55 protein-coding genes and 3 pseudogenes are annotated in these 55985 nt (G+C 58.8%); 32 read left to right on the top strand and 26 right to left on the bottom strand.

Annotated features, from left to right (window positions below):
- Window positions 1-57: 57 nt before the first annotated feature.
- A complete protein-coding gene (locus ACVWVY_RS29625) occupies window positions 58-522 on the top strand; it encodes a YybH family protein (RefSeq protein ID WP_456629689.1) in 465 nt (154 codons plus the stop codon).
- Window positions 523-624: 102 nt separating this feature from the next.
- Here ACVWVY_RS29625 and ACVWVY_RS29620 read toward each other — a convergent pair whose 3' ends face one another.
- Window positions 625-777, bottom strand: a complete 153-nt coding sequence (locus ACVWVY_RS29620; RefSeq protein ID WP_456629688.1) for a hypothetical protein — start codon at window positions 775-777, stop codon at window positions 625-627.
- A gap of 235 nt (window positions 778-1012) precedes the next feature.
- Between ACVWVY_RS29620 and ACVWVY_RS29615 the strand changes: the two genes are divergently transcribed.
- The 10 genes from ACVWVY_RS29615 (at window position 1013) to ACVWVY_RS29570 (ending at window position 6171) form a co-directional block, all read left to right on the top strand.
- Window positions 1013-1273 (top strand): hypothetical protein, encoded by a 261-nt coding sequence (locus ACVWVY_RS29615; RefSeq protein ID WP_456629687.1) that lies wholly within the window; start codon window positions 1013-1015, stop codon window positions 1271-1273.
- A 310-nt stretch (window positions 1274-1583) separates the two neighbouring features.
- On the top strand, window positions 1584-2747 hold the full coding sequence (locus tag ACVWVY_RS29610; protein ID WP_456629686.1) for a tyrosine-type recombinase/integrase: 1164 nt from the start codon (window positions 1584-1586) through the stop codon (window positions 2745-2747).
- A gap of 5 nt (window positions 2748-2752) precedes the next feature.
- Window positions 2753-3490: a hypothetical protein gene (locus ACVWVY_RS29605; protein WP_456629685.1), complete on the top strand. Its 738-nt coding sequence runs from the start codon at window positions 2753-2755 to the stop codon at window positions 3488-3490.
- An 88-nt stretch (window positions 3491-3578) separates the two neighbouring features.
- Complete coding sequence (locus ACVWVY_RS29600; protein ID WP_456629684.1) at window positions 3579-3800, top strand: hypothetical protein; 222 nt, start codon at window positions 3579-3581, stop codon at window positions 3798-3800.
- Entirely contained in the window at window positions 3800-4294 is a 495-nt protein-coding gene (locus tag ACVWVY_RS29595; protein ID WP_456629683.1) for a hypothetical protein, read from the top strand. The genes ACVWVY_RS29600 and ACVWVY_RS29595 overlap by 1 nt, the downstream gene beginning before the upstream one ends.
- A gap of 2 nt (window positions 4295-4296) precedes the next feature.
- Complete coding sequence (locus tag ACVWVY_RS29590; RefSeq protein WP_456629682.1) at window positions 4297-4539, top strand: DUF6074 family protein; 243 nt, start codon at window positions 4297-4299, stop codon at window positions 4537-4539.
- 182 nt (window positions 4540-4721) lie between these two features.
- A complete protein-coding gene (locus ACVWVY_RS29585; RefSeq protein ID WP_456629681.1) occupies window positions 4722-5096 on the top strand; it encodes a hypothetical protein in 375 nt (124 codons plus the stop codon).
- A 169-nt stretch (window positions 5097-5265) separates the two neighbouring features.
- Window positions 5266-5460: a hypothetical protein gene (locus tag ACVWVY_RS29580; protein ID WP_456629680.1), complete on the top strand. Its 195-nt coding sequence runs from the start codon at window positions 5266-5268 to the stop codon at window positions 5458-5460.
- 28 nt (window positions 5461-5488) lie between these two features.
- Entirely contained in the window at window positions 5489-5932 is a 444-nt protein-coding gene (locus ACVWVY_RS29575; RefSeq protein ID WP_456629679.1) for a hypothetical protein, read from the top strand.
- A complete protein-coding gene (locus ACVWVY_RS29570) occupies window positions 5929-6171 on the top strand; it encodes a hypothetical protein (protein WP_456629678.1) in 243 nt (80 codons plus the stop codon). Before ACVWVY_RS29575 ends, ACVWVY_RS29570 begins: the two co-directional genes overlap by 4 nt.
- A gap of 396 nt (window positions 6172-6567) precedes the next feature.
- On the opposite strand, the gene ACVWVY_RS29565 is transcribed toward ACVWVY_RS29570, so the two are convergent.
- From ACVWVY_RS29565 to ACVWVY_RS29540, 6 genes are all read right to left on the bottom strand, one after another.
- Entirely contained in the window at window positions 6568-6813 is a 246-nt protein-coding gene (locus ACVWVY_RS29565) for a hypothetical protein (protein ID WP_456629677.1), read from the bottom strand.
- Window positions 6814-6974: 161 nt separating this feature from the next.
- Window positions 6975-7184: a hypothetical protein gene (locus ACVWVY_RS29560; protein WP_456629676.1), complete on the bottom strand. Its 210-nt coding sequence runs from the start codon at window positions 7182-7184 to the stop codon at window positions 6975-6977.
- A 15-nt stretch (window positions 7185-7199) separates the two neighbouring features.
- A complete protein-coding gene (locus ACVWVY_RS29555) occupies window positions 7200-7334 on the bottom strand; it encodes a hypothetical protein (RefSeq protein WP_456629675.1) in 135 nt (44 codons plus the stop codon).
- A gap of 753 nt (window positions 7335-8087) precedes the next feature.
- Window positions 8088-9473, bottom strand: coding sequence for a carbohydrate porin (locus ACVWVY_RS29550; protein ID WP_456629674.1), 1386 nt, complete (start codon window positions 9471-9473; stop codon window positions 8088-8090).
- Between the two features lie 558 nt (window positions 9474-10031).
- The gene (locus ACVWVY_RS29545; RefSeq protein ID WP_456629673.1) at window positions 10032-10481 is read right to left on the bottom strand and encodes an MFS transporter; all 450 of its coding nucleotides are present in this window, start codon (window positions 10479-10481) and stop codon (window positions 10032-10034) included.
- An 89-nt stretch (window positions 10482-10570) separates the two neighbouring features.
- Window positions 10571-11068, bottom strand: a complete 498-nt coding sequence (locus tag ACVWVY_RS29540; protein WP_456629672.1) for an MFS transporter — start codon at window positions 11066-11068, stop codon at window positions 10571-10573.
- Window positions 11069-11665: 597 nt separating this feature from the next.
- Between ACVWVY_RS29540 and ACVWVY_RS29535 the strand changes: the two are divergent.
- Window positions 11666-11885, top strand: a pseudogene (locus tag ACVWVY_RS29535) (glycosyltransferase family 4 protein); the annotation flags it as partial.
- 346 nt (window positions 11886-12231) lie between these two features.
- Here the strand turns inward: ACVWVY_RS29535 and ACVWVY_RS29530 are convergent.
- Window positions 12232-12294 carry a hypothetical protein gene (locus tag ACVWVY_RS29530; RefSeq protein ID WP_456632337.1) on the bottom strand — a complete coding sequence of 21 codons (63 nt, stop codon included), beginning with the start codon at window positions 12292-12294 and terminating at the stop codon, window positions 12232-12234.
- 109 nt (window positions 12295-12403) lie between these two features.
- Complete coding sequence (locus tag ACVWVY_RS29525; protein ID WP_456629671.1) at window positions 12404-12607, bottom strand: recombinase family protein; 204 nt, start codon at window positions 12605-12607, stop codon at window positions 12404-12406.
- 752 nt (window positions 12608-13359) lie between these two features.
- Between ACVWVY_RS29525 and ACVWVY_RS29520 the strand changes: the two genes are divergently transcribed.
- Both ACVWVY_RS29520 and ACVWVY_RS29515 read left to right on the top strand, forming a co-directional pair.
- On the top strand, window positions 13360-15072 hold the full coding sequence (locus tag ACVWVY_RS29520) for an outer membrane protein assembly factor BamB family protein (protein WP_456629670.1): 1713 nt from the start codon (window positions 13360-13362) through the stop codon (window positions 15070-15072).
- A 70-nt stretch (window positions 15073-15142) separates the two neighbouring features.
- The gene (locus ACVWVY_RS29515) at window positions 15143-15709 is read left to right on the top strand and encodes a c-type cytochrome (RefSeq protein ID WP_456629669.1); all 567 of its coding nucleotides are present in this window, start codon (window positions 15143-15145) and stop codon (window positions 15707-15709) included.
- 6 nt (window positions 15710-15715) lie between these two features.
- Here the strand turns inward: ACVWVY_RS29515 and ACVWVY_RS29510 are convergent, their stop codons facing one another.
- On the bottom strand, window positions 15716-16630 hold the full coding sequence (locus ACVWVY_RS29510; protein ID WP_456629668.1) for an ankyrin repeat domain-containing protein: 915 nt from the start codon (window positions 16628-16630) through the stop codon (window positions 15716-15718).
- 3937 nt (window positions 16631-20567) lie between these two features.
- Between ACVWVY_RS29510 and ACVWVY_RS29505 the strand changes: the two genes are divergently transcribed.
- The 3 genes from ACVWVY_RS29505 (at window position 20568) to ACVWVY_RS29495 (ending at window position 26549) form a co-directional block, all read left to right on the top strand.
- Window positions 20568-21404, top strand: coding sequence for an N-acyl homoserine lactonase family protein (locus tag ACVWVY_RS29505; protein WP_456632336.1), 837 nt, complete (start codon window positions 20568-20570; stop codon window positions 21402-21404).
- Window positions 21405-21648: 244 nt separating this feature from the next.
- Window positions 21649-24123: a PAS domain S-box protein gene (locus ACVWVY_RS29500; RefSeq protein WP_456629667.1), complete on the top strand. Its 2475-nt coding sequence runs from the start codon at window positions 21649-21651 to the stop codon at window positions 24121-24123.
- Window positions 24124-24422: 299 nt separating this feature from the next.
- Window positions 24423-26549 (top strand): response regulator, encoded by a 2127-nt coding sequence (locus tag ACVWVY_RS29495; protein ID WP_456629666.1) that lies wholly within the window; start codon window positions 24423-24425, stop codon window positions 26547-26549.
- Between the two features lie 173 nt (window positions 26550-26722).
- Here ACVWVY_RS29495 and ACVWVY_RS29490 read toward each other — a convergent pair whose 3' ends face one another.
- Window positions 26723-27703: a Bug family tripartite tricarboxylate transporter substrate binding protein gene (locus ACVWVY_RS29490; RefSeq protein ID WP_456629665.1), complete on the bottom strand. Its 981-nt coding sequence runs from the start codon at window positions 27701-27703 to the stop codon at window positions 26723-26725.
- Window positions 27704-28041: 338 nt separating this feature from the next.
- Here ACVWVY_RS29490 and ACVWVY_RS29485 point away from each other — a divergent pair, with 338 nt between their 5' ends.
- A complete protein-coding gene (locus tag ACVWVY_RS29485) occupies window positions 28042-28701 on the top strand; it encodes a hypothetical protein (RefSeq protein ID WP_456629664.1) in 660 nt (219 codons plus the stop codon).
- Between the two features lie 669 nt (window positions 28702-29370).
- Here the strand turns inward: ACVWVY_RS29485 and ACVWVY_RS29480 are convergent.
- Window positions 29371-29577 (bottom strand): hypothetical protein, encoded by a 207-nt coding sequence (locus ACVWVY_RS29480; protein WP_456629663.1) that lies wholly within the window; start codon window positions 29575-29577, stop codon window positions 29371-29373.
- 524 nt (window positions 29578-30101) lie between these two features.
- Here ACVWVY_RS29480 and ACVWVY_RS29475 point away from each other — a divergent pair.
- Window positions 30102-30806: a Crp/Fnr family transcriptional regulator gene (locus tag ACVWVY_RS29475; protein ID WP_456629662.1), complete on the top strand. Its 705-nt coding sequence runs from the start codon at window positions 30102-30104 to the stop codon at window positions 30804-30806.
- Window positions 30807-31049: 243 nt separating this feature from the next.
- Here ACVWVY_RS29475 and ACVWVY_RS29470 read toward each other — a convergent pair whose 3' ends face one another.
- The gene (locus ACVWVY_RS29470; RefSeq protein ID WP_456629661.1) at window positions 31050-31496 is read right to left on the bottom strand and encodes a hypothetical protein; all 447 of its coding nucleotides are present in this window, start codon (window positions 31494-31496) and stop codon (window positions 31050-31052) included.
- Window positions 31497-31593: 97 nt separating this feature from the next.
- Between ACVWVY_RS29470 and ACVWVY_RS29465 the strand changes: the two genes are divergently transcribed.
- Complete coding sequence (locus tag ACVWVY_RS29465; RefSeq protein WP_456629660.1) at window positions 31594-31779, top strand: DUF3606 domain-containing protein; 186 nt, start codon at window positions 31594-31596, stop codon at window positions 31777-31779.
- 92 nt (window positions 31780-31871) lie between these two features.
- Here the strand turns inward: ACVWVY_RS29465 and ACVWVY_RS29460 are convergent, their stop codons facing one another.
- Together ACVWVY_RS29460 and ACVWVY_RS29455 are read right to left on the bottom strand one after the other, a co-directional pair.
- On the bottom strand, window positions 31872-32105 hold the full coding sequence (locus ACVWVY_RS29460) for a hypothetical protein (RefSeq protein WP_456629659.1): 234 nt from the start codon (window positions 32103-32105) through the stop codon (window positions 31872-31874).
- A 13-nt stretch (window positions 32106-32118) separates the two neighbouring features.
- Window positions 32119-32316, bottom strand: coding sequence for a hypothetical protein (locus tag ACVWVY_RS29455; RefSeq protein WP_456629658.1), 198 nt, complete (start codon window positions 32314-32316; stop codon window positions 32119-32121).
- Window positions 32317-32647: 331 nt separating this feature from the next.
- Between ACVWVY_RS29455 and ACVWVY_RS29450 the strand changes: the two genes are divergently transcribed.
- Window positions 32648-32842 carry a hypothetical protein gene (locus ACVWVY_RS29450; protein WP_456629657.1) on the top strand — a complete coding sequence of 65 codons (195 nt, stop codon included), beginning with the start codon at window positions 32648-32650 and terminating at the stop codon, window positions 32840-32842.
- Between the two features lie 634 nt (window positions 32843-33476).
- On the opposite strand, the gene ACVWVY_RS29445 is transcribed toward ACVWVY_RS29450, so the two are convergent.
- The 5 genes and pseudogenes from ACVWVY_RS29445 to ACVWVY_RS29425 form a co-directional block, all read right to left on the bottom strand.
- Window positions 33477-33710, bottom strand: coding sequence for a hypothetical protein (locus tag ACVWVY_RS29445; RefSeq protein WP_456629656.1), 234 nt, complete (start codon window positions 33708-33710; stop codon window positions 33477-33479).
- A gap of 447 nt (window positions 33711-34157) precedes the next feature.
- Complete coding sequence (locus ACVWVY_RS29440) at window positions 34158-34478, bottom strand: hypothetical protein (RefSeq protein ID WP_456629655.1); 321 nt, start codon at window positions 34476-34478, stop codon at window positions 34158-34160.
- A 78-nt stretch (window positions 34479-34556) separates the two neighbouring features.
- Entirely contained in the window at window positions 34557-35015 is a 459-nt protein-coding gene (locus ACVWVY_RS29435) for an Hsp20 family protein (RefSeq protein ID WP_456629654.1), read from the bottom strand.
- A 391-nt stretch (window positions 35016-35406) separates the two neighbouring features.
- A pseudogene (locus ACVWVY_RS29430) lies at window positions 35407-36263 on the bottom strand (SDR family oxidoreductase).
- A gap of 73 nt (window positions 36264-36336) precedes the next feature.
- Window positions 36337-37926 (bottom strand): FAD-dependent oxidoreductase, encoded by a 1590-nt coding sequence (locus ACVWVY_RS29425; RefSeq protein WP_456629653.1) that lies wholly within the window; start codon window positions 37924-37926, stop codon window positions 36337-36339.
- Window positions 37927-38120: 194 nt separating this feature from the next.
- Between ACVWVY_RS29425 and ACVWVY_RS29420 the strand changes: the two genes are divergently transcribed.
- The 4 genes from ACVWVY_RS29420 to ACVWVY_RS29405 all read left to right on the top strand — a co-directional run bounded on the left by ACVWVY_RS29420 (window position 38121) and on the right by ACVWVY_RS29405 (window position 40972).
- The gene (locus tag ACVWVY_RS29420) at window positions 38121-38636 is read left to right on the top strand and encodes a YciE/YciF ferroxidase family protein (RefSeq protein WP_456629652.1); all 516 of its coding nucleotides are present in this window, start codon (window positions 38121-38123) and stop codon (window positions 38634-38636) included.
- A 356-nt stretch (window positions 38637-38992) separates the two neighbouring features.
- Window positions 38993-39169 carry a hypothetical protein gene (locus tag ACVWVY_RS29415; protein WP_456629651.1) on the top strand — a complete coding sequence of 59 codons (177 nt, stop codon included), beginning with the start codon at window positions 38993-38995 and terminating at the stop codon, window positions 39167-39169.
- Between the two features lie 1188 nt (window positions 39170-40357).
- On the top strand, window positions 40358-40558 hold the full coding sequence (locus tag ACVWVY_RS29410; RefSeq protein ID WP_456629650.1) for a hypothetical protein: 201 nt from the start codon (window positions 40358-40360) through the stop codon (window positions 40556-40558).
- Window positions 40559-40639: 81 nt separating this feature from the next.
- A complete protein-coding gene (locus ACVWVY_RS29405) occupies window positions 40640-40972 on the top strand; it encodes an ATP dependent DNA ligase (protein ID WP_456632335.1) in 333 nt (110 codons plus the stop codon).
- A gap of 1023 nt (window positions 40973-41995) precedes the next feature.
- Here the strand turns inward: ACVWVY_RS29405 and ACVWVY_RS29400 are convergent.
- Entirely contained in the window at window positions 41996-42322 is a 327-nt protein-coding gene (locus ACVWVY_RS29400) for a hypothetical protein (RefSeq protein ID WP_456629649.1), read from the bottom strand.
- Window positions 42323-42596: 274 nt separating this feature from the next.
- A pseudogene (locus tag ACVWVY_RS29395) lies at window positions 42597-43184 on the bottom strand (SOS response-associated peptidase family protein).
- A 187-nt stretch (window positions 43185-43371) separates the two neighbouring features.
- Here ACVWVY_RS29395 and ACVWVY_RS29390 point away from each other — a divergent pair.
- The 4 genes from ACVWVY_RS29390 (at window position 43372) to ACVWVY_RS29375 (ending at window position 46291) form a co-directional block, all read left to right on the top strand.
- On the top strand, window positions 43372-43911 hold the full coding sequence (locus ACVWVY_RS29390; RefSeq protein ID WP_456629648.1) for a hypothetical protein: 540 nt from the start codon (window positions 43372-43374) through the stop codon (window positions 43909-43911).
- 161 nt (window positions 43912-44072) lie between these two features.
- Entirely contained in the window at window positions 44073-44543 is a 471-nt protein-coding gene (locus ACVWVY_RS29385) for a hypothetical protein (protein WP_456629647.1), read from the top strand.
- Between the two features lie 168 nt (window positions 44544-44711).
- The gene (locus ACVWVY_RS29380) at window positions 44712-45158 is read left to right on the top strand and encodes a hypothetical protein (protein WP_456629646.1); all 447 of its coding nucleotides are present in this window, start codon (window positions 44712-44714) and stop codon (window positions 45156-45158) included.
- Between the two features lie 764 nt (window positions 45159-45922).
- Window positions 45923-46291, top strand: coding sequence for a hypothetical protein (locus ACVWVY_RS29375; protein WP_456629645.1), 369 nt, complete (start codon window positions 45923-45925; stop codon window positions 46289-46291).
- A gap of 275 nt (window positions 46292-46566) precedes the next feature.
- On the opposite strand, the gene ACVWVY_RS29370 is transcribed toward ACVWVY_RS29375, so the two are convergent.
- The 4 genes from ACVWVY_RS29370 to ACVWVY_RS29355 all read right to left on the bottom strand — a co-directional run bounded on the left by ACVWVY_RS29370 (window position 46567) and on the right by ACVWVY_RS29355 (window position 52470).
- Complete coding sequence (locus tag ACVWVY_RS29370; RefSeq protein ID WP_456629644.1) at window positions 46567-46980, bottom strand: hypothetical protein; 414 nt, start codon at window positions 46978-46980, stop codon at window positions 46567-46569.
- Window positions 46981-48423: 1443 nt separating this feature from the next.
- Complete coding sequence (locus tag ACVWVY_RS29365) at window positions 48424-50085, bottom strand: recombinase family protein (RefSeq protein WP_456629643.1); 1662 nt, start codon at window positions 50083-50085, stop codon at window positions 48424-48426.
- A gap of 275 nt (window positions 50086-50360) precedes the next feature.
- Entirely contained in the window at window positions 50361-51368 is a 1008-nt protein-coding gene (locus ACVWVY_RS29360) for an outer membrane protein (RefSeq protein WP_456629642.1), read from the bottom strand.
- A gap of 709 nt (window positions 51369-52077) precedes the next feature.
- Window positions 52078-52470, bottom strand: coding sequence for a hypothetical protein (locus ACVWVY_RS29355; RefSeq protein ID WP_456629641.1), 393 nt, complete (start codon window positions 52468-52470; stop codon window positions 52078-52080).
- A gap of 989 nt (window positions 52471-53459) precedes the next feature.
- Here ACVWVY_RS29355 and ACVWVY_RS29350 point away from each other — a divergent pair.
- The 3 genes from ACVWVY_RS29350 to ACVWVY_RS29340 all read left to right on the top strand — a co-directional run bounded on the left by ACVWVY_RS29350 (window position 53460) and on the right by ACVWVY_RS29340 (window position 55335).
- Window positions 53460-53858, top strand: coding sequence for a hypothetical protein (locus ACVWVY_RS29350; protein WP_456629640.1), 399 nt, complete (start codon window positions 53460-53462; stop codon window positions 53856-53858).
- A 656-nt stretch (window positions 53859-54514) separates the two neighbouring features.
- Window positions 54515-55069, top strand: coding sequence for a hypothetical protein (locus ACVWVY_RS29345; RefSeq protein WP_456629639.1), 555 nt, complete (start codon window positions 54515-54517; stop codon window positions 55067-55069).
- Window positions 55069-55335 carry a hypothetical protein gene (locus tag ACVWVY_RS29340; RefSeq protein ID WP_456629638.1) on the top strand — a complete coding sequence of 89 codons (267 nt, stop codon included), beginning with the start codon at window positions 55069-55071 and terminating at the stop codon, window positions 55333-55335. Before ACVWVY_RS29345 ends, ACVWVY_RS29340 begins: the two co-directional genes overlap by 1 nt.
- Window positions 55336-55985: the final 650 nt, after the last annotated feature.

Genomic DNA, 55985 nt, shown 5'->3' with positions numbered 1-55985 from the left:
CTCCCATCCAACTACGGACGGGTAGTTTGTTTTCGGCTTTTTAAGGGAGGATACAATATGCGACTATCTTACATATTGGGTTTCTTTCTGGCGCTCTCATTGCCTGCGGCGGCCGCTGACGCAGATCAAAACTTGAAGCAGGAGTTAACCAAAGTCGCTTCAGCATACACAGAAAGCTTCAATAAGAAGGATGCTGCCGGTATCGCTGCGCTTTACGGAAGTGGCGGCGTGCTCGTCAATACAGCAGGACTACAAACGGACATCACCAAGCTCTATGAAGGCACATTCAAGGCCGGATTTGATCAAAACGAGGCAACAGTCGATCAGGCGTGGCCGCTGGGAGCAGACACGGCTCTCGCTGTGGGCGAATACCGATTAACTGGGAAAAACCAGAGTGGTGCAGCTATTGAAAATGCTGGCCGCTGGACTTCAGTTTATGTTCGTGAGGGCGGAAATTGGAAAATCCGCATGCTCACCGCGTTCCCCAAGCCACCACCGCCGCCACAACAAGCAGCAAAGTAACTCTCAGCCAGATTAACGACCGGCGGTGAAAAGCGGCGGTGCCAACCAGCACCGCCGTTTGTGCGATCAGCCCTTCAGTGCAGAGCGCGACGAGTTACAGCTCTATCGATTCGTCGTGACCCTGCCGACGTTGCGCCCGCTGCCGTCATAGATCGTCGTCGTGTTGCCGCTGGTGGACTCCCGGCTGATGACCTTGCCTCGCGCATCGTAGTTCGTCGTCGTGCCGCTGCTGTCGGCCGCTGACCGGCCGATCAAATTGCCTCGTGCGTCGAAAAATTGCCTCGTGCGTCGAAGTAGGTGCGCTGCTGCTGTGCCGACGCTCCGGCGGTCATCGTCACGAGCACGAGCAGCGCAAGCAGGATGATCATGGGGTTTGTCATCCAAAAAGCGTAGCACAGTCCCGCGCCATGACGAATGTCGAGGCGGATTGATGGGGTGCGAAAAACCCCTTCTAATTGGGTTGCGAAAAACCCAATTCATGGGGAGAGCCATGCCAGACCCGCACGACGTCCAGTGCCTTAGCGATCAACTTCACATCTGGGCCGAAGCACGGCTGCGCGAGGGCGCGTGTGCGTCCTGCATCGTGGTGGCGATGACCAGTGAAGCTTTTCATCTGGCGTATTCGGTCGGTGCCCTCGACGTCGCCAAGACGGTCGCCGAGCGCTACGCCCACGGCCACCCAGGACCGATCGCCAGCTTAGCGGGGTGGGTGGCGCTCCCTAGCGGAATCGAACCGCTCTCTCCACCGTGAAAGGGTGGTAATTGGGTTCGTCGCCGTCCATTGATGTCCAATCATTGTTTAATGACACCAGGTACTTAGTGCGGTATAGTCCGCCGTCGTCCAGTCGGAGGTGTTGCCGTTTGCTGGACATTTGCTGGACATTAACGGCGTTCGCAACGGTGGCAAGGTCGATATGGCTCGTTCGGTCAGAGACGCATCGCTGGACACAAGGACGGCGCGCAGCCGTCTAAGAGCGCGAGGGAAGCCGTACTGGCGGCAATTGGAGCCTGGCCTGCACATCGGCTACCGCAAGCCCCTCAGCGGCCCGGGGAAGTGGGTTGTGCGCCACCACCTCGGCGGCAAGAGCGACTATGCGACCGAGACATTCGGTACCGCAGACGATTTCTCGGACCCCGACGGCATCGCCGTCCTCAGTTTCTGGCAGGCCCAATCAAAGGCGCGAGAACAAATGGTCCGCCGTGCCCATGCCGGTGCAACAACCGATGTTCAGCGGACTGTCGCCTCCTCAATCGAGGCTTACGTTGAGTTCCTGCAGAGCAATCGGAAGTCGGGAAGGGAGGCACGGTACGCCGCTGATGCTTTCATTTTGCCGGTGCTGGGCAAGATCAAGCTCGATGAGCTTACGGCAATCCAGGTGCGGAAGTGGCACGCCAATCTAGCGAAGGCGCAAGCGCGCGTACGGACGGCCAAAGGCTCTGAGCAAAAATTCCGGGACAACGAGGAAGATCCCGACCGCGAGCGTCGGCGCAAGTCGACGGCAAATCGAATTCTCACAATCCTGAAGGGAGCGCTAAATCGGTCATGGCGCGACGGTCACGTCGCCAATGATCGCGCTTGGCGGCGCGTTGAACCCTTCAAGAACGCCGATTCGGCGCGCGTTCGCTATCTTTCGCTCGATGAAACCACGCGCTTCCTCAATGTGGCCGGCGAGGACTTTCGAAAGCTCGTACGCGGCGCGCTTGAGAGCGGTGCGCGCTATGGGGAGCTGTGCGATTTTCTGGTTGCGGATTTCAATCCCGATGCCGGTACCCTCACAGTGCCAGACCCAAAGGGAGGCAAACCGCGGCACATCGTGCTGAGTGATGACGGGATAGAGTTCTTCGACCAACTCACGGCCGGCCGAGGAGGTTCTGAGCCCATGTTCCTGAAGGGTGACGGTGCAAGATGGCTCTCTGATCATCAGGCTGAACCGATGCGCGAAGCGAACAACCGGGCAAAGATTTCCCCACCGATTAACTTCCACGGACTGCGCCATACCTGGGCCAGTCACGCCGTCATGAACGGCATGCCGCTGATCGTTGTAGCGAAGAATCTCGGTCACTCGACCACACGTATGGTCGAAAAGCACTACGGCCACTTGGCGCCGTCGTATGTCGCACAGGCGGTGCGTGCGCATGCGCCACGCTTTGGCGCGGAAAACACCCAGAGCAACGTAAGAAAGCTGCGAAGAAAGCCTGCTCCTTCATCTACAAATGCAGAATAGATCACATGTCGAAAAAGCCTCCAAAGCCGAAGGAAGACGACGACTTGGACGGCGTTCGGCGCGCACTCGAAGTCTTCGATAGGCGTGCCAAAATCGGCAAGTATAAGATGGACAAGCATATTAGCCGCATCCAGAAAGCGCGGAGTCTTCCTGAAGACCACTATGCGGTCCGACGAGCGCTCTATCGGTCTGCTCATAGTGCGCTTGGCCAAAAGTTTCAGAAGACGATCGGTCGTCCGCGCGATGAAGCAGCGACGCAAAAGTTTTTTTCTGCCCTTCAGGGGATAGTCGAGCTCAATCGCCGCATTCAAGACTACGAAACGGCGAGCGCCTTCAGTGTCACCAGTCGGCGCGATCTCAACGGCGGACGGACGGTTCCGTCGCCAGCAGATCTGGACGAGCAAATCGGCAAAACGGAAGGGAATATCGAAGCGATAAAGACTAGCTGCGCCAGGACCGTGTCGTTGATCGAGGAGTTTACCAGGGCGACTCACATTCCGAAGTCAGAGAAGCGTAGCAGCCGAATAATCTTTTTCACGTATTACTTCATCGAGCGGTTTGCTCTTGAGTGGCGCGGAATCGTAGGGGCGACGCCTTCAACGGAGGATCTCTCCGACATGACTGCGCTCATGGCTGCAACCCTTTCAGACCTCAAATACCCGCTCTTGCCGTCGCATCTCGAGCGGAATGAGTGGCTGAGCGATAGAATCCGGACGCAACTATTTCCGGAATCGAAGTCGTAAATGCACCGGGTTCAATTCCAGATTCGCAAGTAGACCGCGCACGGCCGTTCGTACACGTTGAAGCACAACGACGAACGGAGAGCGCACGATGGAAATCAAGCCCGCGTACGGAATCGAAGAACTAGCTAAGGCTGGTCCGCTCAGGCGAAGCTCGCTCTTCAACGCCATCAAAGAGCGGAAGCTGATTGCGCAAAAGGCTGGCCGGCGCACGATCATCACGCATGAAAACTACATCGCATTTCTTAAGGCCCTTCCAGTTGTCGGCGAAGTTGCGGAAGGCAAGCAGGCCGCCAAGGGCGGGGCTGCGTGATGCGTCCGCCCCGCGCACCCCACAAAGCCGACCGCGACCTGCTGCTTAGATTGGTCACCCCACTCAGCGTGTCGAAGACCCGCTTGAGGCGAGACGGATGCGGCGACTGGAACATCGTCGGCCGTCGCGGGCATATCTCGACCGACGGCACCGCCATGTACGTCTACCTGGCGTGCAAGACCATGCGCCGGTGGGAAGCCGCGAAGTCCGCTCTGAGTCTGACCGTTGTCCAGGATGGTGACCTAGAAGGAATTGTGCTCCTGCACGACCTCCCGTCGGAGTCGCTAGCCGAGACTCTTCGGCGCCTGCTGGGGTTGAGAAAATCAGTACGCCCCTCCGACAAGCAGCGCGCCACTCTCGCTCGCTTCCAATTCCGCCGCGACAAAGTGGGGGTTTCCAGCCGTTTCAGCGCAATTGCTGAGGGCGCCGCTACCCCACTAGCCCCGACGATGCCGGAGCGCGTGAAAACGCCATTTGAAGAATGGAGACGCTGAGTATGAGTAATATCCTCCCTTTTCCACTGTCGCGCAGATGGGTGTTCATAGAGCGCCAAGCGCGCCGAGCATCCGAGCTTAACCAGGATGCCGGCGAACGCCACATCGGCTATCAGTTGGAAGTGCAGGCGACCGCTATGCGGCGCAAGGGCATCGACGAAACCCTGATTGCTCGCGAGCTCCACTGTATGGAGGCTGCGATCAGGGTCTCGCTACAGCGGCTCTTAATGGGCGGTGCCGCATGACGGTGTTTCACAAAGTCGGGCCAGGAGGCCGGTCTACGAACGCCATAGCCGGGAAGCGCTTGCGTAGAGCGCTGGGGCTGCCTCAGAACGTCGGTTTTTGCGTCCCTCTACCCCGCGACTTGTTGTGTAGTCCCGCGTGGCGCGCGATGTCTGACCAGTGCCGAAGATTGATTGACGCCTTGATGATCGAACATGCGGACCATGGTGGATTCGCAAACGGCGACCTGAAGTGTCCCTATGACTCGCTCGTGGCGCGAGGCGTGCGTCGCGGCAACATCTTGGGCGCCGTTCTCGAGGCGAGGGCGCTCGGGATTCTCGATCCGACGCGCGGCGTGCGCTCTTACGGCTCGCGAAAAGCACCATCGGTGTATCGACTGACGTGGCTCGGGACGCCGGACGGTCTCACTCCCACCAACGAATGGCTCGCCATCAAGACCGACGAGGAAGCAGAGATCCGCGTCGCAAATGCAATGGATGCCCTGAAGCAGGAGAGGGCTCGGAAGGCCGCAGAGCGAGTGGCGCGAGCAGGCAAGGCAGACCGACGGAGGGCGGCATGAAGAGAAAATCCCCAGTTCCTTTTCGTGCAGTTTCCAGTGACGGTTTTGGAACTACTTGGTTACAAAACCGCAACTTGGAAAAAGGCGAAACGCCAACGAATACAAGCCTCCTCTCCAAGTTACACCTGGTGGAACTGCTATCTTATATCTTCCCTGTAAGGGGGAGCGCATGACGCCGCTCCCCCGCAGCCTCGTCGTCGCCACGGCCGCCCTCAAGCGCGCTGTCGCCGAAGCCCGCCTCGCGTACCAGTTCAGCCAAAGCTCCTACACCTCCGGCTGCCTCAGTGCCTGTCTCGCTGCGGAGCAAGCAGTTGCTGTTCTGCATGCCGTTCTGGAAGAGCAGTTTGAGGGAGAGGGCGGGTGACCGTGGCCATCGCTTACCGAGAGCTACTGTGTGGGAAAAAACGAATTCGCTTGCGACAGTTGCTGGTCAGGTCGCTCGCCACGGCGAGAACCAGCAGGAGATTCCGAAGCATAATAACCTGGGGGTCACCAGCAAGGCGAACTCTGACCTCGCCGAGAAGCCCGCCTACCGCGCACAGGCCGACGCCTCGAAGATCGAAGCGCAGGCCAAGCGCCGAATCGCCGACGAGTACGACGCAGCGCAGGCGCGGGGCGAGGTTGCCACCGCTCGCGACGGCGACCACAGGCGTTCTGACAGGGAGCGCCCGCCAACCGCCGCCGACATCGGCCTTTCCCGCAAAGAAATCCACGAAGCCCGCATCATCCGCGATGCCGAGAACGCTGACCCGGGCATAGTCCGCCGCAGCCGGAAAGTGGGCAGGAAAACCAAGGTTTTGAGTTCTTCAGTGAACGTCCAGGAGACGTCAGCATGAATCTAATCAGCGCCCTCAACCAAGCCATGCAAGTCATGGCTGCCCAAGGCGGTCGACTCAAGGTGGCCGCCGACGAACTGAGCGAGCTGATCGGCGAGCACCCCGAATTACACCCGCAACTCGCTGCCGCGTTTGTCGTGCTGATGCTGGAGCCCGGTCTGTCCGCCCATCGCGCAGCATGGGAACAGGACCAAGACACCGACATGTTTGATGCCATCAACCGGCTATGCCGGCCTTGAACAGGAACGACGATGACACCGTGGCCTAGACAGGGTACGCCCCCAAGGACCTACGCCAGTAACTGCCCCCTTGATGCACTGTTGGCCTGCGCCGCTCCAGCGGCTCACTCACCGCGCAGCAAGCAGAGCCGCGCCACCGCTCACCAGATCGACGGGAAGCGGCCTTCTGCAATCGCCGCCCATGCGCCATCGATCGCAGGCAGGTCTTTCTCGACTCCCTGCTCAGCCAGCGCACCACGTGGCACGGCAGGGGCAGGGTGGGGCATTCCGCGAGAAAATTTCATAGGGACCGGTATGGAGGGATGCGGCACGCGAGGGCCGACCTTGCGCATAAAAAGCATATTTGGGCCGCCAAGAATCGTAGTTTTGTAGTCAGAGGAGAGGGCCGTGGTAGCGCTATATAAGGCCCGAACTGGTTTCGCGGGACGGCCACTTGCCCTCCGCCGCTGCGTTCTCGAGATCCTTTCCCGCCGCGACCGGCTGACCGCGCACGACGTAGCTGGTTGCGCATACGGTCATCGGCTCATCGTCAGGCCGGGACACCGCCGGCATGTCACGGTCGCGCAGTTGGTCTCGGTGCGGCGGGCGCTTCGTGCCCTGGTTGCCAAAGGCCGGGTTGATGTCCTGCATCGCCGTCGGCACTGGAAAATCTTTGTTTTGCGGCAGGAGGTCAAACGATGACCGACACCGAGATCGCCGGACTAGATCCTATCGGGGCCGCGCTCAAAGTTCTGCGGCCGACTCAATCGGCGCGCTCGGCAGCGGCGGCTTCGATACCACACTGTGGCGCGCCCGCTCGCGTGTTAATGCGCTTCTAGAGCTGAGCAGCGCAACCGCGATATCATGCCGACGTCAACGGCGTAGTACTTCGCGATCTCGGCCAAGGTCTCGCCGGCCGCGCGGCGCTTAAGCGCTTCCTTGCGCTGGTAGTCCAACAGCTTCGGCTTGCGGCCGAACTTCACGCCCCTCACCATGGCGCGCTTGCGGCCGTCTCCCGTGCGTTCCTTTATCAACTCTCGCTCAAATTCCTAGATCGCGGCCAGCAGCGTTGAATTTAAACGCCCTTGCGGCGATATGGTGTCAGACAACGGATCGCCGAGGGTCCGGAACGCGGCGGTGGCGTTGCCGAAGCGGTTCTCGACGATTGCGGTCGCACTGGACATTTCCGGTCAAGCCAGCATCCAGGGGGAGGTGGTGGTCAACCTCCGCAAAGAGAGGCAGCCTGAAGGCATCGCTAAGGCTACGGCAGCGGGCGTCTACAAGCGCCGTCCAACATCGATTAATCCCGCCAGGTGCAACAGTTCAAAGCTGATGGCTCGCGCGTCTGTGCGCTCTGGAGGCCTAAACATATGGGATCGTCACGGAAATGCCGGGATGGTGCCATCGGACGGTACCCAAAGAACTATACCTCGTTTTAAGGAACATTTACGGAGCCTACTCATGTCTAAGGGGCTTGGTCGGATACAGCGTGGATGCCTGCGGGTGATCGAGGAGTACGAGGCTGCGGGCAAAAGGCCGACCATGCTAAACATTGCTTCTGAAGTTTATCGGGTCAGCCCGGACCGGTTGAGCGACGCGCAACATGTTGCAACCAGGCGGGCGCTGACGAGTCTTTGGCAGAAGGGCCATGTTTCCGGACAAGGGGATATTCAGTTCGCCCCCCCGGAAAGGCCGCAGAAGAGGCTCACTGATGAGCCTTTCCGTACAGATGGAGGATGACGAGTTCCAGCGGGAGCGCCTTGCCAGCCTTCTGAAAACCGAGGGACTTGAGGTGGGGAGTGTGCAATGGAGAGGTCGCGGAACTGGTGCTCGCTTCAACGTGCTTTCATGACCGATGTAGAGCTTGGTGGAGAGGAATCCGGCGTCGTTCTCGAGTTCCATCCCCAAGCTAAATTTCCGGCAGGGTGGCCGCCAAGCTAGAACTTCAACGTTGTTCTAATTCCGAGCACGGCGGCGTTCTTTAGCAGTCGGCCCGGAAAAGCTCCCGACGGATTTGTCGCCCCGCCGCCTGGATGGAGGATGTACTGGAAGTTCGGCTGCACTGTCCAACCCTCGCGGATCTGGTACTGGTAGACGGCGGTTAGCAATCCTTCAAATGAACGTTGCGGCCAAGTGGGGCTTGCGAAATTCCGATAATCACTATCGAGTTGTTGAGCCCGCTTCGAAATGTGTGCGTAGCCAGCTGCGATGCCGAATTTATCCTCGGGGCGTTTTTCGTTCAGGCCGATAAACTCGATGCCGGCGTCAGCGTAGAGATCGATCAGGTTGCGGTCAGCAGGTGCTCCCGAAATCCTGCCAAATAGGCCGATACCGCGGTCGTCGCTATTCGGCACTCGATAAATCTGCTGCTCAAAGACTCCCCATGCCCCTGTATCACCCGAAAGCTTCAGAGGTTGGCCGCTGCTGGTCGGCGCGGCCAAAGAAACTCCGTTGGAGGCATATCGCTGGTCCGCAAAAACGCCGAAGTGCCGCCACCCTCCAATTTTGATTTGCCCAGTGAGGTTAGGATCGCCCTTCTTATTATTCCAGGCATACTGCAGTTGACCCAATAGCAGGGGTGGATCGTTGATCCGAAAGTTCAGCCCGTAGCGATTGCGTAACTGGGGATCATCTGCTCCGGGACCCGCCTGATCACCGTCGAAAACCCCTCCTAATACGGATAACTGTTCCGTCATATTGATCAGCACGCGGCTTCCCATAGCCGCTAAAGGCGGAGAGGGGCCGCCGCTTGGCAGGTTAGTTGAGGTAATGGCCGGCCATCCCATCGATGCGTTCGTGAGCACATCCGTGTATTTTGTGTTGAAGAACTCGCTGTCAGCCGCAAGCTGGCCGACTTTCACCGAGACCCGTTTGTTGCCCCACTGCTTCTCGAAATAGGCTTCGTACAGGCGGGTCGAGGGTAGCGCCTCTATACCACTCACGACGAACAGGTTCTGAAGGCTGCCACGCGATAACCCACCACCGTGAATCTGGAAGATGTTGGCGTGAAACGTAAACTGGTCCACGCCGATCAACTTTTGCAGATCGAGGTCGATCGCGAGGTTAAGCCGGCCTTCGTAGACGGCCCCCTTTTTCAAACCGCCAGAAACATTGCCTAACGTTTCGCCGATATACGTCGCCGCGAACTTGACTCCATATCTTTCAAAAGGATTTGGCAGCACACCGAGCGTTTTTTCTTCGATCGTGCTTTCGCCCGTGTCCGGATCGGCGGGCTTGTCGTCATCCGACTTCTTGTCTTCCTGCGCAATGGCAGCCTGGGCGAAAGTGATGACCAGAAAAAATGCGAAGAGCCCAGAGCGCATGCAAGAAGTTCCTGCGGACACCGTCTGTGACTATTGTGGCCCTTAGGGGCCGCGAGTCTAAACGAATTTGGGCGCCGTGATAATGGCCTTCTCCTTCCTGCGTGTAAAGAATATGACGGATCGACATGAGTCAGTTTTGAACAGTCAACAGGGCTGGAGCCGAGACTGCTTGTCTTTGCGTACTCACCGGGCGGGTTCACAAGAGAAGCGCTTATCGAGGCCGGCTGCTTCGCGACAGCCTGGTCTCGATGACGCGGAGCATCTATCGCATTATCAGTCGATGCTGCGGTTTTTAGCAACGCAAGCTAAAGCACCTCCACGAGAACCTGGGCCAACGCCACGATCCGTGATTCCCAAACTGCGCGCGGCGCCATTTTGGCAAGCGCGAGCAAGAACAGCTGCGCGCAGGAAGATTAAAAGTCGACCGAACGATCCCGCTCGTCAGCGAAACCAAGCCACGCAAGCGGGAGTGCCACGGCACATAGAGCCGCCATCGAAGGAATGCTCTTCCTCCAAACTTGGCGTAGAGTATTCCCGATAACAGGGTCAGCAAGGCCGTCAAGCAACCTGAGCCAAACGCGTAAATGGATTGGCCGGTGCCCCTGCCAGACCGGCTGGTATAAGCGTCTGCATCATGCGCATCGAGGCAAGATGAAGCAGGGCAAAGGTTAAGCCGTGCAGCGGCTGGATGATTGAAAGCGCCAAAATGGAGGTAGTCTCGCCGGCGATAGACCAGCGCACAAAGCCGGCTGCAGCGGCCAAGACGGCCGCGCCCCGGGCACCGAGCCTGTTGAGTAGAGCTGGGCCTATCAAAAAGAACACGACAACTTCCGCGGCTACGGCTTCCGACCAGAGGATGCTTATGGCTGAAGGATCCATCCCGGCAGCACTCCACCAAATGACGGCGAACGCGTCGTGCATCGCATGGCTGCCATAGATGAAGGATGTAACCAGGATCATCATCCGAAAGCGGGGGATCCGAAGGAGATCACCGAGCTCGCCGATCACTGAAGACCCACCGGTGAGTGGCAAAGAGCGGGGCACGACAGGCGGTAACAATGCAGTTGAGGCAGTTGCGACGACGAGGAAAGCCAAGTTCATCCAGATGATAGGCGTAACATCATTCGGCTGATGAGCTGCCCGACCGTGAGTGTGCCAAATATAAAGGCCAACGACGCCGAGCCCCGGATCCAGCCGTACTCAAATTCCTTCCCGGCTGACTGCGGTCTTGCTGCGTTGACCGACAAGGCATTAGCCAGGGAAGTTGTGGGAGCAAGAGAAGCGGCCTGGACCACAGTTATGAAGAGCAGCAACGCAAAGGAGTACGCCCACAATAAAGCGACTGACGACGCGGCGGCCAATGCAGTACAAATTGCGAGAGCAAAGCGCAACGAAGCTGCTCGATCTGCAACCATCCCAACCATTGGTCCGGCGAGAAGACGTGTCAACATCGCGGCAGCGAGAACAATGCCGATCTGCTGCGGGCTTAGGGCTCTCGTTTCAAAAAATCTAGGCCAGAACGGCGACGCAACGCCAAAGGCGGCGTACAAGGCCGCATAAAGAAGGATGTAGGCGGCCGGTGCACCAATGCGCATTCTGATCTCGAAAGAGGTATTCGCCAGGGCGTTCAGTTGAGAATCAGTTCTGGAGGAAGGCCAAAAGGTTGGTCGTCGCCCATGCTGCAAGGCCATGGTGTTGGCGCCTCACTAGCTCGTGGCTGAATTGCCCTTCCTTGAGCTGGCGCTAGCCCATCAATTTCGAGCTCTTCCCGCCCTTCGGGCCAATCCGCTCCTCAACGTTAGTTCCTGGTGACTTGTTCCGGTGCCGGCGTCTTCGCTGAGCCTAAAGGAGACGGGGCCGAAACCCGGAATAGCGGACTGCGCTCGCGGGTCGGATCCTGCCGGCCGAGCACCTGCTTGCGCGTAGTCCTCGGACACCAATGCAGCAGCCGAAGCTCAGCACGATGCTCACGGGTACCTGCCAAAGGCTTAGCCCAGCTTAAGGCAAGGACCTACCAAGCTCTCCGGCGGCGCAGCTCTGGAACGAGCGCCGCCCCTTGACGTTCCTAACGTGCCGAACGCCAATTCAGGCGCCCGGGAAAGTCCTTCATGGCAAGCAGTCGCGCCGGGTCCCTAGCTCAAGCGTCGGCGGTTTAATTCGCTTTACTGGCTGCGACGGAGGAAGAATGAGGATTGCCCCAAATCGCGCCGCGCTTCGAAAGCGTGCCGCCACGGCTGTGGCGGAACGGAGCGCGGAGTTTCCGGTTCATTTTTGACCGAGGAGCTGATTATGCAAGGTCATCAGGTCACCCTGCGAGCGGGATTCCATCACCTCCGCGGAACTCGTTCCGTGCACGCCCGGGCCTTGCGCCTTTCTCCGCATGTCCGCGACCCGATTCCGCATCACATGCTTTCTTGCCCTGTTTGTCAGTGGAGACGCGTAGGTAAGAGATAAATTTTCTCTCAGCCATGACCAAAAGCCCCATTGCGTACGTCGGCCCATACTAAGTTGCAATTTGGAATTACGCCGCTTTCATTGATTTGCTCAGCTCATTACTGGCACTTCAGCTCACATCCTGCATCCGCCCGAAGACCACATCGCGGCGATGGATAGTGGGCTGCGCGACGTCAGTCGCAAGCGCAGGATGCCTCGGGAGGGCGCGCGGGGCGGCGAGGGCGGGGGTGGGGAGTCCCCGGGGGCGTGATGCGGGATTGAATCGCACCAAGTACTGCCTACCGGTTTCAACTCAGCTCGATGTCTATTGCAGCGCCCGCCAAACCGTCGCTTCACCGCACCCGTATTCGCGCGCCAGCTCGGCCATTGTCTCGCCGGCAGTGTAACGCTCGGCGATACGCCTGCGCTGACTGGGATCGAGGACAGATCGGCGGCCAAACTTAGTGCCTTTGCGTTTCACGCGTTTAATACCTTCCTCACAGCGCTCCCGAATCAATTCGCGCTCGAACTCGGGCAACACCGCCCAGGACGGTAATCATCAACTTGCCGGCTGGGGTAGCGGTGTCGCACCAGCTTTCTCGGAGTGAGACGGATTGAGCGCCCTTCTCGTCGATGACCTCGTGAAGGATGTTCCAGAGATCGCGCACCGAGCGGGCTATGCGGCCCACCTTGGTGATCACGATCGTGTCGCCCGCCTCGATAGAAGCACCTGGAGACGGAAGCTCGTAGACATTGCCGCCAGTCTCTGCGGTGGCCTATATCGCTTTGATCGGAGCCGGCGTCGGGCTGACTCAGCGCGAGCCGACTATGTATTAATTTCCTGGGCACGAGGGCCGTTCTTTGGCCTAGACGGCCCGCGTTTTCGGAATCGCAGCGATGATTTTTGAGCGGCATGCGCTGCATGGCGCTCTCGGGGGGGGGCGGACAGTGGGCGTGGGGGAGATCCGCGGGCGGTGATGCGGGATTGAATCACGTCAGGTACCGGTACCGGTTACTGCGCTCAGTCCGATCTGCAACGAGAGCTGACCAACCTTTAAGTTGATAGGCCATCAGGCGCGTGCCTTCTGCGGGTGTCCAATGGCCTCCGTGAAGTTCCTTGCGGCCCCGTCGCTTGAAGCGCAGTGTATTTGTATGTTGCGCCGCGAAGGCTCGCGCACCACCACGCGACGATGGCCGCGTGCTGGGCCTTTGTTCTGCCGCGACGACCTGGTGCACGCGCGGATCGTACTTCGCATAGCGCAAATCAGTTGTCTTTATGCCAGACGGCAGTATGGTTGAACTCGCCCATTGATGCCCGCCGTCGTTTTCCGATGACTATTGCAGTGCAACGAACCGACCCAACCGTTGTCGGCCGTCTGCGGCTTTGAGGGAAAGTGGCAAACACCATCCGTGAAAATTGGAAATTGCAACCAAGAAACAAACGGGGGGAAATATGAATAATGTGAAAGGGCTTGCGGCCTTCGCCGCGATGATCGGCGCTAGCCTGTTGTCCGGCGTCGCCATTGGACAGGAAGTCAAGCAAGATCAGAAATCGATATTGGGGAACGCCAACGTTCCTCCGGTCACCCAGGAGCAGCTCAACGCGGCGGACAAGAACGCCAACGATTTTCTGCTCACCAACGGCAATTATGCCCAGACGCGCTTCTATCTGGGCAAGCAGATTAGCCGCGACAATGTGAAGAACCTGCACGTCGCCTGGATCTTCCAGACAGACGTCAAGGAATCGCTCGAGACTTCGCCGATCGTCGTTGACGGCGTGATGTTTGTCACGACCTCATTCAGCCATGTCTACGCACTTGATGCCAAGACCGGCCAGCAGCTCTGGCACTACGCGCACAAGATGGGGCCGATCACCGTCTATTGCTGCGGTCCCAACAATCGCGGCGTTCAGGTCCTCAATGACCGGGTCTACCTGGCAACCCTCGACTCCAAACTGATCGCGTTGAATGCCAAAACCGGCGAAGTGGTCTGGACCACCAACATCGCCGATCCCGAACTCGGATACAGCGAGACGATGGCGCCGACCGTGGTCAACGATAAGGTGCTGATCGGCACCAATGGCGGTGAATACGGTATCCGCGGCTTCGTGCGCGCCTATGACGCCAAGACCGGCAAGCAGCTCTGGAATTTCCACACCATTCCGGAGAATTCCGTCGGTGTTTGGGCGACCAAGGATGCCACCGGCCGCGACATGCATCGCGATATCCAGGCGGAAAAGGACACGCTCGCCAAGATTGGCGATCCCTATGCCAAGCTCGGCGGCGGCGTATGGCAGAACCCCGCGGTCGATCTTGCGACCAACCGGATCTACTTCGTCGTCGGCAATCCGTCGCCCGACCTCGACGGATCGAACCGGCCCGGCGACAACCTCTACACCAACTCGCTGGTCTCGCTGGATCTCGAGACCGGCAGATATGTCTGTCACTTTCAGTACATCGCCCATGACGTGTGGGACCTCGACGCGGTCAGCCCGGCAGTGCTGGTCGACGTCAAGGACAAGGATGGCAAGACAATTCCCGGCGTCATCCACGCCGGCAAGACCGGCCACATCTATGTGCACGATCGCAAGGACTGCAGCCTGATACGCTTCTCGGATGCGATGGTGCCGCAGGAGAACATGTGGGTCTTGCCGACCAAGGAAGGCGCGCGCATGCTGCCGGGCGCCAATGGCGGCGTCGAATGGTCGCCGATTGCGACCGACCCGGGACAGGAGTTGGCCTACGCCATCAACCTGCACCAGCCGATGACCTATCACGTCGAGACCTCGCCTTATCCGAACGGCAAGCTATGGCTGGGCGGCGCCTTCAAGGTGATCCCGACCGAGCAGCAATCGGGCAATATCACGGCGGTGAACTACAACACCGGCAAGATCAAGTGGCAGGTCAAGACGCCCGAGCCGATGATCGGCGGCATTCTCGCCACCGCCGGCGGCCTGGTGTTCACCGGTGAAGGTAACGGCAAGTTCGCGGCCTACGATTCCTCCGACGGCAAGGAGTTGTGGAGTTTCCGCGCCGGCGCCGGCGTCAACGCGCCACCGTCGAGCTACATGATCGCCGACAAGCAGTATATCGTGGTCGGGGCGGGCGGTAACACCCAGCTCGATTTTAAGCGCGGCAACAACATCATCGCCTTCACGCTCGACTGAGCCGATCGGCAATCACTGGCGGCGAAGCGGGACCCGGTCGGTCCCGCTTCTGTTTCCTCTGGATGGATTGATGTTAGGTAAACTAGCGATTTTCGGTGCCGTGGTGCTCTTGTTCGCAGCCAGCGCGCATGCGGAAACGATCAAGGAGAAAGCCCAGGTCTGCGCTGGCTGCCATGGCGAAAATGGCAAGCCGGTCGACAAGACGATTCCGACCATCTGGGGCCAGCAGGCGGGCTATCTCTATATCCAGCTTCGCGACTTCAAGCGCGGCGACCGCAAGAACGAGATCATGCAGCCAATCGCTTCGACGTTCGAGCGCGACGACATGCTGGCGATCGCCGAGTATTTCTCGCAGAAGCCGTGGCCCGATCTCGGACAGCCGCACGCACCCAAGGATGTCGCGGAGAAGGCGATCAATGCCAGCCGCTCGGTCGGCTGCCCAGCCTGTCATTTCGACCGCTTCCAGGGCGATGGCACTGTGCCGCGCCTTGCCGGCATGGGCCGTGATTATCTCGCCAAGACCATCGCCGATTTCCGCACGCGTGCACGCGCCAACAACCCTGGCATGTCCGACCTGATGCTGGCGACGTCACCCGACGACCTCGCCGCGCTCGTCGAGTATCTGGCGGGGCTTTGAGCGCGATCAGCGCGGTGTCAGCTCCTCGCGCAGCTCCGACAACACCGTGAGATCGGCGGCGCGTTTTCCCGCCTTGTCGGTCAGCGCTGGATCCGCACCATGCGCCAACAACCCCTTGACGATCGCGGGATGATTGCCCTCCGCCGCGATCATCAGCGCGGTGCGCCCGCGCGCATCGCGATCGTCGATCCTCGCGCCCGCTTCCAGCAGATACGCGACGATTTCGTGCGCCTGCGCCTCCGCCACGGACTCGTCAGGGCCCGATGCCCACATCAATAGCGTAAGGTCATTGGCGTAGCGCGTGTTGACGTCGATATCGAGCGCCAGCAACTGCTTGACGATGCCGAGCTGGCCGCCCGCGGCCGCATATACGATCGGCGGCTTCCCAGTGTCGTCAGGCTTGCGGCCATCGGCGCTGCGCGCCAGCAGCATTTTGACGATCATATCCCTGCCGGCATAGGCTGCGGCTGCGATCGGGGATGCGCCGCTGCGACCTGTGAGATTGACATCGGCGCCGCTATCGATCAGCCGCTGTACAATGGCGACATGGCCGCGTTCGGCGGCGAAATAGAGCGCCGTCGATCCCGCAAGGTTGCGTGCGTTGACCGGCGCGCCGCGCTCCAGCAGAAGGTTGACCAATTCGAGACGACCGGATCGGGCGGCGTGGCTGAGCGGCCGCGCGCCCAGCCGGTCTCGCGCGTCTACGGACGCGCCTTGATCAAGCAATCGGGTGGCGAGGTTGACGCAATTGGCATTTGCGGCGGCGAACAGCGTCAGCGACACCTCGACCGCGGCGAGCTGGGCCTGTCCCGTTTCATACTTGCGGTTGAGCTCGCGGCACCGTGCTGGATCCGCCGCGGCCGGAGCGACCTGCGCTGCGCCAACGATGAACAGCGCGGCCAAACCGATGCGACAATACAAGATGTGCTCCTCCGCCACGGCGTTGTGACAGCATCGCCGTTTCGGTCAGCGTCGCACGATCCGCCGCTGCTGCCAAGCCGCGCGTGGCGCGATAACGCGCGGCTGCCGATCCGGATGACCTGAACGACCTTTGATGTGGAAACCCGCAGAAAGGGCTGCTCGGGAGTCAGATACCTCTAAGAAAATCGCGGTATTGGGGCAGTACCACCGATTGGAATCTAAACGGCACGCGCTTTCGGAATTGCGTTCGAATTAACGAATGCCAGTTTCAGTGATTTCACTCTGGGGAGCGAACCGCTGGGTCGCTGCAGCTCAGATATCCGTCCTGCATCCGCACGAAGACCACATGGCGGTGATGGACAGCGTGCAGGGCGACGTCAGTGGTAAGCGCAGGATGCCTCAGGGGCAGGCTTCGGGCACGGCGAGGGTGGGGGAGGCCGCCCGGGGCGGTGATGCGGGATTGAATCGCGTCAGGTACCGGTACCGGTGCCCCATTTTTCCGACACGCCCCTGACGTTTCCGAGGACCGCCCATCATGGAAGCCCGAAATGCCGAAACTGCGGCGAGCAACACTGGAGCCGCCTCTGCCCTGTTACGGGACCGTAACTGTTACGCCAACCGTAACCGGAGTTACGAAGAGCGTAACCATCGAGCTTCCACCGACCTGTCCGCAGTGCGCGCTCTACGAGGCCGGGATCAAGCGCCTGAAGCTTGCGCTGGCGACCAAGCAAATCAAACGGCGCGAGGCAGTGCCTGCGGCTGAACGGATGAGCCGGATGCGGGCTCGTCGGAAGAACGCATGACCCCGCAGTCAGCAGACGTCTACATCATCGCCTTCGTGTCCATCATAGCGTGCCTGATCGCGTTTGTGGTGTTCTTCTGGTCCTTTACTCCTCATCAGAATCGTAAGGCCTTGGACCGTAGTAAGGCCTCGGACCGTAGTCCCTGTCGGGAGGCCTTGGCCCATAATCTCGATCGTAGCGCCGGGGCCCGTAATCTCGATCTCGTCTTTCGTACTCGCGATACTCACTACGCGGGGGTGCTGTGTCCCCCTGAGCGATGACCGCGCGGCACTGATCGCTGAGTTGCGGAGTATTTCGTCGTAAGCAAGCCACGATCCTGCTCACATCGGGGATTTGCCCACCGCATAGCCTCCAGACGTCGGGCGTGCAGGCCTGCTGTTGTTGCCACGTTCCGCGATACTCTTGCGAAAACGCGGTACTTTGAAGGGTGATGCCGCAACCAATCGCTAATACGAAACTCAGGAAAATTCGATGCGCTCGCATGTCTACCTTTCTTTGGATTGAAACGTGCGAAGTTCCGCAGGGAGCTGTGCTTCGCCCTGCGACTGAAATAAATGCAGCTCGGGAAGGTTCTTATTCATCGCACAACAACATTGTGAACGGGGAAGGGACGCCCGCCCCGCGACGTCAATTGAACAGACCGGCCACCTCGAGAGCGCACTCGACGCAGACTTTGTTCGGAACAGCGCCAGCTCCGGCGGGAACTGAATGGCGTGCGGGCACAGCATGCACTCGCCGATGACGTGGTAGGACCGAAGCAGAGGCTTTTCCGGCGGCGCAAACCGTGCGCACATCACGGCACTGGCGAGATCGTCATCGGTCACAGAGAAAAGGTCGCGCATAGCGTGAAGGCTGGTTCTGCGTAGTGCAGAAGTCTGGTTCTGCGCAGTGCGAGTGTCAATTCGGAATCTTTTGGAACATCGCATGAAACGCCTTCGGCCGCTTGGCACCGCATAACAAATGTTAGTTCCTAACCCGCAGAACTACGGTCCCGCAATCGGGTAGAGGCCGGGCAAAGTTGGCAGATCCGAATCTGTGCGATCCCTGTATCGCCGGTGCGGAATGGCTTTTCATTGCGGGCGTGGTGGCGATGGGTCTGGCCCAATGGTCCTGATCATACTTGCGCTTTTATGGGACTAGGTCTCCTTCAGCCCGGGAGTGCCCCTGACGGGAGGATGAAGCCCGAGGCTGGCGCCACGATCGAGCCGACCAGGCAAAGATATCGGGCGCAATGTGATCTATCGCGACAGCAGCGGACAGGCCGTCAGATTTCATGGAACAACAGTTGGGTAGGCGGCCAGGGACAGCCGCCCCGCGAAATGGAGACGGCCCCGCGTGAGTGGAGCCGTCTCCCGCTCACTGCGGACAGGCCGTCGGTGAGCGCTCCGCCGCTGCGGGAGATCTCCGACGCCGCGAATGCGGCATCACGCGGGCGGCTGCAACCATGACTCTAAAGCCGGCTCAGTAAAAGTGAGTCGCTATGACCTAGTAAACTTTTCCTCCCCACGCGTTGAGGGGTTTCAGTGACCGGCGCGGCAACTCCAGGGGAGGGCGCAAATGCCTCCCCCGGTCCCTTTGGAAGCTATGCAAGTCATCCGCGACCCCGATAGCGTCGAGGGCCGATCCCTTGGACATTACCGTCACGAAACTGGTCCGACAATTGATCGAGGTGATCGCCCGCGAACCAGCTCGTCCTTTCCCCATTTTTTCGCGATCCCTCGAGGCCCACCAGCACAGTGACGAAGAGGAACTTCGACGGAAGCGCTCTGCCGAAACTCCGGCGGGCACTGGCTATGAGTGACAGTCACAAGACCTGTGTAAACCTATTACGCCGGCTGTAACTGTTACGGAATTCCAGCACGTCGTTTCGGCCGGACTCCTCCAGCCGGCGCTGGCCACGGCGCACGTCAGTTCGCCAGTGCCGACAGCCGAGCATACCAAAGCTCGCCTTTCGCGATCTAATCGGCACGTTGAACTCGGGGAGCGGTCTGCTCGGGACAAGATTGATCCTTTGGAGCAACTGATAAGCGAGTGAACCGCCTTTGATGTCGAGCCAATGCTCCCAGTCATGTCCTGGCCGACCGGTTCGCTCGTCAGAGCAACAGGGGGCGAGGTCGGTTTTGCGCGCCGAGTGGATGCGATCCATGGGGAGCCCAAGCACTTCCACCTCACCCGCGAAGTCGCGATGTGATGCGTTGAATTGCGATAGAGCTTTTGATCAGCCTGGGCGGATCAGGTGTGCGAGCATGGCGGTGCAAGCGATCTCGGCCTCGACAAGCGTCGGAAAGGGGGAGCCGCCGACCTTTATGGCGCATCGACTTTGGTGGATCGGGCGCCAAGATGCCAAATAACCATAGCGTCCGCGGAGGCCGGGACCGCTGCGAGTTTCAAAGCTGATCACGAAAGAGAAGCCGTTGCTTGTCGCACTCCAGAGATGCAGGTCCTCGACGGGACCGCTGACGCAGTTGAATTGCATGACAATCCCACACGAGCCCCCATCAGGAGGAAACAGCACTTCGCTGATTCGGAAAATGCAGTTCTGCTGACCTAACGTTGTTTGCTCAAGAGTGGCACAGCGCAGGCTCGTCGTCTAATTTCTTTGAACGACTACTGCCAAACAATTGTCCATCGCTGACTTGAAAACATGCGCCATCGGGATAAGAGCCGTCGTCCGCACGGATTTGCGCCCAAACGAAAAGGACCACCGGAGCGACCGATGGTCCTGAAAGCCTTGCGGCTTTCGTCTCGCATTTAACGTTGCCAGTTAGCTGCGGACAGACTGGCGGCTGCCGCAGGGTTGACCCTCGCTTTGCACTGGCTTTGCCACAAGTCGAGGTGCTGATCGACCGCGCGCGCGTCGCTAGAGACCGTTGATTCTCTCCAGTTGCAGCGAATAATCGCCACTCGTTGTTAGCGCTGGCACTTCCGCTGTTGGCACTTTTCGGACCTGACAGGCCCGACTAGCGATGTCTGTTCTCGAGGGTAAAGCGGACTTCCCAGTTGCGCGCCCAGACTTCTGAGTTTGACCCGAACCGGACGTAGACTTGCATTGGCTCGTGACGAGGGCCGCGCCGTCTGCCACAATGAATGTGGTCCAGAGGTTATCTAGGAAATGTCGGTCCAAGGGGTGCGCCATGACCAGACTATCGACCATCGCCGCCACGTTCTGCCTTTCGGCGCTAAGCGTATTCTGCAGCCAACCGAGCTGCGCCCAGGCCAAGCCGGGGATCGAGCGGCTCTACATCCTCAATTGCGGCGAAGGAGTTGCTGGCGACATTTCGCGCTGGTCTCCAGGCGTTAACGTCGGCAAGTCGATGGACTTCGTCGACAGTTGCTACCTGATCAAGCACGCCCAAGGCTGGCTGCTCTGGGATACCGGTGTGACTGACGCGATTTCAGCAATGCCGGATGGTCAGAAACCAGCGGATCCTAGCGCGACCCACTGGAAGCGGCCAAAGACGCTCGTCTCGCAGCTCGATCAGCTCGGTATCAAGCCCGCCGATATCAAATACGTCGCGGTGTCCCACACCCACCCTGATCACATCGGTAACATCACGCTGTTCCCGCAGTCCATGTTGTTGGTGCAAAGGGAAGAATATGAATGGCCCAATCCACTCGGCGTCGGGCGGTTCAAGCCCGAACATCCGGTGACAAAGCTCGAAGGTGACAAGGACGTGTTCGGCGACGGAAGCATCATGATCATCTCGACGCCAGGCCACACGCCGGGACATCAATCTCTACTGGTCAAGCTGCCCAAGACGGGGGCGGTTTTGCTGTCGGGCGACGCCGTTCACTTCAAGTCTAATTGGGAAAATCGTGGCGTACCTTCCATGAACGTCGACAAAGACAAGACGACGGCTTCGATGCAGCGCATGGCTGACCTTATGGCGAAGGAAAAGGCGCAACTCTGGATCAATCACGACAAGGCGCAGCGCGATAGCCTAAAGATGGCACCCGACTTCTACGATTGAGGCTTATCGGGATCCCGGACGCCGCTCACACGAGCTCCGGCTATCGCTACTTGCGACCGATAGCGATTTGATCGAATCAATATGCTTGTTTGCTGCGGTGCATGAGTCCGTTAAGGGCACATTTGAGACATGCCGACGCACGGTAACGATGTCTGGTTATAGGGGTAGAGCGGAAATCGTCGCTACGCGGCCAAACGACGCGAATGACCCAAATCGGACATATGCCGCCTTGTGAAAGGCTGATATGCTGGTCGGCGGCAAAGCGAAATCAGGACGCAAAACCGTGATCACCTTTATCGAGGATCCGGTCGCGAACGCAGCCAGCGTCACCCTTAGTTTGCGTCACGAGGAACAGGCCTTCGAAGTGCCCGCGCGGCTGTTCGAACAACTGCCGTTTGCCGTTTATCTTTGTGACCGGGACGGTCTCGTTCTTCGATACAATCGCCGCGCCGCCGAACTGTGGGGCCGGTCGCCTAAAATCCGCGATCCTAATGAACGGTTTTGCGGATCGTATCGAATGTTCCGCCCGGACGGCAGTCTGCTCCCGCACCATGAATGCCCCATGGCAGATGTGCTGCGCACAGGTGTTTCCGTGCGCGAACAGGAAGTACACATTGAGCGACCGGACGGCTTGCGTGGCATTGCGCTCATCGATATCGAGGTAATCAAGGATAGCGATGGAAACATTGTCGGCGCGGTCAACTGCTTCCAGGATATTACGGAGCGCAAACGTGGTGAGGAGGCCGCGCTACGGCTCGCCGCTATCATCGAATCAAGCGACGACGCAATCGTCAGCAAGGATCTCGATGGCACGATAAGGAGTTGGAACGGCGCCGCGCAGCGCATTTTTGGCTATCTGGCCGAGGAAGTCATCGGCAAGCCGATTACGATTCTGGTTCCCCCGGATCGCCACAACGAAGAAACCGCAATTCTTGAGCGCCTCCGCAGAGGCGAACGCATTGGTTCTTACGAAACCGTTCGCCGGCGCAAAGACGGAAGTCCAGTAGATATTTCACTCACAGTGTCGCCCTTGAAGGATACGGAGGGCAGGGTCATCGGCGCGTCAAAAATCGCGCAAAACATCACCGGGCGATTGTATGCAGAACGGGCGCTGCGCGAAAGCGAGTCGAGGCTGCAGGCGGCCGTCGATCTCGTGAGGCTCGGTTGCTATGCCTGGAATCCACAAACCAATGAGTTGCAATGGGATGATACGGTCAAGGCCATGTGGGGTCTGCCGGCGGGCGCGGTCGTCGACTACGAGGTGTGGCGGTCCTGCGTTCATCCAGACGATCTTGCGCGTGTCGAGGCCGCTATCCAGGGGTGCGCCGACCCGCGGAGCGATGGGGTCTACAATATCGAGTACCGGGTCATCGGAAAAACGGACGGCGTGGAACGCTGGATCGCGACCCGCGGTCAGATCAACTTCGAGAATGACGTGCCGGCTTCGTTCTTCGGAGTCGCCCTGGAGATCACGGATCGCAAACGTATTGAAAGAAGGCTCGAGCGCCGCGTTGAAGAGCGGACGCGCGAACTGGAGGAGACCAACCAGCAGCTACGTGCTCAAATAGAGCAACGGGAAATCGCCGAGGCCGAGTCCCAGCAACTGCAACGCCTCGACGCGATAGGGCAGATTACGTCAGGCGTCGCGCACGACTTCAACAATCTTTTGAGCGTCGTGCTCACTAACGCCCGTATGTTGTCGCGCAACCTGCGGGATGATCCCGGTGATCAGGAAGGTATCGAACTGGTTCTCGGAGCGGCGCAACGGGGTGCGAATCTCACCTCGCAACTGCTCGCGTTCTCGCGCCAACAGCGGCTTGAGCCTCAAGTGGTCGATCTCAACAGCACCATCGTGAAGATGGGTGGCCTACTCAATGCCTCGCTTCGTGGAGCGATCCAACTCCGCACGAACCTCGCCGCGGACCTTTGCCCAGCCTTGGTGGATCTAACTCAAATTCAGTCGGTGATCCTCAATCTGGTTATTAACGCGAGAGACGCCATGCGGTCAGGGGGGACTCTGACCCTCGAGACTTTCAATGCCATCACCGGTAAAGAGCTCTCCGGCCCGGAAGCGCCGGCTCCGGGAAAGTATGTGGGACTGACCGTCCGAGATACAGGCATGGGTATCCCCGACGATGTGCTCCCCCGCGTCTTCGAGCCTTTCTTCACTACGAAAGGACCAGGAAAAGGATCGGGTCTCGGACTCGCCCAAGTTTTTGGTTTCGCCAAGCAGTCGGGTGGAGGCATCGCGCTTAAGACGCACGTCGGCGAAGGCACCTCAGTGACGGTGTTCTTACCTTGTGCCGAAGTGGTCCCACGAGTGCGCGAAAGAGAATCTGGTGCCGAGCAAATTTCAACAGTGGAGCTAAAGCCCTGTATTCTAGTCGTTGATGATGATCGGGCAGTTCTCAGGTCAACCGTTAGAGTACTTGAGGCCGTCGGATATGCGGCGGTGCCCGCTGCCAGCGGACAAGAAGCCCTTGAGCTGATTGCAAACGGTCTGAAGATAGAGCTTGTTCTTGCGGATTTCGCCATGCCGGAAATGACGGGAGTCGAGCTCGCGAAAGCGATCTGCGCGACCGATCCCAACTTGCCCGTGATCCTCGTCACCGGTTATGGAGATCGCGAGACTTTAGAGGAGTTTCGAGAAGCGCAAGTACTTCGGAAGCCTTATGATGAAGACGGACTGATGAAGGCGATTCTAACGGCCCTAACCTAGGGTGATCTGCGTAGTTCGACTCCCGCCTGTGGCACCTAGCGGATCTGTCCGGGCGGTCTGACGAGGTCTGCTGTTGGCACTTTTCGGACCTGACGGGCCGGACTGACGAAGTCCGATTATGAGGGCAAAGCAGACCTCGCCGATGCGGGCGTCGACTTCCGATTTTGACCCGGAGCGGACTTAAGGGCACCAAGCCAATCCACCTGCAGGAAGGTGCTTTTTGATGCTTTTTGCTTGGGCTAATCTATCGTGCTTCAGCCGCAACGGCGGCCTGTTCCCCGGCGCATGCGAGAGGCTCAGTGGGCAAGGACGTTCACCCAGGACCATCAGCTTGGCCCGCGAGCGGCGGCGAGATGGGTGCGCGCGTTCGCGCGTTTGATTGGGAGAATACTCCGCTTGGGCCGATTTCCCGTTGGCCCCAGAGCCTCAAGACCACCATTGACCTCATGATGGCATCGCAACTCGCGATGAATCTGATCTGGGGTCCCGAGCGCATCCTAATCTACAATGAGGTCCATCGGGCGTTCATGGGCACGAAGCATCCTCGTGCCTTCGGCCGACCGGGGCGCGAAGCCTGGGGCGAGGTATGGGAGGCGGCCGAAGAAACGATCCACCGCCGTGTTTTCGCGGGCGAGACCGTTACGCTGGAAGACCATCCCTGGACGCTCCTGCGCAACAGCGGTCAAGAGGAAGCGTTTTTCACGTCGTATTTTACGCCCATCCGCGATGAGACGGGCGCGGTCGTCGCCAATCTCGCCACTGCTTTCGAAACGACCAACGCCGTAAAGGAAAAGGCGGAGCGGGACCGGGCCGAACGGGCCTTGCGCGAGAGCGAAGCGCGGCTAAAGGCTGCGGTCGACTTGGTAAAATTGGGCCGCTATTCCTGGAACCCTCAAACTAATGAGCTGGATTGGGACGAAAAGTGCCGGGCGATATGGGGCCTTCCGGCGGATGCGACCGTGGATTACGACATCTGGCGCACAGCGGTGCATCCCGACGATCTGGGAGCTGTCGAGGCTGCTATTCAACGATGTACTGACCCACAGGGCGACGGTGTTTACGACATCGAATATCGGGTGCTCGGCAACGACGGCAGAGAGCGTTGGATCGCGACGCGTGGCCAGACGCAGTTCGAAAATGACAAGCCCGTCTGGTTTTATGGCGTCGCGATCGATGTCACCGACCGAAAACGTATTGAGAAAACGCTCGAGCGCCGCATCGAAGCACGAACTCGGGAGCTGGAAGAGGCCAATAACGCGCTGCGCTCGCAGATCGCACAACGGGAGATGGCCGAAGCCGCCGTTCAGCAATTGCAGCGACTTGATGCAATCGGGCAGATCACGACAGGCGTCGCGCACGATTTCAATAACCTGCTCAGTGTCGTGCTCACCAACGCGCGTTTGCTCTCCCGCACAGTGCAAGGCCCTGACGATCAGGAAGGCATCGAGTTGATCCGGACCGCTGCTGATCGGGGCGCGAAGCTCATTGCGCAACTCCTTGCCTTTTCGCGGCAACAGCGGCTTGAACCCCTCGAGGTCGATCTAAACAGCATGCTCGTCGGGATTAGCAATCTGCTCAGCGCCACCTTGGGCGGCACGGTGCAACTCAAAACGATATTTTCTCCGGAGCTCTGGCCCGCTTTGGTCGATCCAAACCAAATCGAGATGATCGTTCTCAACCTCGCCATCAACGCCAGGGATGCGATGCAGCCGGGCGGCACGCTCACTCTCGAGACGTTCAACGTCACGATTGATAGCGACTCCTTCCGACCCGAAGAGCCGCCGCCAGGAGACTACGTGGGTCTCGCCATCAAGGACACCGGCACCGGTATCCCAGACGACATCCTGCCGCATGTGTTCGAGCCCTTCTTCACGACGAAAGAACGGGGAAAGGGTTCAGGCCTCGGATTGGCGCAAGTCTTCGGTTTTGCCAAACAGTCCGGTGGCGGCGTGCGTATTGAGACACGCCTCGGCCGGGGTACTGCGGTGAAGATCTTCTTGCCGCGCGCTGGGGTCGACGTTTCTGATTACCAAGCGGACTTCGTTGATACGAGCAACCGTCCGCAGACCACGAAGAGGTTGCGTGTTCTGGTCGTGGATGATGACAAGGCTGTCCTTAAGTCAACGGTCAGGATGCTCGATTATCTCGGATATGCAACGGCGTCGGCGGAGAGCGCCATTGAAGCGCTCCGGCTGCTCGCAAGAAATCAGGAAATTGACCTCGTTCTCGCGGACTTCGCCATGCCGGAAATGAGCGGCTGCGAGCTTGCGAAAGCGATCTGCGCGATGCGGCCAACTTTACCAGTCATCCTCGTCACCGGCTATAGTGATGTCGACGTCCTGAAAGAGTTCAACCACTTGCGAATTATTTTGAAGCCGTTCACGGAAGGTGACCTAGTTAACACGATCAGCGCTGCACTGGGCTAAGCCAGCTAGGTCACTTTTCCGATGTCCGTTGTTTGGCACTTTTCGGACCTCCCAGGCCCGGCTGGCGACGTCTGTTCTTGAGGGCAAAGCGGACTGCCCAGTTGCGCGCTCGGACTTCTGAATTTGACCCAGAGCTGCCATTCCGTGTGGGCGCAGACGCACAGAAGCCAGCATCAGTCTGCCTGCAAACCAGCAGCCTTGATGGGACCTTCCCAGCGCGCGATCTCCTCAACCACATATTTGGCAAGGTATTCGGGCCCGCGCCGCTCAGGTGCAACGCCGACCACGCCGATGGCGTTAAACCGTGTCTTGATTGCAGGCGTATCCATTGCGACATGGGTTGCCTCGTTCAGCTTGGCCACAATGTCCTTCGGCGCGCCTTTCGGCAGGAAGAAAGCCGTCCAAGTCACGACATCGTAGTCCGTGATACCCTGCTCGTGCGCGGTCGCAAGCTCGGGCATCAGCGGTGTTCGCTCGCGCGACAACAGCGCGAGGGGCTTCGACTGCTTTGCGGCGGCGCGCGCCACAACGGTACCTATGTTGCCGCACATATAATCGATGTGGCCGCCGATCAGGTCGTTCGCGGCAGGCCCGCCACCCCGATAGGGAACGTGGGGCACGTCGACGCCGATCCTCGCGTTGAGCAGCGCGCAAGCAAGATGCGTGGTCGATCCAACACCTGCCGAGCCGTATTGCACCTTCGTGCCGTTCTGTTTCAGCAGCGCGGTAAATTCCGCAAGGTTTTCAGCGGGTAGATCCTTGCGGCCTTCCAGCACCATCGGCTGGTCAGAGAAAAGCGTGACGGGGGTGAAGTCGCTCACTGCATCATAGCGGCGCTTTCGGTATATCGATTGATTGTAGGCGTGGGTGCCGACGGTCCCGAGCAGAACTGTATAGCCGTCCGGCTTGGCGTTGATCGCGCGTTGGACGCCGATGATGCCCCCTGCGCCAGTCACGTTCTCCACGATCATTGATTGGCCGAGCACCTCGCCCATGCGCTCTCCGATGATACGGGTTATCGTGTCGAACACGCCACCGGCCGAGTAGGGCACCACGATGGTGATGGGCCGCGCTGGATAGGATTGCGCTTGCGCCGCAACCGACCAGATCGCGGCCCCAGCAACCGCAAGCAACGCAAAACGGCGCCCTAGCATACGTCGCTCCCGATCATGGAAAGCTCCGAGCTTTAGAAACTAGCATGTTTTGCGCCGCCCGTCGAATAACCATGTGCGTTTGCTGGCAGTGCATGAGTCCGTTGTTGGCACATTCGAGACATGCCGACGGACAGTAACGATGTCTGTTTATGGGGGTAGAGCGGAAACCGACCCGAAAGACCCTTAGCGGACCTTCGCAGTTGGGCTTGGCGCTTTTGCAGAAGTGCTTTCCCGAGACGCTCGAACTCAGCGGAGGGAGACCTTTTCAAGGTCAGCCATTCACAGCGCACGCGCTGCTCCGGTAGACCGATCTATGCACCGTCCCTTAGCTAATGCCGATGAACTGGCTTGCAAAATTCATCGGCTCGACCGCGCTGAGCGGCTTGAATATGTTGCTCGGCACGGGCGGCAAGATCATCACCGACATTCATGCCGACAACACCACGCGCCAGCGCAACGAAAACGATGCTGGCAACCAACTGGCCGGCACCATCGCGAACGCATCCAATGCCGCCGGCGGCCAGCGCGCCGACGTCCAGAAATCGCAAGGCGCATGGGGGCCGTTCGGCCTGGCCGGCTTCATCATCGCGATGGCGTTTGCATTTCACGTGGTGATGGTGGTTCTGGACTCGAGTAGCTGGCACCTGGTGCCGGTGTTCAAGTTCCACATCGTGCCCTGGCTCGAGTGGCAACCGCATGTCATCAATTCCTGGAAGATCGCCGCGCTGCCAGGCAAGTTCGAGGATACCGAGCACGAGATCCTCAAGGCGCTGTTCTATGTCGGGCCGTCCTCGGCGGCGCTCGTCATCGCGTCGAAAGCGTTTTCGACGATGACCGGCGACGCCGTTACCTGGGCATCGTTGGCGGTCGCGATCGGTCTCGATCCTGGGATTCTGGACGCGCTACTCCGACCGCATCACCAAGGCCGAGTCAAAGGCCGACGCTGCCGAAAAGGCGGCACATGCGGCCTCGATCCTCGCGCAGGCACTGCAGGTTAAGCTCGAGGGCGTTCAAAAGGAGTTCGCTGATTACCGCGAGGCTGCCGCCCTCAAGTTCGTTTCCGATCGCGACCTGATCCAGGCTGAGGAGCGTTTCAGCGGCCTGGTGGAAAGCATCCGGACCGATATCCGCGGCATGGCCGAGCGGCTCGATCGCGTTCTCGATCAGCGCGCAAATTGAGAGGAGTCTTTCCGATGTCTCTGATCGCGCTGAAATTTGTTTTGGCTGCTCTCATTGCGCTGCTGCTGCTGGTCCTGACGTGGCAGGTGGCGGAGCTGCGCGCCTGGCGCCGCGGAAAGTGAGATCGATCCGCGCCGAGAAGATTCGGCAAACAGGGGGCGACGGGACCACCCGAGCTCGCGTTTGCACTTCAATTTCTGAGCAAGATGGGACGTCTGCTTTACCCCCCGAGAGCGGACGTCAGTCTGGCGAGTCCAATTGTCCATCAAGTGCCAAGAGGCGACATGATGCAAGAGGCCGCCAATTGCGGCGGCCTTACTGGTTGCGAGTGAACGTCGCTATCTTCCGATCAAGCTGCCATAGCTCTACGTCATGCCCGTCCACTAGCTGCTTGGCTTGCTCTTTAGCGGCCTCTTCATGCTCGCAGATTAGATCGACTCGGCGCTGAATATGGCCGTCGGGTCCCAGGACATAGGCGCGGTACTCGTTCATTTGGGCGACGCAAGCCCCGGCGACGACAGCCAATCGTTCATGTATGAAGCTGTTTCGGCTTGTCGCGCCCGGCGCAAAAGCAACTCGCGCGCTTCGCTACCCGGAAGCTGCTTTTCGGCCGCTTCTTTGAACAGCCGGGCCTCCTCGGCTAGACGCTCTGCAAAGGTGGTTTGGTGTTTTGTACGTTTCCGTATCTGGCCCATGGCGCACACTCCGCAACAAACTAATCGCAAATTCTAAGCGCATTCCGCTTTCGTCCGCCTGTCCCATTCCCGAAATTTCAAATCAAGCCACTATGTGAATTTTATACCCGGCTAGCGAAAAGCTCGGCCAGACGCTGTGGCTCACCTACGGCACTAACGATGGCAGAGGCTCGAAGCCTGACCGGGTCTCGCTCGCCGTCCGCCGCGAGCTTTAGGATGTGGTGAGCCATCTCAGATTTGAGGGTTTCAGATTCGGAACCATCCGGCAGATCTGCCCAAGCTGCATCAAGCACCTTTCGGAGGATAACCAAGGTTTCCGGATCGTAATGGGCCATCTCAGCACCTCGAGAAGTCCATTCCAAACCCTGATCCCGATGGCTGTCGGTACAGTACCCGACATAGCTGAAAATAAAGCTCGCTTTCCCCCCTCAAAGGCCTAGCGTCTGTGCATTATCGGCAGTCTTTTTTAGGCCCGCCGCTGACCGAGAGTTCTTTGTGCTCCCGCCTGCACTCGGGAGCATGACATGCCCAATTCCGGAAATTTGCTATTAGCCTCTCTTTCCGAGAGTGACGCCACTGCTCTGCAGCCACACTTGAAATCCGTCCATCTGGACACCGAGCAAGTTCTGTTTGAGGCTGGAGGTAAGGTCACAGACATCTACTTTCCGACAGGGGCGATTGTCTCGCTGGTGGTGGGACTTTCCTCCGGAGAGATAATTGAAGCCGCGATGGTCGGTAGAGATGGGGTCGTCGGCGCATTCGCCGCTCTTGGCGGGAACGTTCCCCTCAATCGAGCCATAGTCCAGTTCGCCGGACCCGCGCAGACTTGCAAAGTGAATGAACTCAAAAGCGCGGCGCTTCAAAGTCAATCCTTGCTGTCAACGCTGTTTCGTCATGAGCAAACGGTCTACGCTCAGGCAAGCCAATCGGCTGCTTGCATGGCAGCTCATGTGGTGGAGGCGCGACTTTGCCGATGGCTTCTTCGGGCAAGGGATTTGGCCGGCACCGACAATCTGCAGTTCACCCAAGAATTCCTTGCTGAGATGTTGGGCGTCAAGCGAACCAGCGTGACGTTGCATGCGCGCACGCTTCAACAGGCTGGAATGATAAAATATTCGAGAGGCCACATTCAGATCACCGATCTTGAAGCCCTGCAGGAAACCGTCTGCGAATGCTACGGGACCGTCAAATCGTACTACCACACATTGCTCGGGCCGCAGACGGTGTGATCCTGAACCTTGGTCCCGCTCGTCGGAATGCTGGGATCGAACGTAGGCGTCGGCATGCGGGATAAATAGGAAATCGCAGGCAAAAAGCGAATCTTAGTTTGATCTGCCTCAACACTCGTATCCGTCACGATGAATACCAACTCGTTAGGGCGTTCATCAAACGGGGCAAATAATGAACTCATTCCATGTCATCGGCACGCTGATCATACTAGCCCTCCTCGGAGGGCTAGTATGGCGCATTCTTCAGCACATCTCATAAGAGTACGTCCTACTGATAAATTCAGGGGGCGAACGTAGAGTTTGGAATGCGGGAGAAATAGGCAACCGCACGCGAGACTGATTCAGACCAACCGAAGGGTCAACTGACGCCGATCGTGATCCTCGTGCCACAAAATCAGAAATCGCAGAGGGAAGCTCGCGCATCTGTAGATCGCAGCGCCGGCGCAATTCGCGGGCGACATCTTCGGAAACGTCTTCCGACCAGCGCTCGGCGGTATTGAAGGCGACAACGCGGATTGGATTGCTGAACTGGTCGGTCAGCAGGTCTTGGATGACCGTCTCGAGGTCGGTGGTTTCGTAATCGGCTTCGCGCCAAGTGCGGCCTAATCGACCTAAGCGATCCGCCACCAAGTAGACCGTCTCGTCGTTGTCGTTCGGGATTATCGATGGCGTCCAACTTGACCTACGCATTATGAACTCCACACAATACGGGATTGAATTGACCTGAGCTGAATCGTTCCGGCACGAATTGGAACCCCTCCTATGATCACGCGGGAGGTATTGCAGGATGGCAAAAGCAAAGAAGCAATTAAGTCGCGGGCGCAAGCAGGACCGGGCACGGGTCGCCGGTGGGCAGGACTACGAGGTGCGCTATACGGCGAAGAAGACGAAGAGGTCGGCAGGTGCGGTGAAGAAGGCGGTCAAGAAAGTCGGCAGCAGCCGCAAGCGGGTCGAGCGTCGGCTCGGTCGTTAGGAACGCCCAGGGTGCGCTACCTCAGCCTAAGAAGGGCCTCAGCGAGGCCCCTGGGCCCTTTCGTATTGGGGCGGCGACTGAGGCGTCCTTGCTCAGTTGCGTAGCTTCTTCAGAATTGCTCGCTGGTCGCTGGCGTATTCCCCAGCGATTTGCCGGGCTTGGGCTGTGTTCATGGCTTTCTCGACTTCATCGGCCAGCCGATCCAAATGCTGGCATAGCCGGTCGAACATTTCCCGTTTGGCGTGGCCCGTAGCGAGATCGCGAATTAGAGCGGCCTCCGACGCGTCCCGTCGCAGTTTGTCGATTGAGGCGAGGTAATCCTTCATGGTGCTGCGCCTCTTACTGCGGCGACCGCAGACCGGGCGACTTCAGCCAATGGTCCAGGTGCGCAGCGGTCTCGGCATGCCGGGCTTCCCGTTCGAGCTCATGCCGCTCATTGCCGGGCGGCAGTTTCTTCGCTTCCGTGCGTAAGCGTTCGGCCTCCTCAATGAGTCGATCGGGAATGGTCAATACGTCTTGGAAACGGCGTCGCTGCATGGCGCTCTCCATTCCAAAAGAGGATGGCGGGAGCGCAAGGGGCGATCTCATCACCGATAGCTGCCACAGGATGGAGCGGCGACGGGACCATTTTGCGCCCCACTCCGACCCGCGCGCCACAGCTTTATTATTCCTTACAAAGGGAACTTTCTGGGTTTGGCTCATATGGCGGCGTTTGAGTGGGCGAGTAGCAACGCTCCGCCCCGGTTGCTTGCTGGTACGGCTCGCGCTGTGAGCGGCGCTGACGTGCGGCTTTGACGTTAAAGGAGGATTTTCCTAGGAACTCCTTTCGGACCTGGGAGTTCCGTCTCAGGAGCCGGAGCCTACAACGATGCAAGAAGCCGTTGATCGCGTGATGCAAGCATACGGTATGATGATCAACATAACAGCGGCGCAGGAACTGGAAGCCCGAGAGCGGGTTTCCAAATTCTTGAGCGATAAAGGCGAAGACGAGCGCAAGCTGGCCGTCGAAGGCCTCAAATATTTACTTGGCCGCGTCACAAAGACTCGACGCCGCGCTGCTTAAGCGAACAACCGGCCGGCGTAATATTGCGGGGTCAGGTAGCGCAGCTTCTAATCATCCCAGATTCGCTGTCCGCAGCCGCAGCGGTACAAGCGCACAATTTTCCCACGCTGGGTATCAAGCATGCTGGTTACCAGGTACGGGAAGGCGGCGCAGTTTGGGCAGCGCGGCTTCGTGTCCGGCGTTTTGGGAGCGGAGTTCTCTGAAATTCCTATGCTCATTGTGCCTGCCACTTATTCCCCGAGGCGATAAGCACCAAAGTGCACAGAGGTTCCTACGGCGCGTGGCAGAATTTCAAATGCGCATGGAACCAAACGGAGAGCCATCTAGTGAGATGCTGGGGCTTTGGGTGACTGCGCACGTCAAGCCCAGCCCCAAATTAAGCGAACATCGCGGCGCCGGCCGGCGTGAAGGTCGCGAAGGTCCCGGATTCGTGCATCTGGAGCCAGTCGCGCTCCATCGCGAGTTTGAGGCCATACTCGGCTGGGCGGCCGGTTGCCCAGTTCGGAGCTTCTTGAGGATTTCGCTTTTAGTCGAACGGCCCCAGCCTAGGAGCGGAACACGGGGCCGCCACTCCAATGCGCGCGGCGACGGGGCGTGGCGCCCCGCGTCAACGCGACCGGTTACCAGTCCGTTCCTAGCGAGCCTTAGACGCCTCGTAAGCTGTTGGCTGCCTTTCGGGAGCCTTCGGAATCTTGAATGTCATGGGGAATGTGCCTGCCGCCAAACGCTCGTAATCCGATTGCTCTTCGGACAGACGCCTTTCAATAAATTCGCGCTCAAGATCCGTGAGCTTGGTTTGGAGCAAACGTCGGTAGCGGGCGATATTATTGCGATGGCTTCGCAAGCGGGCAATGTTTTCGTCCATCATCGTCGTCATCCTTTGACGGTCGTTACAGCTTTCCCTTTTGGCTTTAGAGGGGCGATGCCCCGGCGAAAAACTTATGCACGACCGGCAGACTGTCAAGAACTCTGGGACGCAACCACGGAGATGGTCCGGTCCGGCGAAAGCCAACCCGTGGGGTACGGCCTGCAATGGCGGACTCCGGCGCTCCGGAAGTGTCGTGTCGGGCCTTCCTCCTGGTGCGCCTCTATTCCACAAGGCGAAGGATTCGGCGCCGGTTCATTCGATCGAGAGCGTGGACAACCTCATCTCTATCGAGGACGGCGATGAGCCGGTGCACTGTACGTGTGGCATCATGCGGGCCTGGCGCGCTGTGTTCTGCGAGGATGCGCCTGGCATCCACCATAGCCCGCAATACCGTGTCCTGATCCGTGGTGTTCATCGTACGCCCTCCCGGTGGATTTGGCGTTCGCTCTACGCCGCAAGTGCACGATGGGAGGACCGCAACCGAAAGGGTTTGCCTCCCGGCGGATCCCATGGCCTGCCGTCGAATTCGCAAAGTGCGCCGATGATCTCGTCAATAGTCACCGGCGCTTTCAGGCCATTGGGCGCTCGGAGTGCAGGGCACGAAGCAATAGCAGACGCATCTGAAGCCCAGGAGGCGAGAATGGCGCGCTTCTCGGCCGATGTCAGCGTGGGGTGGCTTACGACGTCCCGGGGATTGAACACCGTGCCGGGATGTATCAGGGCGTTGATGTCGAAGACATTGTCTTTGATAGCGGTCGTCGGCCGCATGGTACCCTCCTATTCCAGACGAGGTTGCGATGCCGCGCGCCGGGCGCCGGCGCGCGGTGAGATCACGGAGCGAAGCCATTAGGCCGCTTTAGAATCGATCTGCTTGACGTTCCCGCCGGCTACGCCGGTGACGGCGATGCGGCGAGGCTTCATGGCCTCGGGGATCTCCCGGACCAGTTCGATCTTGAGCAGGCCATTGTCAAATGCGGCGCTCTTCACCTGCACATAATCGGCAAGGTTGAACTGGCGCTTGAAGCGCCGGGTCGAGATGCCCTGATACATGAACTCCCGATCAGTCTTCTCGGCCTTGTCGCCCTCAACGGTAACCACGTTCTGCTCTGCGGTCACCGAGATCTCGGCGGGTGAGAAACCGGCAAGAGCCAGCGAGATCTGATAGTGATCTTCGCCAAGCCGTTCGATGTTATAGGGTGGATAGTGGTCCTCGCCGACGTGCTGGGCGGCCGCTTCCGCGAGATCGAAGAGGCGGTCGAAGCCGATGGTCGAGCGCCAGAGAGGTTCAAAGTTGTAACTGCGCATAGCCAAATCCTCCAATGAGCAAGTTGGTTACGAGCGGCACCGTAAACGACCGGTGCCCGTCTCCGGCCCGGGCCGATCAGGCACCCGGACACCACCGTATGGTGGCGACAAAAAAATTAGGAAAACCGGTTTTGGTTTCAAGGGAGCCGCAAAAAATTTTGAGGGCTTCCTTTGCTCGTCAGTTTGAGGCCCGCGCCGTACTCGGCCGGGCTGCCGCGGTCTCGGAACAGAAACGGCTCGTTGATTTTTTAAGCCACGTTGCTTCCGAAGATGCCCGCCCGCAAGGGCGTCGCGCTTGTGCAGCCATACTCGTCGGATTCATGAAACGATGCGCATCAAATACGGTGTGCAGGACGATGATGGGGTTCGCTGCGTTCTACTCTTCGTGCGTCTACAGGAAGGGCTTGCCGCCGGTAACGGCGATGGTCGCGCCTGATACGTAGCTCGAAAGCGGATCGGCCAGCATGACGTACGCCGTGCCAGCTCGACCGGCTGACCGGGACGCTTCATCGGGACCTGTTTGCCGAAATTTTTTACGGAATCCTCGGGCAGGGTCGAAGGAATGAGCGGTGTCCAGATCGGTCCCGGGGCGACCGCGTTGGCGCGAATGCCTTTTTCGGCCAGCATCTGTGCCAGACCCGCCGTGAAATTATGAATCGCGCCCTTGGTCGTTGCATACGCCAGCAGCGTCGGGTTGGGTACATCCGAATTGATCGAGGCCGTGTTGATAATGCAGCTACCCGGCTTCATGTGGCCGACCGCGGCCTTGGTGAGATAGAACATCGCGTGGATGTTCACCTTGAACGTCAGTTCCCATTCCTCGTCGCTGATCTCGTCGATGGATTTGAAGCTGGCCTGATGGGCCGCGTTGTTGACGAGGATATCGATCCCGCCCAGCTCCGATACGGCCTTGGCGATGACCGCGCGGCATTGGCCCGGGTCCTGGATGTCGCCGGGCAGCAGAACGGCCTTTCTGCCGGCTTCTTTCACCAGCCGCTCGGTCTCCCGGGCGTCGTCGTGCTCGTCAAGATAGGAGATCAGAACGTCAGCGCCCTCCCTGGCATAGGCGATGGCAACCGCGCGGCCGATCCCGCTATCGCCACCGGTGATGACGGCCTTCTTGCCGGTGAGGCGACCGCTGCCTTTGTAGGATTTTTCGCCGTGATCGGGCGCCGGGTTCATCGCGGCAGTCTTGCCGGGCATCGGCTGATGCTGGCTCGGGAAGGGAGGCCGGGGATAATGCAGCATTTTCGGTTCTCCAAGAGAGCACGGGGTGGTCGAACGTCGCGGGTGGTCCGCGCCGAACTCTGGTTGATGCGCTTCAGGTTTCCGAATGGAGTGAATTCTGCCGTTTGCCGTCTTGATCTGCGCCGGCAGAGCGCGTCTCGACGTCCGCTTCGGCCAGAGAGCCGATGGCGGGAGCATTGAGCGGCGTGCCGTCGACTGCAAAGTGAGATCCGTGACAGGGACAATCCCAGCACGTCTCGAAGGAATTCCAGTGCAGGTGGCAGCCCACATGCGAGCAGGCGGCAGAGCGCGCATATAGCTTGCCGGAAGGAGCACGATAGGCAGCGATCTTGCGCATGCCTTGCCGGATGATGGCGCCGTGTCCGGCTTTCAGATCGCTGACATCACTCAACTCGCCCGGCGCGAGGTACTCGGCAAAGTTCTTCACCGCGGTCACGTTCTCTCTCAGGAAGTTGCCTATTGCGGCGGGCGTCTTGCGCGAGGGCTCATAAACGTCGGCCCATCTGGCCTCTCTTCCGAGGATCAGGGCCGAATTGATCATGGCGCCCGCCACGCCGTGGGTCATGCCCTGGCCGGAATCGCCGGTGTGCACGTAGATATTATTGCTTCCCGGATTCCTGCCGATGAAGCCGGCGTAGTCGATGGTGTCGAGCACCTGTCCGGACCAGCGATGAGTGACGTCTTTCGCGGCAGGAATGAGATCGCGCGTCCCGGCCTCGAGGGCCTGGAAGCGCACTTCGGCATCGTCGGCTTCGCCACTCTTGTGATCGCCGCCGTCAACGATGAGAAAGTCGGCACGACCTTCGCCCGGCTGCAGCCGCACATAGTGGTAGGGGTCGAGCGTGTCCCAATACAGGGCGTCCGGAATGGCCCCTTTCGGAATCGAAAAGGCCATCGCGTAGGTGCGATAGGGAGCCATCTTGGTATGCAGCGCAAATCGATCGACGATCGGAGCATTGGTGGCCACGACCGCGGCCCGGGCCGTTATCGTTCCGCCGCCGGCCGTGACAACGACCCTGCCGTCGTCGCGCTCTTCGAAGCTTTCGACGATCGTGTCGCAGTGGAAGCTGCCGCCCTTCGCCTCGACGGCAGCGACAAGACCCTTGAGGTACTTGAGAGGATGAAACGTAGCTTGGCGCGGATAACGCAGTACGTGCTGCTGCTCGCAATGGGCGAGGGGAACGCCGACGAGCCGATGGACGGGCGCGCCGACCTTGCGCACCGCATCCAGCTCGTCTTCGATGATTTTCGAGTCGGTGTTGAGCGCCTGAAACAGGTAACCGTCGAGGCGACGAAAATCGCAGTCGATGGATTTCCGCTTCTGGATCTCCTCGATGCGATCCACCGCTGCCGCCTGGCCCTGGTAGAACCGGCGGGATATCTCCTCGCCGCGCAGGCCAATCATCGCAGACGTCAGATCATCGCATAACGGCGCCAGATGCGCGCTGGTGCGCGCCGTGATGCCGCCCGCGATCTTCCCGCGATCAAGCACGATGACATGGGAGCCTTCGATGGCAAGTTCATAGGCCGTGGAAATCCCGGCAATACCCGCGCCAACGATGACAACATCGCATTCGCTGCCGCCCTGAAACGGTGTGCCGCGCGGAGCTACTGCAACGTCCATCCAAAGTGACGTGCTGCGCCGATCGACGAAACGATCCATTGGAATCCATCCGGTCGAGAACGAAGTTGAAAGTCAAACGGCCGACCGGGTGACTCGTTCCTGGCGATCTCTGGGGTTGTCAGGTCTGACGCCGCCGAGCGTCTGGTATTGGCGACCGGGGTGCGCGCGGCGAGGGCGGCTTCGGAACAATGGCACTGGCGAGACGTTCAACGGCATTCAATCAGGAGGATGCGATGGGTTTATTCACGAAAGAGATCAAGACAATGGACGACCTCTTCCTGCACGGTCTGCAGGATATTTATTATGCTGAACAGCAGATCACGAAGGCCTTGCCGAAGCTGATCGAGAAAGCCACCAACCGGGATCTTATCGCAGGCCTCAAGGCGCATCTGGAGGAGACCAACAAGCAGATCGAGCGGCTGGACAAGGTGTTCCTGAAGCTCGAGAAGCAGCCGAGCGGTACCCAATGCCCGGCCATCGATGGCCTGATCAAGGAAACCGCTGAGGTGGCCGGCGAAGTGGACGATAAGGCGGTGCTAGATGCGGCGATCGTCGCCGGCGCGCAAGCTGTCGAGCATTACGAGATCTGCCGGTACGGTACGCTGATCGCATGGGCTGAGAAGCTTGGTCACGACGAAGTGGTCCGCTTCTTGACGACCAACCTCAACGAGGAAAAGGCGGCCAACACCAAGCTAAATACGGTCGCGCTTCGAAGGGGTGTCAACACCAAGGCGTCAAACGCGGCCTGATACAGCAGTTCGTAGGGTAGGCAAAGCGAACATGCACGGCAGTTATTGCGGATCGATGGTGGGCAGCGCGCGAGCGCATTTGCCACCCTATATAAGAGCTCAATCCGGCAGTTCGACCATGTGCGCGGCCGTGACACTCGCGATGCCAATCCTGAGTTCTGCATCGTAGGCCCTAGGGCTAGCGATGGCGGTTGGCCAACCGTTCCTTAACTCATCGCCCGTAGGACCACGGGCAATCGCGGATCGCGCCCAGGTCCCCGCGAGAGTAACCCGCCGACTCAACCCGGCGGGCTTCTTTTTGGGAAGACTGGGGTCCAATCGCGGTCTCAGAAAAGGACGCCGCCGGTTCGAAATGCATGCCCGGCGGCGCTTTGGTCACATTCAAATTCCCCGCATCCGATCGTGAGCAATGTCTGGAGACGCTGGTCGCATTTTCCGAAAACGGGCTGATGCTGCAGCCGCAAACCATCAGCGCGCTGGCTAGAGAATTGCTTGGTTGCGCTTCTAACCTGATCGGACATTCGCTTCCCTAAAGTTAAGGCGGCTGCTGCGGTCAGTATCTTCCAACGAGCGGTCCGGCCCAGTCGAACTTGTAGTTCAAGCCGACTTTGACAACTTGAATCGTTCTCCTGATGTCGTCGTCGAATGGAACTGTACCGGCCAGATTGCTGGTGGGGGTGAGTAAAATGCGCTCCGTTCCAAAATCCATATAGTTGTACTCGGCCTTGACGGACCAATTTGCGCAAAGGCGTACTCGATACCGACGCCGACCATCCAGCCCCACCGCGTTGCGTCCCCGGTCACAAATTTAAAGCCTGCCAGACCGGGAGCAGCCAGATTAAAGGGAGAAATTGTCGCCCAGTAGTCGTCGTGCGCCCAAGCGGCGCCACCTTTCGCATAAAGCAGCACCCGATCCTAAGCCACACCCACGCGGGGTGCCACAGGGCACTCTGGAGGGCGAGCGCTCATTAACCACAATCGCCGGTGGCGCAAAATTGTACTTTCGCACGCGATGGTTGAGGTTTTTACTTCCTAAACTAATCGGGGGATCCGCCCATGATAGTTCTGAGGGAAGCCGCGATCGGTCGAAGCATTGTCTACCGTCGCGAGGAGGGTGAGCCACAGACCGGGGTCATTACCTCGATCAGCCTTCGCCGGGCATTTGTGCAGTTCGGCGGCCAACCGTACAGCGTGGCGGTCAGTCCAGCCGAGCTGGACTTCATTGAGCCGAGCAAACGATCTTCAAAGCCCAACCGAGCAGTCCACTCCTAGGCGGACCGCGGTGGTGGGAGCTGGCGCTCAAGCGCGAGAAGTTTCTCTGATTGGATTCGTGAAGGACCCGACGGGCGTCGCCGCGCTCTACCTCTGACGAATCTAATTGTCCCAAGCCTTTTGGGGCGACCCCGGCGCAGATAGGTGTGGGCTGCGCCGGGGCGCTGCGCACTCGCCCGCCGATACTTGGGAAGGGGGCTTGGGGAATCGGCTAAGCGAGCATACTTAGAATAACACAACCGTGGCGGGTTTGCCAACGCAGCCGGATGCGAAAAATAGTTGAGCAACTTAAACAGGCCGAACAGTGCATAACCACGGAAAAGCCGTGGGGCCGCTTTTTTCCTGCCGAAACGCAATGCGCGTGTTGCGAGGACAAGCTTCTCGCCGCCGAGAGACTTGGCAAACTAGCAAAGCCGTCGGGAGATAATTCCTGACGGCTTTTGTTTTTCATGCGTATCCGACAAGCCGCTGCTGTGCATGCAGCCAACCTCCCTCGCCAATCACCGATCAACAATGGCATGAAACGACCCCCTAATCGCGCAGCAATCGAGCGCAAGCAACTGTTACTAGATCTCCTCGGCGAAAACGACATCGAACTGCCGGTGCTCTATTCTGAACATCTCGTCGGCGACGGTCAGAAAAATGTTTGAACATGCGGCCAAGCTGAATTGGGAGGGCATCATCTCGAAGCGCGCTGACGTCCCGTATCGGTCGGAGCGAACAGAGACTGGCTGAAGATCAAGGCCGTACAGAAGGGAAAATTTCCAGTCGTCGGGTTTGTCAAAGACCCAAGCGGGGTCGCCGCGCTGTATCTCGGCAAGCAGGAGGGCAAGGACCTTGTCTATATGGGCAAGGTCGGGACCGGATGGTCTCGCACTGTTTCCAGTCAAATCAGGAAGCAGCTCAATACGGTGGTGAGCCCAAAGTCCAAGCTAACAAGACCTATCAGAAAGCCGAAGGCGACGTGGGTAGAGCCGAAGTTCCACGCCGATGTTGAGTACCGCGACGTCACGTCGGAAGGCTTGTTGCGGGCCAGTTCATTTAAGGGACTGGCTCGAAAATAGAAGCCGGTTGGATAAGGCGTGAGCGTCGGTCCGGCGCGACGATCGTCTTCCGATGTCTGCTGTTGGGTGTTGAACAGACCTAAATCATCCGCGGCCGAAGGTCGTCTTTTGACCCAGAGCGGACATCGCGCGGTTTCACTAAATGTTTAGCATTCTGGGACCCGAAGGGTTGATAGAGAAAATATATAAAACCAACGCACTCAGGTGCGTAGCCAGCAGGAATGTCGATGAGGCGATTTTTTCAACGCGTTATTGTTTGGTCCATACTGACACTGTGTCTCACCGGCCTCGACGGAAGCGCCCAAGAAGTTCTTTCGCCATGCGCGTCGCGCGAACCGCCCCTTTCAACATGCTCAGAACTTGCTGCCGCGTGCGTTGCCTATTTCAACAGTCCCGTCACGCCGAATGATACTCTGCGAAGCAAGATGGTCGATCTGGATGCCAACTCCTGCATCGGATGGAAAAACAAATGCTTGAATAGCGGGATGTGGCAAGGTCCAAACTGCGTAATCATCAATATTCAGCGGAGGTAGGACCGCCACGTTCAGACGATCTGTGTGCTCTTTTCGGACGGTTGCGATGCGTCAGCTTGTGGCACATTTCAGACGTGCTGGTGCAGTCCTCCGATGTCCGATGTTGGTGGATGAACAGACCTAAATCAGCCGCGCTCGAAGGTCGCCTTTTGACCCGTACCAGATGACACGCCTTATCGGGTCGGGAGCCGGGATAGAATCCAGCCGACCATCAACTAAGCGAACAGGTCCGCGCCGGATTGCGTGAAGCGGACGAAGGTGTCCTGTCATGGAGTACGAGCCAGCCGCGTTCGATCGCAAACTTCAGTCAGGCCGAATATTCCGCAGGGCTGCCCCTATCGACGTACAGGAACGGACCGTTGATTTTCTCAATGTAGATACGGCCATCCTTGCACCACCTCGAAGGCGTGGGCGTGCTGCATCAGTCGTCGTGCTGCTTTTTCGGGATCAGCAATTGGACGGTCGGCGGTTCACTTCATGGCGTTACAAGTCAAGCCGATCGTCGGTGCATCGCAAATGTTTGTCTTGGCGCTACTCGAGCAGCGTCTCTGAGGCTTGCGGCTTGGCGCTGTGCCAGTTTGCGATCGATGTGTTCGACGCGCTCTGCAATGGCGTTCATTTCGCAGCGTATCTCTATCAGCTGATCACCGACGATCCGCCCAACGGTTAGTTTAACGGCGGCAGAGAAGACATAGAAGATGAGTGTTGCAGAGAGAAGGCAAGCGATGCTCGTTCGAGCTTCTGGAAATATGCTCCAGAGAATGAGACCCATAACCGCGACAACCACCCAACCGACGATCCTAAGTATTCGATCCATCTCAAAATCCTCCTACAAAAGCGGACTAGTGAAAATTGGCTCTACCGCTGGAAATGTAATCGCGCATTGCGGGCCAGCCGGGTTTAAAATCCTTTCGATAAAACCGATGAAGCCTGAAGAGACTGGTCCACACTTGGACGGGTGTGTAGTCATAAATTCTGTTCCGCCTGAGGAACAAAAAAACTGTTGCTGCAAGGCAACAGTCAACGGCTGCAAACTGCTTGTCAACAGAAATGAACAGAGGAAATGACAGGCCTAATGGCCCCGGCTTTCTTCATGCCGCTGCTGGCTTGTCTTCCTTGTCAGCCCCTCGCATCATCCAGCAATGGCCGCTGTAGAGCCTTCGCCTCATCCCATGGCGCGCGCATCCAGACGTCGCGCTCTTCATCGGTCAGTAGGATGACCGGCATGGCCTTGGGGTGGATCGGCTCGACCACGGCGTTCGGCGACCTGGTAAGAAAGCCGTAGACGTTATGTGGGCCGGGGATCGGTTTTGATTTCGTCCCGCGGTCGCCTTTGAACTCGCTCCAGATGCCGGCGAAGCAGGTCAGCGGCCGATCGTCGTTGATCGCGAACCAGACCACGTCCTTTTTCTTGGTCTCGGGGCTCGGCTCAGGCGCGTATTCGGCAAAGCTGTTGAACGGCACCAGACAGCGGTGTTCCGCCTTCAGCCAGCCCCGCCAGTGCGGCGAGACGGTATTGCGGATGTTGGTCACCGGCGGCCCGCTGGTCCGCGGCGGCGGCGGCATGCCCAGCGCATCAAGACGAGCTCGCGGTCGGCGCCGGCGTTGCGCACGACCGGCGCGGGATAATCCGGAAACACGCCCGGCGTCGGCTGCAGGTTGCCGACATAGCGGTTCATGACGCGGAAGGCAGACGACCGCGGGGTCAACACTCCAGAATATCCTCGACGATCACGGCGAGGGGCACGTCATCCAACTCTTGCGGACATCACCGAGACGGAAAATCGCCGAGTGCGCATTGACGCATTTGCGCTCTACGCTATTTCGAACATCATGGTTGCGTTTCCCGCGTGGGCGGACTCTGGCTTGCGATGGCTCGAAGTGTTCGACGGGATCGACATAGCAGCCGCCCAGCGACAGGCGAAACTGAACCGTGATGTTGTTCCGCAGAGGTACGGCGTTGCCACGCTGATCCACCGTGAGCTAAACGCAGCCTTTGCGAAGAAGCCAGATGTGGCGCTACCGCGGCAGACTGCTCGGCAACGGCGGGAGGAACTGGCGGCAGCGAAGGGGAAGATCGTTGAGCGGAAGATAGAGTTGGGGCGACAGCTTGCACAGTTGCGTGACACCATGCCGAATAACCGGCGGTTTGGCGTGGCCGTTCGCAGGCAGTTCGATATCCACGACGCGAACGAGGCGTCCGAGATGGCGCGCGTCTGCCGGCTATACGGTGTTAGGCCCGAGATTTACCGCGCAATCGGGTGGCGTGCACTGGTCGAACTGGCTTCGCAGACCACGCCGGAGCCGGTGCGGCTGGAGATCGAGGCCAAGATCCTCGCCGGGGAACGCGTCACCGGCGCTGAGATCATCCGCGCTCGCGTTTGTGAGCCACTCGGTATCGCGTAACCGTGGCCCTGCGACGGCCCGCCCGCGTTATTATGTCAGAAATGCGACGGTTCCAATGTCGCTGCACCTGCATGGCAGCCGACATAAACGGTGGACAACGAGAATATTTTGCTTGACCTTCGGGACTTCGTTAGCCCTGCAACAGTTTGGAGCATTGCTAAATGAGTTTTACCGAAGAACTTCTCGCCAGTTCCCCTCTATCGAAAACCGACGACATTGAACGCGATATTGGCGAATTGATTCAAATCAGCCATCCCGCACTACCTTCGATCCACATCGTCCCCAACGACCATCCGCTTCCGAAAGGCCCGATGCCCGACTACGTCGAGCACAAGGACGGCGTTAATCAGGTCGGCAGACTTTCCGCCGAAGTTGTCGTTCGCGAATATGATGCGGCCGTAAAGGAGATCGAAGCGCTCGGTGCCGAACTGACAGAGGCTGCCAGGAAGTGCGAGGCCACAGTTGCCGGCGTTCATGCCACGGTGAACGAGATCAAGAAATTGGCGGCGAACTATCGCGAGGAAGGCAAGCGCTATTTCTTGCAGATCGAGGAATGCTCGCTGATGACATCCGAAGTTCGCATAGTCTGCGAAACTCTTAAGAAAAGAATCAATGCAACTATCGCCGCCTGATTGTTGGACTTTGGCGGACCCCTCGGTGACCAAGCTCGCCAGCTCACAGCGGCTGGGCCGCGCCGTCTCTTCCCCGACGCTGACTAACAAATGTTAATGCTGGCGGCTTGACCCGCCTGGAGCGAAACAAAGGCTTTCCCGAATTTCATCATGTTAGATTTCCAAGCGGTGGGTTTCATCATGATAAGCAATGCAGAACGGCAGGCGCGCTGGCGCACCGTGCCGGACGCGGAGATCGAGACAGTGCGTGCCGCAACCACCAAGGCCGAGTTGGCACTGGCACACGCCGAGAATGACCTCTTGCGCCTGCGCGTACTCGACCTAGAGACGGAAGTTGCTCGCCGGGAGAGTGCCGCGAGGTCTACCAAGACCAAGGCGATCAGCGAAATTGCCTGCCTCAAGGAGAAGAACAAGGAGTTGCAATCCCAACTTCATCAAATGTGGGACTGGTACAACAACGAGATCACAAGCGTGGGCGGCCTGACCTTCAAGGCAAGCAGTCTGATCGCGAAGGCCCTGCATCCCGACGCCACGCCAAGCGAGGAGGTCAGGCTGGACGCGTTCAAGGCGTTCTCGGCGTGGAAGAGCGACAGGGACGCGGCGCGACGGCGCTAGTTCGACCCGCCCCGGACGAAACTTTCCTCCCACCCGCGTTGAGCAAGCTCGGTCATGTCTCCAGGGACGCGCTGACGCACATTAGCGCTGAGGCTTGTTAAGCTGTAGGCAGCTATCAAAACGCATGTGCGAGCCGTTCTAAGTCACGGTAGGCCTATCCAAGGCGCCAACCCATGCGCAGAACCCGAACCTATTGTGTGGGTTCGTCGCGGTGTGCTCCCGGACGACGACCGTCACATGTTCAGCCGATGTCCCGTTGTCGACGTCGAGGACGGGCGCGTTGATCTTCCCCACATCGACTCGGCCAGCATTAGCGGCGATGCATGCACTTGTAAAAAGCTCGTGTCGGAATCATAGTGTGCATTGGTGGATTGCATTCCTTTAGCGCGCGAGGTCCGCCCGTGCCGAGAATGCCCAAATATGCCAAGATCCAAAATGCCCGGAACCGCAGATCCCCGCCATCTGCGGTGAGATTTTTCAACAGTCCTTTCGGACTGTGGTTGTTGTCAGCAATATTTCTGACAGTGGGGGGAGCGGCTTTATCCGCGAGACAGGAGTGCTTGACGTCGGCTCGGTCAGATATCGAGAACTTCTCTCGCCTTTCTGCCGAGCTTATCTCTCGCCGCGGGCGAATACATGACGCAGTCCTAAATTCTTCCAATATTATCGACTATCGGAAGGCGGCGGGGTCAAACGCTTACGCGAGCTACAAGGAGTATGATGGCCGCAGTTTTAAGGAACTTGTAAGCCATCAGCGAAACATCATGACGCATTTCGACTTGGCCAAGGAAACGCTAGATCAGTATGCAAAACTCCAGCCGGATTATAGTAGCGACAAAATTGATTTTGTGTTGGCCGGTGGTTGGGGGGCGGACATGATGACTGACGAAGAACTGAAGGAAGCGCAGAAGGGGGATATGATCAAGGCTTCCGCCCTGCTTCGCATGTTCGAATCCAATTTGAATCTTAAGCCAGCGTGCTCCTTTTGGCGATTGATGATGCGCGAGATTTTCGACGACAACAGGACGGTTACTGAAGTTCCGAACATCATTGGTCTAACCGAGTATCGCCAAATCTACGAGAAGATGCTGAAGCGACCTGGTGATCTTTCCAGCGGGCAACCGCCTCGTTGAATTTTCACGGTTGCGCCAATCCTTGGGCTTCAACCGCATTACCGGCTCGTGAATCTCCAAAATGGTCAACGCACTATCGAACGGCTTTTCGGCCCATTGCCACCCATCGATCAAAGGCATAAACAGGAAAACGCCTCCTTCACGCGACCTATCGAGTGATGGGTCGGGTTCTTGACTTTGATCCAGTCCGGCGAGCGACCCCGATACCGGCTATCGGCGCAGTCGTACTGTCGTGAAGCATCACGATCGGATGCAGACCAAGATGGATCGGTCGATCAGGTGGGGTTCTTGAGCTTCTTACCAGAGGGCACGATTGCTATTCCAAGGTCCTGACGCATCGCGGAGACCAGTTCGAGCATATGTTTGTCTCTCTCGGGACTGCCCGGGTCGGGGTCCCTCCAGGCTTTCAATGCGCACAAGACTCGCTCAGAGGCGACGAGTTGCACATGTGCAACAGCAAGCGAATAAGTCGCCTCCGCATGGGCAGTTGAATCTCCTTCAAGCCTGTCGAGGTCGGCAATGGCCGAGAGAAGTCTGGCGAAGGCTTCCTTTCTCTCCGAAAATCGGAGGGACTCCTTACTGGCTCTTCGGCTCAATAGATGTTGCATAACGGCCGTTACGAGGCCGCCGATACCTAAACCACCAAGCCCAGTAAGTAGAAGGGCGAGCCAACTTTGTTCGGTGAGCATCGAAGACCAACTCTCAATCTGGCTCAGGCATGCCTGAACAGGTCCGGGCCGATTTCGCGCTGCTCGAAATCGGAAATGAGGATGCCATCGACTGGACGCGCGACTGTTCGAAAAGAGCGGCCCCGGCGCCCTCCACAGCGGGGCCGCTATACCCAGCCTCCAGCTTGGCGCCACTGGGAGTTGGCGAGCCGGAGATCGGGAAGGTTCGTTCCTACTGGCCGGGTCCCGCGCCCTAAGTGCAGCCGGCCCTAAGGTTCTATAACCACATGGCGGCTGCGATCAGGATGACCGCCCCGACCACAAGAACCATCATGTCGATAGTGAGCCAACGAGGGACGCGCTTCGCAGTCATGGCCTGGATCCTCGCAACCTACATTCTACGACGGACCCGAGCGGGACGTTGTGATATGGTTCACTTAATCGGGAAAAAATGGCAATTCGGCCGGGCGATGTCCGAGAACCTCCCACACGGGAATAGCCCGAATTGCAATGTTGGGCTTCGGGTTAAGCTCAGGCAACATCATCGGTGAGAGCGCTGCAGTACGGATGCGGATCTTTATTCTTGTTCTTCGCTGCGGTGAGCACCTTGGCGTTGCCATACCTCTGGTTCAATCAAGCTAAAGCGCGGAGAAAGGTCAGGGACCTTCTGATGACCATGACGCCGCTCTACAACGAGCAGCGGTCAGACGGTCCAATCAGTGCGTGCTACATTCGTGAACGCGCCAGCGACGTACCAGCAGCACAACGATGGCCTTATGTGGGAAGCGGGGAGGCTACTGAGGCCGATCAGTCATTGCGTGAGCGAAAGCAAAAACCCCCGCCGCTAACTTGGAGCAAACGGCGGGGGCAAATCAACAGGGTATGGAGCGAGGGTAGCCCGTGACCGAGGCCGATGTCGCTCGCAATGGCCTGCGGGAAGAAGTGAAGCGGACCGGCTAGCGCGCGACAAGACGAAGTTTTGAGCAACACGCGAAGTTCCTCAGCAACTGGAACTCACACTTAACGAAAGGGACGCCCCGTATGCCTAAGCTTCTCACAGTCTGAATTGTCCCGGCGACAGGCGTTCAGGCCAAGATCACGCGGCGACTGCGGTGCCACCGATGAGGCCGGCAATCGCCCATTAAGCCGGGCAAGCCAGCGCCGACGATAGGGGGAACGCGGGAGATCCGGCCGACGGTCTCGTACATTTCGGTTGCGTTGTCGGGCAAATCAGTGGTTCAAAGCCAAGCTACCGCCAAGGCCTTGCGACTTCCTCCAGGCATCTAAGAGCGGTTTCATTCCCACATGCCCGATACCTGCAGAGCGGCACGCAATTTCTTTGCGTGGCCGAAGGAGATGTCATGTCCTATCAATCCTCAGAGCTTGTCGAGATATCGAAGCTCAACGGCGATTTCAGAAAAAATTACGGCAAGCTAATCGGTGCCTATCTCTATCTACGATCCATCAGCGCGGCCCGCGGTCGTTCTTGGTTTTGGGGCCTAGTTTCCGTCGCTTGTTCTGTAGCTTTGGTCTGCCTAGCGCGGCATGGCTGGACGCTATCAATCTCATTTTAATCTCTCGGATCACCTCGTCCAAGCTATCGAGGTGCATGGCCTTTTCACGGGCCAAAGTTATATCCGAAAGCGTGACCCAACCCCCGGTTCCGGTCCCCCACGAAGCAGGTATCACCAGATAGTCCTTAATGGCTTTGTTGAGTTCGTTTAGTCGAAGTACGACCAGAACGCCGGCGGATGTTTCCCCGCGGTAGGCTCTCCAGTGCGGGGATTCATTTGGGCCTCTCTTTGGCAGTCGTCGCGCCGCCAGAAAGGTGATCTTGAACTTTCCATTCACCATCAAGCTGGCGCGTCTCTGCTCGACGACCTGCTTGATTCTTGGCTCCATTTTCAGCGCTTCAGCTAGTTGGGTGGCATGCTTTGCCAACACGTCAGGCCAAAAAACGCGAGGATCGATCCAGTCGCAGTGGCGCGAGGTGTCATACCCGAGCAGGGCGTAGACTTTTCGCAATGATCCGAAATGCTCAGCGTACGTGCCGGCAGAGGGAAGCCCGGGCGTGTTGTTGATGATGGCCCAACTCAGCTTGCCCTTTCGATGGAGAGTCGTCCGCAGCCTCAGCAACATCTGATCTTCTGGGATCTGGATGCGCCGCTCGGCCAATATCTTCTGGGCGCGCGCGAAGAGGTTCGGATCGACGATCGGATCGATGACAGCCAAACCTCGAATCCATCGATCTTTAGGATTGCTGATCAGCTTCTGTCCAATGGGTCGCGTAGTGCGGTTGTAAACGATATTGCCTATGTAGTTTTCATTCATAAGAATGATGCGAATCATGGTGCCGGTCCAAGGTCGCCCTTGATTGGTGACCTTCGCTTGATTGAGCTCCCGTGTGATTCGACTGTAGGATTTTCGTTCGACGACAAACTGATGGAAAATCCATCTGACGACGGCGGTCTCCTCATCAGAACCCGGCTGAAGCCGCACACGATCCGTGTGTAACGCCTTGCGCTCTCCCTTCGTAAGCCTGCCTTTTGAACGCGCGCTTTCATCGACCAACTCCCTGCGGAGTCCGAACGTGAGGGGGCCACCAACGCGATATCCGAGGGCTGCGACGCGGCTCTGACCAGTGTGCACCTTCACGCCAAGCTCTCGGCTATACTCGGCCGCCATCACACGCTTGATGTTCTTGACGATGCTCGAGAGGAGGCTTCCGTCGTTTTCGAACTGTTCAGCGCAATAGGCAACCTTGATGCCGCTTCGCTTGCAGACAAACTCGTAATGCGCGCTCTCGTCAACATCCTGAAAGCGTCCCCATCGGCTAACGTCATAAACCAGGATGTGGTCGAAGTCCGCTTTTCCTGATTGGACATCCTCGATCAGTTCGATCAGGCCCGGCCGTCCCTTGATCCTCAGTCCGCTGCGTCCCTCGTCGACATAGGTCCGGACGATCGAAAGGTTTCTTTGCTGTGCGTATGCACCGATTGCGGCGGCTTGGTTCTGAATCGAGTAACGCTGATAGTCCGTAGACATTCGAACATATTGTGCCGCGCGAAGCGCCTTCTGGGCTTTTGCCAGTTGGGTGTTGCGGCGGATGACGAGCGCATTGACCATGGGCTTTACTCCCGGTCGGTCTGCCTCGCAGGTCATCCAATCCCCGAACCGAGTTCGGCGCAAGGGCCTCGTCGGTTCGCGACTGGCGGGTCTCTATAGCCGACCCCAGCAACTGCCAGACGATTGCCACCACCAGTATCACCAGCATCGCGTAAGCGGTCCTACGGCCAATGTCGGCGCATCAGTTGCAGACGGTGTGGACCCGTCCCATGCCAACGTTCATCGATTGGCATCTGGTCGGCGGGGCAATGGGTGACCGCATCGGGGCGCGGAGACTACCTGAGTGGATTGAAGGAATAGGCGAAGCCGATCCGACCAGACTGCATCGACTGATCGAACTGGGTCGAGCGCGAATAGGTCTGTGAATTCGGACCGGATACAAAGGCGAATCTGTCCTGGGTATGCGCAGTGTCGAACTTGGTGTAACGGTATTCAGCCCTTAGGCGCCAGTTCGAGTCTAGCTTGCGTTCGATTCCGACGCCTGCTGTGGGTCCGTTCGCCCAAAACGACTCATTGGGCTGGTAGAAGGGATTGTCGGTGAGATTTCGGGCCTCGAACTGCGCAACAGTCCACCCGCCAATTCCATAGAGGAGGGTAAGATCGTCGACAAGAACGCCCGCGCGCAGCAATGCCGAGGCCATCCATCGGGATGTGACTTGGGGCCGATAGTCTCCCGTGGCGGTTACGCCGGTTGGGCCCGTGGCATTAAAATATGCGTAAGACCGGGTTCCCGACGAGCTGAAGTTCAGGTCTGAGGCTGTGGCTTCGAACTGCCCACCAAAAACGAGTCGAGCTAGTTGAAAGTCGCCGCCGGCAAACACATCAATGAATCCGCCTGCGTTGCCGTTCGGTCCAGACACCGAAGACGTATTGAAGCCGTTTAAGTCAAAGGGCGGAGTGTTGCCCGGGAAGATCTGTGCGGCTCGTTCGCTTGAGGTAGTGCTCGACTTGGTAGCAGCTCCACCGGCAGACGCTCCCCAAAAGATACCCGTCCAGCCAGTCGCGGTGCTTGTCTGGCTTAATTGATTGGGTGCCAGATCTTTTGCCGGCATAGCCGCGTTTGCCTGACCAACATTCTGCGGAAGTTGGGTGCGCTGTTGCGTCCGTCCTTGCTCCAACTCGCGCTTGTACTGCCGGTTTTTGGTTTCCAAGGCAACAACGCGCGCCTCAAGCGCAGCGAGCTTTTCGAGAAGGCGCTCGGCATTGAGGGAGTTAGCGCGCGCGTTGTCGGTTAAGAGGAGTAGTAACGTCGCCAAAGCCGCGGTTAGAAAAGCTCGAATCATTGCCCTGCATCCCCCAGTTGTGCATGGATTTTCCTATCCGCGCTGATAGGGCGATACAAGAGCCGAAAGGACTGTCGAACCCTTGCTCCAAAGATTTCAACGGCGTTGGCAAACAGCTCGGCGTCCGCGGGGTGAATGTGACGGGCTTCTCTTCTGGCTAGAGTGGTATCGGCCTATAGCCAAACAGCAACCATTCCTCGCAGCTTACCCGGTGAAGGTCGCGCTCAAACGTACCCCGGCGCTGCGTGCTCTAGGAGGCGACAGGCGGCCTTGTCAGGATCGGCAAATGGGCGATCGGCAGTCAGTTTCAAATCAAAGTCTCACGTTTTCCAATGCTTGGTGAATGGCACGGCAGCGCTGTTCCTGTCATGCCAGTTCGGCACAATGTGCACAGAACCTGCGATGCCACATTGCTTGCAGACGAGGCGCCGGCCGATCCTCGACCAGGGCAAATCTTGAGGAAGAGTTTCCAATCGGACATCGACCATGCGGCGATCGCACTTACCGCCCGAACATTGGATGTTGCAGGTTACGTGGCCGTCCGCGAGCCATTCCGCCGGGCCGCCGGGTGGGTATTTGCTTGTTCTTCGAGAATGCGGTCGCTGCGAAACCATCGCAGATGATTCCGCGGCTGGCGACGAAGCGCAAATTATCAATCCCTTGGGGATCGGAGTGACGGCGAGCTACCGCGCGTCGTGGGTGTGGGCAATTACGTTTGCCGCTCCATGCCAAGCCGGTTGGCGCAAATGCTGCCATACATTCCGATTGCAGCTCCGAGACCGCCGCCGGCATTGGAGTCCTCGGTATTGAGTTGGCTCACGACGCCGGTTTTGGATGCGATCACGCTGACCTTGCAAAATTCCGTACTGGCAATTCCGCTCCCGCGGTCGGTATAGATGTTCGTCTGGTTTCCGAGCTGCCAGATATACGACGTGTCGCCGCTGTTCATCTTGAAGGTGCTTGCAGGCGGTCCAAACTTTACGACCAACGCATCAACGTTTTGACCAACGTATTGAGCACCGAGACGCGTGGCGACCTCTTCTCGCGACGCGGCGCATCCCATTAGCGCAGCGCAAAGCGCTACCGTTGCCACATTACGCATGTCGTGTTCTCCCCAGACCCGACACCATCCAACCGCAACCGGAGGGCGAGCGCAAGGGAATTGCTTTGCAACAAGCGGTGGATCGGCACCATTGAGCCCTTGAGCCGCCGCGACTCAGGCTCCGGCGCACTGCCCCTTATGGTCGTGCAGCGTCTGCCGGTGACTTCTTCATTTCGTGCGACCGTTCCATTTGCGATCGGATGATGTCGCCGCTCGCTGCGGCATCCGCCGAGCCCGTGGCCACCCGCTCAGCCGTGCACTTTGTCGTGGGCGGATTTCCGCACTGTCGCGCGAGCGCTTCCCAGCCAACGCATTTTCCAGAGCTGTTGCGATAACCGGGGCCACCATTGTCGCCGCATGCTGCAAGAGCCGGCTGGCAATACATCACAGAAAACGCAAGAATAAGTGACGTTCGCATGATCTCCCCTTACCTGGCTCAATCGAACCGCAACTTGCGATGGAGAGCAAGTCCGTAGGCATACGGGACGACCCCCTCGAAGGGGGCCTTGTACCCCCTCAGCGGCTTTTCGTGAGACGGGATCGCGGTCCGGTATTGGCTCATCGCAAACTCGGATAACGTCTGCTGTGGATCGCGCCGGGGTCGTTGGAACTTGCTCAATGTTGGAGCGTTCAAGCGTTCATGACAAATGACGACGCTCCCGTACCAGCCGCGGACGCCGAGCAAAGGATCGACCACGCTGTGGATGCCATTCGCGGCATGTCCCAAGACCTCGCCGACGAAGTCGCGCCGCGTCCGAGGTTGCTCGACAGGTTGAGCGCGGCTACGCGCGAGGCGCCCATCCAATCACTGGCAATTGCATTCTCGATCGGTGTCATCCTAGCGCATCGATGATGCGGTCGGCGCCCAACCCGCGCAAGTGAACGAGGACGGTGTGTAATATCTTGCAACCGAGAGCGAGGGCAGGGGGCTGTACTGGTTGTTTTCGGACGCAGGCTGTTGAAAATGGCCGCCTGTGAAGGAGCAGCCAATGCCCGCCTATCTAGTCCGTCTGATCGATACCCGCGACCTTGTGGGGTTTTATTTCGCTGCTGACTCAGACCATTTGATCACGATTGTCGATGAGTGCACCGAGGTCGCCGATTGCGAATATGCGGAGTTACCAGATGGTGGGATCGCGTGGGAAAGCCCGGCGATTTCTGTACCGATCGAGATCGACAAAGATGACCCGTTTGATGACCAGGATATCCCTGGGGTTCCTTGGTCCGGCGCGGCGCTCTCTGAAAGCTGGTGGAGTGTTATGTACGGTTACACAGATGATCAGTGGATACCGTTCTTTCCAGACCATCCTCGCGAACCTAGACCACCCGCGCCGCGACGGCCGCTGGGTCCGGGAAGAGTTGTGAAGTTCAGGAGGAGGGGCGCTTAGACTTCAGCCTCATCTCCACTAGCCGGGATGCCTTCAGAGCTCTATTGGCGCGTCCAAAAGTAGAGGCCGCAGCACACAGCAATTAAGATCGCGATTGCCCATTTCCAGGGGGGCGATGAATGCATCGCGGCCTCTTTCGTTTTTCGGAGAGAATACCCGTCAGGCCACGTCCCGAAATCCGGACAACCGGGTTGAAATGCAAAGCCCGGCGCTTGGCCGGGCGATTGCAAGTATGAATAAGTGAATGACCGAATGTTAGGACGGCAAACTCGTGCCGTCTGTGAACTGTTTCACATTTGTGGCGGTCGTTTTCCGGTGCCGCTCCAGCCGAGCCAGGGGCGCCAAGCGCTCAAGCATTCGCTACGCCTATTTCCCCTTCGCCTTCAGCCCCAGTTCCACGAGCCGGCGGATGGCTTCGGAGCGGCCGGGGAAATCGTCCTGCTGCCGAGCCCACTTGTCCACGGCCTCCGCCGTCGCGGGCGGAAGTCGAACGGCGCTGACTGGGTATGAGCCGCCCTTCTTTTTGGGACGGCCCACGGGGTTTTTGTTTACAGAAATTGACTTCTTCATAATTTCAGTTTACAGAAATTGCGAGCCGAGGGGAAGCGCCAACTTCCGCCTCGGCCCTAACCCGAACCATTGAGGATGGGAATCCCATGACCCAGGCTGATCGCGTGCATAGCACGCCACCCCTAAGCACGTCCTTAGACAACTCTCGACGAGGATTCCTCGCCCAAGCCGCAGCAGTGACCGCTGGAGGCGCCGCCCTTGCGACGGCGCTCTCGCTGCCCGGATCGGCCGCACGCGCTGTGCAAGCCCCTGATCCGATCCTGAAGGCCATCGAGGCGCACAAGGCAGCTCACGCCAAGTTGCTCTCGCGGGTCGATCGCCATTGCAAGCTCGAAAGCGAGCTTCCCAGCGAACAGCGCTGCTCCACGATCACTGCTTGGGAAGAGGAGATCGTGGAGACCGACGATCCGAGGTGGATCGAGGCCGAACGTCAGATTGGCCTGACGTCGGACGCCGAGATCGCGGCGGCCTACGCGCTCATCGCGGTAATCCCCACCACACGGCTTGGGCTACTGGCCTTGCTTGGGCACGCTGTCAGCCACGACACGGACGGTTATGCTTGGCCCGATGACTGGCGCAGGGGCTTGCTCGACAATCTCTCCGAAGAACTTCCGACACTCTGGCAGGAGAAGGCAGTCTGATGGACACCAACGACACCGGAAGACAAACCCCATTCCACATGGTCTCCGACATGGAGGACGACGTGGAGTCCCTCATCGACTACGGAAGGGTCATTGCTCGCCTGGCTGATACGTTGGCGGACGACGAGTCCGGCATGATCGCGAGGCTTGGCTGGCAAGTCGTGTGCCACGCCCAATCTGTAAAGCATACGCGGGCTTTGCTTTTCCACGCCCTCCATCCCAACCGTGCCGAACTCGATGCAGAAGCCGAGCGGACGGAAGACTAGCGACCCCGCAGGGTAGGGATGTGTAGAGCCGCCGCTGTTATCCCAGCGGCGGCTTTTTCGTGCCCGCTGGTTCACGCCGGTGGGCTAGTATCTGTAGTACCGAGGGCGAAGCCGGCCCTCCTGAAACTGCGGGGGCACCGTCCCGTTGGGATAACATTGTCCGTCCCGAATATCGACGTCGGCGCCGTCACCGCAGGGTACGGGGTATCTGCCATCGCGATATCCGCGACCCCCGTAGTATTCGCGGTCGCCATAGCCACGATCGCCATAACCCCGACCGTAGTTGCGTTGTCGTGCCGCCTGATCCTGAGGAGGGAGCGCGCCATTCGGATAGCACATCCCGTCACGGGCGCTCAGATCCCAGCCATGGCCGCACGGCGGCGGATGGGCATAAGTTCGGTATTGGATCTGCTGGACGAGAGGTTCGCCCGCGGTCGCCAAGGGACTCGGCGAGGTCAGTTGGAGTGCGAGCGCTAGGCTAGCGATGGTTACGAGCATGGGTCCTCCCGGCAAAGCGCACCCCACGGCAAATCACGCTAAGGAGTCGCAACAGCCGATCATGCCACGGCGCAGGGCAACGATTACTGAATAGTGCATTCACACGACGTTCACGGGAGATGCGCCCAAACCAGCGGCGGCTTTCTCGCGCC

It is taken from the genome of Bradyrhizobium sp. URHC0002 (assembly GCF_054059515.1).
The sequence above is the reverse complement of the archived record's forward strand: the minus strand, read 5'-3'. Positions and strand labels throughout refer to the sequence as shown.

What these genes read in the sequence shown, in the direction of transcription:
- ACVWVY_RS29345 (WP_456629639.1), top strand. Translation starts at nt 54,515, where the DNA reads ATGACCCAGGCTGATCGCGTGCATAGCACGCCACCCCTAAGCACGTCC.
- ACVWVY_RS29355 (WP_456629641.1), bottom strand. Translation starts at nt 52,470, where the DNA reads ATGCGTAATGTGGCAACGGTAGCGCTTTGCGCTGCGCTAATGGGATGC.
- ACVWVY_RS29400 (WP_456629649.1), bottom strand. Translation starts at nt 42,322, where the DNA reads ATGGATCGAATACTTAGGATCGTCGGTTGGGTGGTTGTCGCGGTTATG.
- ACVWVY_RS29350 (WP_456629640.1), top strand. Translation starts at nt 53,460, where the DNA reads ATGCCCGCCTATCTAGTCCGTCTGATCGATACCCGCGACCTTGTGGGG.
- ACVWVY_RS29485 (WP_456629664.1), top strand. Translation starts at nt 28,042, where the DNA reads ATGAACTGGCTTGCAAAATTCATCGGCTCGACCGCGCTGAGCGGCTTG.
- ACVWVY_RS29490 (WP_456629665.1), bottom strand. Translation starts at nt 27,703, where the DNA reads ATGCTAGGGCGCCGTTTTGCGTTGCTTGCGGTTGCTGGGGCCGCGATC.
- ACVWVY_RS29365 (WP_456629643.1), bottom strand. Translation starts at nt 50,085, where the DNA reads ATGGTCAATGCGCTCGTCATCCGCCGCAACACCCAACTGGCAAAAGCC.
- ACVWVY_RS29590 (WP_456629682.1), top strand. Translation starts at nt 4,297, where the DNA reads ATGAGTAATATCCTCCCTTTTCCACTGTCGCGCAGATGGGTGTTCATA.
- ACVWVY_RS29480 (WP_456629663.1), bottom strand. Translation starts at nt 29,577, where the DNA reads ATGGGCCAGATACGGAAACGTACAAAACACCAAACCACCTTTGCAGAG.
- ACVWVY_RS29520 (WP_456629670.1), top strand. Translation starts at nt 13,360, where the DNA reads ATGAATAATGTGAAAGGGCTTGCGGCCTTCGCCGCGATGATCGGCGCT.
- ACVWVY_RS29385 (WP_456629647.1), top strand. Translation starts at nt 44,073, where the DNA reads ATGAGTTTTACCGAAGAACTTCTCGCCAGTTCCCCTCTATCGAAAACC.
- ACVWVY_RS29435 (WP_456629654.1), bottom strand. Translation starts at nt 35,015, where the DNA reads ATGCGCAGTTACAACTTTGAACCTCTCTGGCGCTCGACCATCGGCTTC.
- ACVWVY_RS29370 (WP_456629644.1), bottom strand. Translation starts at nt 46,980, where the DNA reads ATGCTCACCGAACAAAGTTGGCTCGCCCTTCTACTTACTGGGCTTGGT.
- ACVWVY_RS29570 (WP_456629678.1), top strand. Translation starts at nt 5,929, where the DNA reads ATGAATCTAATCAGCGCCCTCAACCAAGCCATGCAAGTCATGGCTGCC.
- ACVWVY_RS29505 (WP_456632336.1), top strand. Translation starts at nt 20,568, where the DNA reads ATGACCAGACTATCGACCATCGCCGCCACGTTCTGCCTTTCGGCGCTA.
- ACVWVY_RS29425 (WP_456629653.1), bottom strand. Translation starts at nt 37,926, where the DNA reads ATGGATCGTTTCGTCGATCGGCGCAGCACGTCACTTTGGATGGACGTT.
- ACVWVY_RS29595 (WP_456629683.1), top strand. Translation starts at nt 3,800, where the DNA reads ATGCGTCCGCCCCGCGCACCCCACAAAGCCGACCGCGACCTGCTGCTT.
- ACVWVY_RS29615 (WP_456629687.1), top strand. Translation starts at nt 1,013, where the DNA reads ATGCCAGACCCGCACGACGTCCAGTGCCTTAGCGATCAACTTCACATC.
- ACVWVY_RS29375 (WP_456629645.1), top strand. Translation starts at nt 45,923, where the DNA reads ATGACGCATTTCGACTTGGCCAAGGAAACGCTAGATCAGTATGCAAAA.
- ACVWVY_RS29515 (WP_456629669.1), top strand. Translation starts at nt 15,143, where the DNA reads ATGTTAGGTAAACTAGCGATTTTCGGTGCCGTGGTGCTCTTGTTCGCA.
- ACVWVY_RS29455 (WP_456629658.1), bottom strand. Translation starts at nt 32,316, where the DNA reads ATGCAGCGACGCCGTTTCCAAGACGTATTGACCATTCCCGATCGACTC.
- ACVWVY_RS29580 (WP_456629680.1), top strand. Translation starts at nt 5,266, where the DNA reads ATGACGCCGCTCCCCCGCAGCCTCGTCGTCGCCACGGCCGCCCTCAAG.
- ACVWVY_RS29360 (WP_456629642.1), bottom strand. Translation starts at nt 51,368, where the DNA reads ATGATTCGAGCTTTTCTAACCGCGGCTTTGGCGACGTTACTACTCCTC.
- ACVWVY_RS29415 (WP_456629651.1), top strand. Translation starts at nt 38,993, where the DNA reads ATGCCCGGCGGCGCTTTGGTCACATTCAAATTCCCCGCATCCGATCGT.
- ACVWVY_RS29410 (WP_456629650.1), top strand. Translation starts at nt 40,358, where the DNA reads ATGCGTATCCGACAAGCCGCTGCTGTGCATGCAGCCAACCTCCCTCGC.
- ACVWVY_RS29465 (WP_456629660.1), top strand. Translation starts at nt 31,594, where the DNA reads ATGGCAAAAGCAAAGAAGCAATTAAGTCGCGGGCGCAAGCAGGACCGG.
- ACVWVY_RS29625 (WP_456629689.1), top strand. Translation starts at nt 58, where the DNA reads ATGCGACTATCTTACATATTGGGTTTCTTTCTGGCGCTCTCATTGCCT.
- ACVWVY_RS29600 (WP_456629684.1), top strand. Translation starts at nt 3,579, where the DNA reads ATGGAAATCAAGCCCGCGTACGGAATCGAAGAACTAGCTAAGGCTGGT.
- ACVWVY_RS29440 (WP_456629655.1), bottom strand. Translation starts at nt 34,478, where the DNA reads ATGCGGCCGACGACCGCTATCAAAGACAATGTCTTCGACATCAACGCC.
- ACVWVY_RS29340 (WP_456629638.1), top strand. Translation starts at nt 55,069, where the DNA reads ATGGACACCAACGACACCGGAAGACAAACCCCATTCCACATGGTCTCC.
- ACVWVY_RS29540 (WP_456629672.1), bottom strand. Translation starts at nt 11,068, where the DNA reads ATGCGCATTGGTGCACCGGCCGCCTACATCCTTCTTTATGCGGCCTTG.
- ACVWVY_RS29475 (WP_456629662.1), top strand. Translation starts at nt 30,102, where the DNA reads ATGCCCAATTCCGGAAATTTGCTATTAGCCTCTCTTTCCGAGAGTGAC.
- ACVWVY_RS29500 (WP_456629667.1), top strand. Translation starts at nt 21,649, where the DNA reads ATGCTGGTCGGCGGCAAAGCGAAATCAGGACGCAAAACCGTGATCACC.
- ACVWVY_RS29585 (WP_456629681.1), top strand. Translation starts at nt 4,722, where the DNA reads ATGATCGAACATGCGGACCATGGTGGATTCGCAAACGGCGACCTGAAG.
- ACVWVY_RS29445 (WP_456629656.1), bottom strand. Translation starts at nt 33,710, where the DNA reads ATGATGGACGAAAACATTGCCCGCTTGCGAAGCCATCGCAATAATATC.
- ACVWVY_RS29450 (WP_456629657.1), top strand. Translation starts at nt 32,648, where the DNA reads ATGCAAGAAGCCGTTGATCGCGTGATGCAAGCATACGGTATGATGATC.
- ACVWVY_RS29470 (WP_456629661.1), bottom strand. Translation starts at nt 31,496, where the DNA reads ATGCGTAGGTCAAGTTGGACGCCATCGATAATCCCGAACGACAACGAC.
- ACVWVY_RS29605 (WP_456629685.1), top strand. Translation starts at nt 2,753, where the DNA reads ATGTCGAAAAAGCCTCCAAAGCCGAAGGAAGACGACGACTTGGACGGC.
- ACVWVY_RS29420 (WP_456629652.1), top strand. Translation starts at nt 38,121, where the DNA reads ATGGGTTTATTCACGAAAGAGATCAAGACAATGGACGACCTCTTCCTG.
- ACVWVY_RS29555 (WP_456629675.1), bottom strand. Translation starts at nt 7,334, where the DNA reads ATGTCCAGTGCGACCGCAATCGTCGAGAACCGCTTCGGCAACGCCACC.
- ACVWVY_RS29550 (WP_456629674.1), bottom strand. Translation starts at nt 9,473, where the DNA reads ATGCGCTCTGGGCTCTTCGCATTTTTTCTGGTCATCACTTTCGCCCAG.
- ACVWVY_RS29460 (WP_456629659.1), bottom strand. Translation starts at nt 32,105, where the DNA reads ATGAAGGATTACCTCGCCTCAATCGACAAACTGCGACGGGACGCGTCG.